Origin of the sequence: Streptomyces sp. AV19 (assembly GCF_015999245.1) — a bacterium.
In the GTDB taxonomy this organism is placed as follows: Bacteria; Actinomycetota; Actinomycetes; order Streptomycetales; family Streptomycetaceae; genus Streptomyces.
This window is the reverse complement of record NZ_JAEAMR010000007.1, coordinates 1,055,852-1,111,567: the sequence shown is the minus strand read 5'-3', so window position 1 is coordinate 1,111,567 and position 55,716 is coordinate 1,055,852. Positions and strand designations below refer to the sequence as shown.

The window sequence follows — 55,716 nt, the reverse complement described above, 5'->3', positions numbered from 1 at the left end:
TCGACCCTCCTCAAGCTCTTCTGGGAGTCCCACGACCCCACCCAGGGCTTCCGCCAGGGCAACGACCGCGGCACGCAATACCGTTCGGCGATCTACACGCACACCCCCGAGCAACAAACGGCGGCCGTATCCTCCCGCGACGCCTACCAGTCCGTCCTCCGCGCCTCGGGCTACGGCGACATCACGACGGAGATCCGCCCGGCGGGGCCGTTCTACTGGGCCGAGGAATATCACCAGCAGTACTTGGAGAAGAACCCGGCGGGGTACTGCGGGATCGGGGGGACGGGGGTTTCCTGCCCGGTGGGGGTCGCGCCGGCGGAGGGCTGAAGCCCAGGTGACGCCCGGCAGGCGGCTGCTCGGCGCCTTCGCCCCGAAGTCGGCGGGCCGGGGCGCCAGTTGCCGAACGGCTCATCGGCGATGCCCCCGCCGAGGCCGAAGCCGCCTTTCCGGGCGAAGCCCGGTGTTACCGAAGGCGCCACGGACCCCCTGCTCGATGCGGTACGGACCGGCCGGCCCTAGTCCTTCCCCGTTCCGAATACGTCCCTGCCGCAGTAGCCGTGTGCGGTACCGAGGACCCGGGAAGCCTGCTTCCCGGTGAGCTCCAGTTCCTGCTTGGTCTTTTTGACCTGGTCGACGAAGGCCTGCCCGCGGGTGACGCAGAGCGCGTTGCCGTGGGTGACGAGCACGTCGTCGCCGATGCGGTCCAGATCCGGGTAGTTCTTCCGGATCGTCCTGAGGTAGAGCTTGGCCGACAGCCCTGTCAGGCCGCGCACTTCCTCGGGGGTCGCCGACGGGCTCCCGGCCGGGGAAGCCGAGGCGGAAGCGGACGCGGACGCCGATGCCGCCGAGGCGGTCGGGCCACTGTCCTCGGACGGGCCGCACGCCGAGGCGCCGAAAGCGGCGGCCGCAAGACAGACGGCGAGCAGGGGCAGACGCTTGTGCATGAATCTCCTGGTATGCGAGCGAACCAAGAGATTCTCACCCATGCCCGGCGATCTCCACGAATGCGTTTCTCGCGGACAAGCGGGACCTCGCCCTCGCGGCCCTCGACCGCCACCGGGAGCTACCCGCGCGGCAATGGCTCGCCGATGCCATCCGGCGATCGGGCAGGAGGCCGGCTGCCAGGGGCAGGACGCCTCGCTCCACCGCCCGGACCGACGATCGGCCGACCCCGGGGGCGTGCCTCCCCTCCCACCCTGGCCCTATGAACAAGGACTACCTGACCGAGCTCAGGGACATGGCCATAGCCACCGGATGCCCGAGACCCGAGTGCGAGCACTACGAGGTCACGGTCGCCAACGAAACGATGCACTCCCTGGTGCTCACGTCCAGGGACGTGATCGGCTCCTTCGAGCGGGCGCCGGGCAAGGGGCACGTGCTGCGTCCCGGGGAGTCCGACACGTTCCGGGTCGACTCGGTCCACTTTCCGTGGGAGTCCGGGGCGGCCACACTGCGGTACCAGATGGCCGGTACGCCCGTGGGGTTCACGGCGATGGGTGGGCCGCTGGGGGCTCAGGGGGCCAGTGCCACGGTGGAGGGGTGGGGCTGCGAGTACTACGCGTGTGCCATCGACGGGATGCAGGGGCGGACCCTCGTCAGGCTGATGGAGGTGTACGCCCTCAGCTGACCGGGGCGACCGGGCCGACCGGGGCGAAGGCGGCGTGGCACGTGGCGCACCACAGCCGGCGGGCCCGGACGGGGCCGTGGGAGACGCCCACGCCGTTCGGGCGGTGGAGTTCCGGGCGGGTGACGCGCAGATGGGCGGGGCAGAGGCCGGAGTTGCAGCCGTGGCAGACGGCGACGGCGGGGGTGCCGGCTCCGTCGGCGGTGTGGCAGTCGTAGCAGTTCATGGTTCGTTTTCTCCTTCAATGTTCCTGTGCGGGACGGGGGTTGGGCGCGCAGCCGATCCGGCGGCACGCGGCGGCGAAACGTAACGCCACGTCCTCGTCCAGGCCGTCGCGCCAAGCCACGGCGATCTCCGTGCGCGGCGCCGGCGTCCCCAGCGCGCGGACGCCGACATCCGCGCCGCGGCTCAGCCACTCGGCCACACCGCGGTCCACGTACGCCACTCCGGCACCGGAGGCCACCGCCGCGGCCACGTTCACGTCGTCGGGTTCCTCCCGCAGGAGCCGCGGGGAGCGCCCGTCCCGCCGGGCGGCCTCCACGATCCTGTCGTGGAGGCCGGGCGCGAGCGGGCGCGGCCACATGACGAGCGGCAGGTCCGTCCCGGCCGGGGCGGCGCTCCCCGGGCGGAGTTGGACGAGTTCCGCCTCGCCGACCACGGCCATCCGCAGGCCGTCCGCCTCGTGGGCCTCAAGGGGCGGCCTGACGAACGCGAGGTCGACCCGCCCCGTACGGACCAGCTCCACATTCCGCGCCGACCAGCCGGACTCCACCGAGACCGGCACGCCGTCGCGCGCCCGGAACTCCGCGACCATCTCCCTCTGCCGCAGGGCATGCCCCGAGCCGCTGAACGCGACCCGGACCGGGCGCACATGGCGCGCGGCCGCGTCCCTGATCCGGCCCTTGATCGAGTACGTACGCTCCAGGAGCCCCGGCGCCTCCTCCCGCAGCGCCCCGCCCTGAGGGGTCAGCGACAACCGGCGGCTGTCGCGGCGCAGCAGTTCGACCCCCAACTCCTGCTCCAGCACCTTCATTTGATGCGAGAGCGTGGGCTGGCTGACCCCGCAGCGCCGGGCCGCCCGTCCCAGGTGAAGCTCGTCGGCCACCACCACGAAGTACTCCAGGCGGCGCAGCAGGCCGGAAAGGACGACCGGCGAGGACCCGTCGTCGCAGCGCGCATGCTCGATCACTCACCCTCCCACCTCGGCAGCACAAACATGACAAAGATGCCCCAAGCGTGACTTTTCTCAGGTGCCACGAGCGTAGCACCCACCCTGGACAGGGTTGCAACTTAGACAGAGTCCAAGCAAGCCTCCGGGTGCGGTGACGCACACCACGTCGGACGCGGGAGGGCATCCGACCTGCCCTCTTAGCGATCAACTAGTGATCGATAGAGGGGCTTTATTGGACGCCCGGGGCCGACCGTGCAACCGTCGCTGCCCCCGGACGCGACCGGTCGCCACCCGGCCAACCACTCCCCCGACAGGGCGACTTCGCCCCCTCGGAAGGACGATCCGTGATCCCACGTCCCGCTCCCGAAACGACACCCCCCGAAACGAAGCCCCTCACCCGAGCCACCCCCCGCCACCTCCTCCCCTACGCCCTCGCGGTCCTGCTGGTCGGGATCAACATGCGGCCCGCCATCGTCGCGGTCTCCCCGCTGCTGGACGAGATCCGGCACGCCACCGGCCTGTCCAACGGCGGCGCCGGGGCACTGTCCACCCTGCCGCTGATCTGCTTCGGCGTCTTCGCCCCGCTCGCGCCCCGGCTGGCCCGCCGCTGGGGGATGGAGCGCACACTGGTCGCGGTGCTGGCCGTGCTGCTCTGCGGCACCGCGGTACGTCTCGTCCCGGCGCCGCTCCCGCTGTTCGCCGGGTCGTTCCTGGCCGGCACCGCCGTGGCGGTCGCCAACGTCGTCATCACCGCGCTGATCAAACGGGACTTCGCCCACCGCGTCGGGCTCATGTCCGGCCTGCACACCACCATGCTGGTCGGCGGCGGCGCGGTCGCGGCCGCCACGACCGTCCCGCTGCGCGACGCGCTGTCGCTGTCGTGGGCCGGCGGCCTCGCCCTCTGGAGCGTCCCGGCGATGGTGGCGCTGGCGGTGTGGGCACCGCGGCTCCGGCGCCGACGGGAGCGGCCGGCGGTCCCCGCGCGGGCAGGCGGCTCGATGTGGCGCAGCGGCCTGGCCTGGGCGGTCGCCCTGTTCTACGCGTTCCAGTCCTTGCTGTACTACACGGCGACCACGTGGCTGCCGTCGTTCGCCGTCGACCACGGCAGCTCGGAGAGCGGCGCCGGTGTCCTGCTGGCGGTCTGCATGGGATCCGCCGTGATCACCTCGCTGCTGGTGCCGATATGGGCCCAACGCTCGCGCCGGCAGAGCCACTTGGCCCTGGCGGGCACCGCGCTGTGCGTGGCGGCCTTCGCCGGCATGCTCTCGGCGCCGGCCGGGACGCCGGCCGTGCTGTGGGCCGTCCTGCTGGGCCTCGGCCTGGGGGCCGTGCTCTCCCTGGGCATCGCCTATATGTCGTTGTGCGCCCGCACCGCGCACGAGGCGGGGCTGCTGTCCGCGATGTCCCAGTGCGTGGGCTACCTGCTGGCCGCCGCGGGCCCCGTCGCCTTCGGCGCCGCCCGCGACCTCACCGGCACCTGGACCGCGGGGCTGATCGCGCTGGTGGTCCTGGCGGTGCCGATGGGAATCACGGGGGCGCTGGCCGGACGCGGCGGCCGGGTGCCGGATGCCACCGCCGAGGAACGGGCCGGGGGCGGCGCGGCGGCGGGGCCCGCCCGGATCGGCGCGGCGCCATCTCCCCGCCCTGCGCGTCGAGTTCGTCCGCCGAGGCGGTGACGAGGAACGCCGCAACGGGCTCCACGACCGGCTGAAGGACGACCGCGTAGCCGTGGACCACACCCTCCGCCCCGGCCTTCGCCGATACGGCGACGGTGTCGAACAGGGCGGTACCCAGCGCCCCCACCTGGCGGATCGCGCCGGCGAGGGCGCAGGCCACACCCGCGTCCCGGCCGTTCAACGCCCTTAGGCCCTACCGCAACCGCGCCTCGTCCGCCGCCTCCCGCCCCCGGGCCCAGCCCTCCGCGTCGCGGCCCCGCAGCCGGTGGGAGGTGATGGCGGGGAAGAGGCGCTCGGTGGTCTCGCCGACGGCGAGCTCGCGGGCGGCGAGGACGGGGAGGACTTCCGAGGGGGCCTGGCGGGCCGTCGTGTCGCGGGCCGTGGTGGACAGGCGGTCGCCGATGCGGGACGCGTAGGCGATGAGGAAGGACTCGCGGAAGTCGCGGGTGCGGCGCGAGCGGCGGCCCTGATGGTGGGCGTCGGCCGCGCGGCGCATGGCGGTGTCGGCCTGGACGAGGAGCGAGGTGTACATGAGCTCGACGAGCTCCAGGTCCGCGTCGAAGCCGACGACCGTCGAGAAGGCGGACTCCGCCGACCACACCGCCCGGCAGTGGTTGGCCTCGGCGACCGCGCCGAGCAGCAGCGCCTTCGCGGACTCGTAGGGCCCTTCGACGCCGAGCCGGCAGGCCCTCGGGCCGTCGGCGGAGGCGTCCTGGTCCGGGAGCAGGGCCGCGTCGATGGAGTGCCGCGCCATCAGCTCCTGCGCCTTGGCGGAGAACGCCTCGGCCTCCTCGGGGAAGTCCGTGGACTCCGCCTTGGCGAGCAGCGCCCGGATCCGGCCGAGGGCCTTCGGCGGGGCGGAGACGGGCAGGACGGCGGGGCGTCCGGAGCGGGACGGCGCGGGGCCCACCGGCTCGACGCGCGGCAGGACCGCGACCAGCCGCAGCGCCGTCAGGGCCACCGCGACGGCCTCGAAGCGGCCGATCCGCTCGCGCCGCGCGAAGCCGTCGAGGAACGCGCCGTCGCCGCCCCACCACACCGTCGCGGACAGGGCGTCGAGCTGTCCGGCCCAGCGGGCGCCGAAGGCACCGGCCGGGTACCGGCGGGCCTCCGCCGCGACGGCGTCGACGACGAAGCGGGCGGCGGCGGGCGCCGCGTCCCGCCGGGCGAGCCGGACGGCGTCCGCGGGCTGCCAGCCGCGCTCCCAGGCGGCGCGCACCTCCGCCTCGGCGGCGCGCAGCAGCGCGCGGCCGAGGGCCTCCGGCCCCTCGGGCGAGGCCGCGAGCGCGGAGGCCGAGGCGTCGGCCGCGTCCTCGGCGTCCGCCGCGGACAGCGCGCGCAGCCCCCGCACGGCCGCCTCGACGGCCTCGCGGAGCTCGGCCTCGGCGGGCGGTTCCTTGCGCTTGCCCATGGATGCGCTTCCTTGCTTCCTTGCTTCTTACGACGCTGCTTATGACGCCACTCATGCGCCACTCATGCGCCGCCCATGACGCCACTCATGACGCTTCTTACGACGCGAAAAGCCGGGCGGCGGCCGCGGTGCTCGGCGGCCGCCGCCCGGCGGGACGAACGGGGATCAGGAGATCAGGGAATCAGAGGATCAGGCGCCGGTGGCGCTGCCCTTGACCCACTGCTGCCAGTCCATGTTCCAGCCGTTGAGGCCGTTGTCCGGGTCGATCGTCCGGTCGTCGGAGTTCTTCACGACGACGACGTCGCCGATCTGGGAGTTGTTGAAGAACCAGGCGCCCGGCGTGTTCGGGTCGTTGGCGCCTTTCTCGTCCTTGAGGCCCACGCAGCCGTGGCTGGTGTTCTCGTTGCCGAAGACGCCGCCGCCCCAGTAGCTGCCGTGGATGAACGTGCCCGAGGTGGACAGGCGCATGGCGTGCGGGACGTCCGGGATGTCGTACTCGCCCTTGCCGTCGCTCTTGGTGAAGCCGACGGTCGAGCCGTCCATCCGGGTCTCCTTGAACTTCTCGGAGATCACCATCCGGCCGTTGTACGTCGGGTTGGCCGGGGCGCCGGCCGAGATCGGGATGGTCTTGACGACCTTGCCGTCCCGGACGACGGTCATCTGGTGGGTCTTGGCGTCGACCGTGGAGACCTGGGAGTGGCCGATCCGGAACTTGACCGTCTTGTTCTGGATGCCCTTGATGCCCGGGGCGGCCTCGACCTTGTCGAGGCTCATCTTCAGGGTGACCTCGGAGTTCGCCTTCCAGTAGTCCTGGGGGCGGAAGTCCAGGCGCTGGTCGTTGAACCAGTGGCCGACGACCTTCTGCCCGCTGCTGGAGGTGACCTCCAGGTGGGACTGGACGGCCTTGCGGTCCTTGACCGGCTTGTCGAAGTTGATCGACACCGGCATGCCCACGCCGACGGTCGAGCCGTCCTCGGGGGTGAAGGAGCCGATGAAGCTGTTGCTGGGCGAGACGGTGGAGAAGGACGAGTTCGCCACGGCCTTGCGGCCCTCGCTGTCCTTGGCCTCGGCGACGATCTGGTACTTGGTCGAGCGCTCGAGGTTCTTCTTCGGCTGCCAGGACTTCTTGTCCGCCGAGAGCTCGCCCTCGACCGGGCCGGGCTTGCCGGTCTTCTCGTCGGTGAACGTCATCTTGACGCTGACGAGCTCACCGTCCTTGACGGTGACCTTGGCCTGGTCCGCGGCGACGCCGACGTTGGCCTTGCCGGTCTCCGTAGCGATCTTGATCTGCGCCTTGGAGGCTTCCTGGGCGGCCGCGGCGTCGACCTTGCTCTGCTTGTCCTTGCCGGACGCGCCCTTGCCGTCGTCGCCGTCTCCGCCGCCGCAGGCGGCGAGGGTGAGCACACCACCGAGCACGGCGGCCGCGGCCACCAGGCCCTTGCGGCGCTTGCCGTCCTTCATCACACGCATCTCCATCGCTCTGGACCCCGACATCCCGGAACCGGGCCGCGGAGGCGCCTCCGCCCCTCGGCTCCCCCGCCACCGTCCGGGGCGCCCCACAGGTGCCCGGCCGTCCCGGTCATGCACTAGGGAACGCCCGACCCGAATCGCCCGTTCCACCAACGGGAAAAGTGTGGGGAAGACCACGCCGGTAAAGACCCCAGTAAAGACCCTAGAGGCGCTCCCGCCCAAGCCGGGGTCCGCTCCGGGCCCGCGGACCCCGTACGGGTTCCGGTCGGCCCGCGGCTTCCCCATCACCCGTACGGGTCACTACCATCTGTTCGGTCGGGGTCCGTTGACGGTCCGTCGGAAGCGTCCACCGGGAGCGCCGGGATCCGCGACACCGCTCCACGAGCGGTGGTCAACTCCGTTGCCCCCGCCCGCCCCGAAGTTCCCGAGCTCCGCCGAGGGGATGCGCCGTGACCGCACGCCGCCCGCTGCTGACCGCCGTCGCCGCCGGAGCGCTGCTGTGCGCGGGATGGCTGGTGCCGACCGCGAACGCGACCCCCTCCCCGGAGCACCCCTCGCCGCCCTCCCGGCACGCGGTGCCGGAGAAGGCACGGGACGCCTCGGCCGGCACCCGCCTCGCGGACACCGGCAGCGTGGACACCACGCCGTATGTCTTCGGCGGCGTCGGTTTCCTCGCGGCGGGCGGCGCGCTGGTGACCGTCGCCGTGCGCCGGTCGCGCACGGCGCACAACGCCTGACGGCCGCGGCCGGAGCCTCAGCCCAGCGGGCCGGTCTCCCCCTCGGCGGCCTCGATCAGCTTCCCGGAGCGGACGAACGCCTCGGCGACCGCCAGGTCGGGGGCGAGGAACCGGTCCTCCCCCGGACCCTCCACGCCCGCCTCGCGCACCGCGCGCAGCACCGCGGCGGTGGCCGGGGACGGCGTCAGGCCGGTGCGCAGCTCGACGGCGCGCGTCGCGGCGACCAGTTCCACGGCGACGACGCGGGCCAGCGCGTCCAGCGCCGTGCGCAGCTTGCGCGCCGCCGACCAGCCCATGGAGACATGGTCCTCCTGCATGGCGGAGGACGGGATCGAGTCCACGGAGGCGGGCACGGCCAGCCGCTTCATCTCGCTGACCAGGGCGGCCTGCGTGTACTGGGCGATCATCAGGCCGGAGTCGACGCCCGGGTCGCCCGCGAGGAACGGCGGCAGGCCGTGCGAACGGTGCTTGTCGAGCAGCCGGTCGGTGCGGCGCTCGGCGATCGAGGCGAGGTCGGCGGCGGCGATCGCGAGGAAGTCGAGGACGTACGCGACGGGCGCGCCGTGGAAGTTGCCGTTGGACTCGACGCGGCCGTCGGGCAGGACGACCGGGTTGTCCACGGCGGCGGCCAGCTCGCGGTCCGCGACCAGGCGGGCGTGCGCGAGGGTGTCGCGCCCGGCGCCCGCGACCTGCGGCGCGCAGCGGATCGAGTACGCGTCCTGGACGCGCGGCGCCTCGTCCTGATGGTGGCCGGTGAGGCCCGAACCGGCCAGGACGGCCAGCATGTTGGCGGCGCTCGTCCCCTGGCCGGGGTGCGGGCGGATGGTGTGCAGCTCGGGCGCGAGAACCTTCTCGGAGCCGAGCAGCGCCTCCAGGGAGAGCGCGGCGGTGATGTCGGCGGAGGTGATCAGGCGGGCGAGGTCGGCGCAGGCCATGACGAGCATGCCGAGCATGCCGTCGGTGCCGTTGAGCAGCGCGAGCCCCTCCTTCTCGCGGAGCTCGACGGGCCCGATGCGGTGCGCGGCGAGCAGCTCGGCGGCGGGGCGGACGATACCGTCCGGGCCCTCCGCCTCGCCCTCGCCCATGAGCGTGAGCGCGCAGTGCGAGAGCGGCGCGAGGTCGCCGGAGCAGCCGAGGGAGCCGTACTCGTGGACGACGGGGGTGATCCCGGCGTTGAGCAGGGCGGCCATCGTCTCGACGACGACCGGGCGGACGCCGGTGCGGCCCGAGGCGAGGGTCTTCAGGCGCAGGAACATCAGGGCGCGGACGACCTCCCGCTCCACGCGGGGGCCCATGCCGGCGGCGTGCGAGCGGACGATGTTGCGCTGGAGCTGGGCGCGCAGGTCGGGGCTGATGTGGCGGACGGCGAGGGCGCCGAAGCCGGTGGAGACGCCGTAGACGGGATCCGGCTTGGCGGCCAGGTCCTCGATGATCCGACGGGAGGCGGCCACGGCGGCGAGGGTCTCGTCGGGCACGACGACGCGGGCGCCGTGGCGTGCCACGGCGATTACGTCGTCCGCGGTCGTTCCGGACGTGCCCACCACCACTTCGCCCTGCATCTGCATATCCATATTCAGGCACCCTAGAGACTGAATCGTCGCGTGTCACTAGGTGAGGCTGCCCAGGTGTTCAGTGCAACGCCGCGGTGGGGGGAGTTGTGCCCCGGTCCCGCCCTTTCACCGTTTCTCACGCGCTCCGCGCGGGGCAACGCGGCTCCGCCGCGTTCGTCCTCAAGCGCCGGACGGGCTGGGTTCTGCGCGCCAATCCAGCCCGTCCGGCGCTTGAGGACTCCGCCCGAAGGGCGGACGGGGTCCGGGGGGTCTCCCCGGGAAACGGTGAAAGGGCGGGACCGGGGCACCAGCCGTCCGGCGCTTGAGGACAGCGCCCGAAGGGCGCTTCGGGGTCCGGGGCGAAGCCCCCCGATGGGCCCAGGGGCGCAGCCGCGGCAGGGGTCCAGGCGGCGAAGCTCCGGCAGGGGGTGCAGGGGGCGAAGCCCCCGGCGGGGTACGGGGGCGGAGCCCCGCTCGGGGTGCAGGGGGCGAAGCCCCCGCCACCGCGCGGAGCGCGGTCCGGGGTCCGGGGGCCCGCCCCGGGGAAACGGTGAAAGGGCGGGGCGGGGAAACCTACCCCCGCCGCCCGCGGAAGCGGCGCCGCTCCGCCGCCGGCGGCCGCGGCGGCCGATCGGCAAGGCGGACCACCGGGTCCGCGAGCCCCCCGTCCCGCCCCGCGACCACCGGCTTGCGCGACCCCGCCGCCTTCGCCCGGTACTGCGCCGCGTCCGCGAGCCGGAAGAGCCGCCGGGCGGTCCGCACCTCCCCGATCGGATCCCCCGTGGACGCGATGCCGCACGCGACCCCCTCGCCCAGCTCCAACCTCCCCGCCGCCAGGCAGAGTTCCTCGGCCGCGCGCACCACCTCGTCCGCCGGCGGACCGACGCTCAGCAGGCAGAACTCGTCCCCGCCCAGCCGCGCCGCCAGCGCCCCCGGCAGCCGGGCGCCGCACAGCGACAGCAGCGACCCGAAACGTTCCAGCAGCCGGTCGCCCTGCGCGTGCCCGAGCGTGTCGTTGACGTGCTTGAGCCCGTTGAGGTCGCACACCACAAGGCTGACGACCACGCCCTCCGCCAGGTGCCGTTCCACGGCCTCGTCCAGCCGGGCGTCGACGGCACGCCGGTTGCCGAGCCCGGTCAGGGGATCGGTGTAGGCGAGCCTGCGGACCTCCTCCAGCCGTTCCGTCTGCACGATCCCCGCCGCCGTCACAGCCGCCAGCACGGTCGCGAAGTCCGCGTCCTTGCGGTCGAAGACCGGCGCGCCCTCCGGCCGCGCCACGTACAGCTCGCCCCAGGCCCGCCCGTGCAGCACGATCGGCGCGATCACACAGCTGCCGCGGCGGTGGCGCCGGAGGGCGGCGACACGGTGGGCCGTGTAGGCCGCGCACTCGTCGGGGCCGTCCGCCCGCTCCACCCAGGCGTGCGGGCGCCCGCCCACCCACTCCTCGTGCAGGAACTCGGCGATCTCCGGGAAGTTGTGCACCGGATACGACTCGTCGGCCGGCAGCCGCTCCTCGTCCCCGTCCAGCTCCCCCGCGTTGACGAGCACGCGCAGCCGGCCGCGCTCGCGCTCCCACACCGAGACCGCGGCGAAACTGCCGCGCAGGGCGCGCAGCGCCCCCTCCGCCGCGGCCGTCGCGCCACCCAGCCGGTCCGGCTCGGCCGCCATCGCCTGGGCCAGCGCCACCACCGCGGCCAGGCGGTCGTCGTGCTCCCCGTGGTCCACCACCCGAGCCTCACATTCCCCGCCGTGCGCGGCGGCCCTCGCACCTCCAGCGTAGGAACGTCGCGCGCATTCCGCTGGCCGAGCCGGACGAGCTGTCAGAGGCCGGGCCAGTCGGGCGTGCGCTTCTCGTTGAACGCGGCCACGCCCTCGGCGCGGTCGGCGGAGAAGGCGACCGAGCGCCAGGCGGCGTCCTCGACCTCCAGCCCGGCCCGCAGGTCCAGGCCGTGGCCCAGCCGCAGGGCCCGCTTGGCGGCGCGCAGCCCGACGGGCGAGTGGGCGGCGATCCGGGCGGCCAGGGCGAGCGCCTCCTCCCGGTCGCGGCCCGCGGGCACGACCCGGTCGACCAGCCCCAACTCCCGCGCCTCGGCGGCCTCCACGCGCCGGGCGCCGAAGATCAGCTCGGCGGCGCGGGCGGCGCCGACGCGGCGCGGCAGCAGCTGGGTGCCGCCACCGCCGGGGATCACGCCGACGGACACCTCGGGCAGGCCCACGACGGCGGTCTCGTCCGCCACGATCAGGTCGCAGGAGAGCGCGAGCTCGTAGCCCCCGCCGAGGGCGAAGCCGTGCACGGCGGCGATCGCGGGCACGGGCAGTTCCAGGACGCCGGTGTAGGCGGCGCGGGCGTGCGGGCGCTGGCGCGCGAGGTCGGCGTCGGAGAAGGAGTTGCGCTCCTTGAGGTCGGCGCCGACACAGAAGGCCCGCTCGTGGGTGGAGGTCAGGACGACGGCGCGGACGGCGGTGTCGGCGGCGAGCGCGGCGGTCGCCTCGGCGATGGCGCGGCCCATGGCCGTGGAGACGGCGTTCATGGCCTTCGGCCGGTCGAGGACGAGTTCGGCGACGTGGCCGTTCTCGTGCGTGCGGACGACGACGTACTCGCCGTGGCGCTGCTCATGCTGCGACTGCTGCTCGCTCACGATCGGTTCATCCTCTCGGCGCTGCGCTGCGGATGAACCGATCATGCACGGGGACGCGGCGCTTAGCCATACCCGGGTGCGGGGCACCCCAGTCCCGCATTTCAGCCTGTCCGGCGCCTGAGGACACCCGCTGCTGCGGAAACGGTGAGGCGGGCCGGGGGCAACCTCACCCCCGCCGCGTCAGCAGCCACGGCTCCACCACACCCAACCCCCGCACCGGCCGCTGCCACATCGGCTGCAGCGCAAACCGGTACGTGCCTTCGTCCCCCGCCCCGGCACCCGCCCCGACCTCCGCCTCCGATTTCGGCGCGTCCCCGTTCCGCGCCAATTCCTCCGCGAGCGCGCTGTCGACCAGCAGCGCGTCCTTCGGCGCTATCGACGTCAGCCGGCTCGCGAGGTTGACCGTCGTGCCGAAGACGTCGCCCATCCGCGTCGTCACCGTCCCGAACGCGATGCCGACGCGCAGCTCCGGCATGGTCTCGTCGTGCCCGAGGGTCTCGATCAGCCGCAGGCCGATCTCGGCGGCGGTCCCGGCGTCATCAGCGGCGTAAAGGACCTCGTCGCCGAGGGTCTTGATGAGGCGGCCGCCGTGCGCGGCGACCAGATCCGCCGCCGTGGTCTCGAACGCCTCGACCAGCTCGCCGAGTTCCTCCTCCTCCAGCCGCCGCGTGAGCCGCGTGAAGCCCACCAGGTCGGCGAAGCCGACGGCCAGGCGCCGGTCGACCATCTCCGCGTCGTCCTGGGCCTGGACGACGCGGCCCGTCGCGGCGGCGAGCTGGCGGCGCCAGACGTAGACGAGGAACTCCTCCAGCTCGGGCAGGAGCAGCTCGACCAGCGGATAGGTGATCTCCGCCCGGGTCAGGCCCGGTTCCTGAGGCTCGGTCAGGCCCTCCAGGAAGGAGTCGATCTGCCAGTCGGCGAGCCGGGCCGTGGTCTGCCCGGTGGAGCGCGCCACCTGCACGGCCATGGGCTCGCTCAGCAGCCCCGCCTCCACCAGGCCCGCCAGCCGCCGCAGCGCGAGGACGTCCGCCTCGGTGAGCGCCTTGGCCTGGCCGATGTCGGCGAAGCCCATGGCGCGCCAGAACCGGGCGGCCAGGTCCATGGAGACGCCCGCCGCGCGGGCGGCCTGGAAGGGGGTGTACCGCCGCTCCGCGCCGAGGATCAGCGCCTCCAGACGGAGTGCGAGGGGGTCTCCCTCCTCGTCACCCGCGTCGAATTCCTCCGGGACCTTCTCCGGTTCAACGGGACGGAGAGCCTCCCCGTCCTCGGCGGTCACCGCCCGCCCCCTGTCCGATCCGTGCGCACTGCCCTGCCGATCGCTCGCCCGCTTTCCGGGCACAACGATACGGCAGGTGTGCCCTAGCTCACTCTCCCGACGACGCCGACGCCTCCGCCGACCCGGACGAAGCGGGACGGAGGTGGACGATGTCCCCGGCCCCCACCGGCTCCTGCACCCCGTCCCCGGTCGCGAGCACCAGCCGTCCGTCCCCGTCCACGGCCACCGCCTCGCCGACCAGCGCGCGGTCGCCGGGCAGTTCGGCCCGTACGGTCCGGCCGAGGGTGGCGCAGCCGGCCGCGTACGCCTCCCGCAGGCGGCAGGGCCCGGGGTCGCCGCCGGCCTCGCGCCAGCCCAGGTACCAGTCCTCCAGCGAGCGGAGCACGGCGCGCAGCAGCGGGTCGCGGTCGAGCACCGCGGCGCCCGCGAGCGCGAGGGAGCCGGCGGTGGGGACGGGCAGTTCACCGGCGCGCAGCGAGACGTTGAGGCCGATGCCCACGACGACCGAGTCGCCGGCGCGTTCGGCGAGGATGCCGCCGGCCTTGCGCTCCTGTCCGTCCACGGTGACCAGCAGGTCGTTGGGCCACTTCAGGGCGGTGTCCACGCCGGCGGCGCGGGAGAGCGCGCTCGCGGTGGCGACACCGGCGAGCAGCGGCAGCCAGCCCCAGCGGGAGACGGGCACGTCCGGCCCCGGGGTGAGCCGGACGGAGAAGAAGAGCCCGGAGCGGGCCGGGGCGGACCAGGTGCGGTCCAGCCGTCCACGCCCGGCCGACTGCTCCTCGGCGACGAGCACGGCGCCCTCGGGTCCCCCGGCCGCGGCGAGGTCGGTGTTGGTGGAGCCGGTGCGCTCGACCACGTCCAGGGAGGTCCACAGGCCGCCGGGCCGCAGCAGCGCGCGGCGCAGTCCGTTGGCGTTGAGCGGGGGCCGGTCGAGGTCGGACCAGCGGCCGCGCCGGTCGGGGGGAGGCGTCATGACAGCCACCCTAGAAGGGGTGCGGGTGTGGCCAACGACGCACTGCCGGAACGCATCGGCGCCGATACGCTACGACCCGGTAGCCCAGGAATCCCAGGCAGCCCCACGACAGGACCCCGTTCCCCTCCAGTCCATCGCCCACCCAGGACGAGCAGGAGCCGCAGCCCGATGTCCGAGCCAGCCACCGCCCCCGGCTCCGGGGGAGCCGACATCCACACCACCGCGGGCAAACTCGCGGACCTCCGGCGCAGGATCGAGGAGGCGACGCACGCCGGCTCGGCCCGGGCGGTCGAGAAGCAGCACGCCAAGGGCAAGCTGACGGCCCGTGAGCGGATCGAGCTGCTGCTGGACGAGGGCTCGTTCGTCGAGCTCGACGAGTTCGCCCGGCACCGCTCGACGAACTTCGGCATCGAGAAGAACCGCCCGTACGGGGACGGCGTCGTGACCGGCTACGGCACGGTCGACGGCCGTCAGGTGGCGGTGTTCTCGCAGGACTTCACGGTGTTCGGCGGGGCGCTCGGCGAGACCTTCGGCCAGAAGATGGTCAAGGTGATGGACTTCGCGCTGAAGACCGGCTGCCCGGTCATCGGCATCAACGACTCCGGCGGCGCGCGGATCCAGGAGGGCGTCAACGCGCTGGGCATGTACGGCGAGATCTTCCGCCGCAACACCCTCGCCTCGGGCGTCATCCCGCAGATCTCACTGGTCGTCGGCCCCTGCGCGGGCGGCGCCGTCTACTCCCCCGCGATCACCGACTTCACGGTGATGGTGGACCAGACCTCGCACATGTTCATCACCGGCCCGGACGTCATCAAGACGGTCACCGGCGAGGACGTCGGCTTCGAGGAGCTCGGCGGGGCGCGCACCCACAACGCGACCTCCGGCGTCGCCCACCACATGGCGGGCGACGAGAAGGAGGCGATCGAGTACGTCAAGGCGCTGCTGTCGTACCTGCCGTCCAACAACCTCTCCGAGCCGCCGTCCTACCCGGAGGAGGCCGGCCTGGAGGTCTCGGACACCGACCTCGAACTGGACGTCCTGATCCCGGACTCGGCGAACCAGCCGTACGACGTCCACACGGTGATCGAGCACGTGCTGGACGACGGCGAGTTCCTGGAGACCCAGGCCCTCTTCGCGCCCAACATGATCACCGGCTTCGGCCGGGTCGAGGGCCGGCCGGTGGGCGTCGTCGCCAACCAGCCGATGCAGTTCGCCGGCTGTCTGGACATCGACGCCAGCGAGAAGGCGGCCCGCTTCGTGCGCACCTGCGACGCCTTCAACGTCCCGGTGCTGACCTTCGTCGACGTCCCCGGCTTCCTGCCGGGCGTGGACCAGGAGTACGGCGGCATCATCCGGCGCGGCGCCAAGCTGATCTACGCGTACGCGGAGGCCACGGTCCCGCTGATCACGGTGATCACCCGCAAGGCGTTCGGCGGGGCCTACGACGTCATGGGCTCCAAGCACCTGGGCGCGGACCTCAACCTGGCCTGGCCGACCGCCCAGATCGCGGTCATGGGGGCCCAGGGCGCGGTCAACGTCCTGCACCGCCGGGCACTGGCCGGGGCGGAGTCGGACGAGGAGCGCGAGGAGCTCCGTGCCCAGCTGATCGCGGACTACGAGGACGCGCTGCTCAACCCGTACACGGCCGCCGAGCGCGGCTACGTGGACGCGGTGATCCTGCCGTCGGAGACCCGCCGGCACATCGTGCGCGGGCTGCGGGCGCTGCGGGACAAGCGCGGGACGCTGCCGCCGAAGAAGCACGGGAACATTCCGCTGTAGCGATCGGTCATCACGGAGGGGGCCGATGACAGCTCACAACGGAGAGACCCCGGACAACCCGGAGAGGGAGCGCCTGGTGATCAAGGTCGTACGCGGCAACCCCACGCCCGAGGAGCTGGCCGCCGCGCTGGCGGTGGTGCAGGCCCGCGCCGCCGCGCGGGCGCAGGCCGACGCGCCCGGGGACGAGCCGGCGCGCCCGGAGTGGGCCAGCCCCGCCCGGCGGGCCCGCAACGCCCGCGCGCACGCGCCGGGCCCGCGGGCCTGGCGGACGTCGTACTGGCCGGCGTAGTGGCGGTCCGGCCGGGGAGAGCCGTGTCACACGACGCCTGAGTACCCGTACTCAGGCCGTACGCCCCTGCCCGGCGGACCATGGGAACGTGCTCTGGTCCGACCCGTCCGACAAACCCCCCGACGAGCTGCGCGAGGCCCAGGCCATGCTCCGGCGGGCGGGCCTGGTGCTCGCCGTCGGCATGATCCTGCTGTTCCTGGTCCTGGGCATCCCCTGATTTCACAGGTAGCTCACAGGTTTCCCCCCGCCGCAACCAGAACTGTCCGCTTTCGCATCTTCCCCGGTGAATTGCCGCGAACCGGGGAGTTATGTCATGAACAAGCCCGTGCGACGTGTGGCGCTCTTCAGCGGACTGCTGGTGCTGTCGCTGCTGGTCAGAAGCACGTGGTTGCAGTTTGCCCAGGCAGACGAGCTCGCCAACAACGAACACAACCGCAGAGTGAAGATCAACACCTATGCGCAGCCGCGCGGCGACATCGTCGTCGGCGGCAACCCGGTCACGGGCTCCGCGCCGACGACGGGCAGCGACCTGAAGTACAAGCGCACGTACAAGAACGGGCCGATGTACGCCCCGGTCACCGGCTACGCGTCGCAGATCTACGGCGCCAACCAGCTCGAGTTCGTCTACGACAAGTTCCTCACCGGCACCGACGACAAGCTCTTCCTCCAGCGCACCGCCGACATGCTCGGCGGGAAGAAGCCGCAGGGCGGCGACGTGGTCACCACCATCGACCCGAAGGCCCAGAAGGCCGCCTACGAGGGCCTCGCCAAGTACAAGGGCGCCGCGGTCGCGATCGAGCCGTCCACCGGCAGGATCCTCGCCCTGGCCTCGACGCCCTCGTACGACCCCTCGGTCTTCTCCGGGGAGAACACCAAGGACCAGAAGGCCTGGGAGAAGCTGGAGAAGGACAAGGACAAGCCGCTCTCCAACCGGGCGATCAAGGAGCTCTACCCGTCCGGCTCCACCTTCAAGATCCTCACCGCGGCGGCCGCCCTCGACCACGGCCTCTACACGGACATCAACGCCCCCACGGACTCCCCCTACCCGTGGAACCTGCCGGACACCGTGACCCCGATGAAGAACGAGAACGAGAGCGCGCCCTGCCGCAACGCCTCGCTCAAGGTCGCGATGCAGTACTCCTGCAACAACGTCTTCGCCAAGATCGCCGCCGAGCTGGGCCAGGACAAGATGCGCGAGACCGCGGAGAAGTTCGGCTTCGACAAGGACGTCTTCATGCCCGTCTCGGTCGTCAAGAGCGTCTACCCGACCAAGCTCAACCGCCCGCAGACCGCGCTCACCGGCATCGGCCAGGGCGACCTGCGGGCCACGCCCTTCCAGATCGCCATGATGACCGCCGCCATCGCCAACGACGGCAAGCTGATGAAGCCGACCCTGGTGGACAAGCTGCGCGGCCCGGACCTGTCCACGGTCGAGCAGACCAAGCCCGAGACGATGGACCAGGCCATCTCCCCCGAGACCGCCAGGAAGGTCCAGGAGATGATGGAGTTCACGGCCACGGAGGGGACCGGCAAGGCGGCGCTGATCGACGGCACCACCGTCGGCGCCAAGACCGGCACCGCGCAGCACGGCGTGAACAACGACAAGATCCCGTACGCCTGGTTCGTCTCCTACGCCAAGCAGGCCGACGGCTCCCCGGTCGCGGTCGCGGTCTTCATCGACCCGGAGGGCTCGGGCGTCGACCGCGAGGACGTGTCCGGCGGCGGGCTGGCCGGCCCGATCGCGAAGAAGATCATGGAGGCCGTGATCAAGAAGTAGGCGCGTACGCTGGCCCGCATGACCGCAACGCCTGCCCGCCGCCTCGTCCTCGCCTCCCAGTCCCCGGCCCGCCTCGGCCTGCTGCGCCAGGCCGGCCTCGCGCCGGAGGTGATCGTGAGCGGGGTGGACGAGGACGCGCTCACCGCCGCGGACCCGGCGGCGCTGGCGCTGGCGCTGGCCGAGGCGAAGGCCGAGGCCGTGGCGGCCCGGCCGGAGGCGGCGGGCGCGCTGGTCGTCGGCTGCGACTCGGTGCTGGAGCTGGACGGGCAGGCCCTGGGCAAGCCCGTGGACGCCGAGGACGCCACGGCCCGCTGGAAGTCCATGCGGGGCCGTTCCGGGGTGCTGCGGACCGGCCACTGTGTGATCGACACGGCGACCGGACGCCGCACCTCCGCGACGGCCTCGACCACGGTCCGCTTCGGAGAGCCGACCGATGCCGAGATCGCCGCCTACGTGGCCTCCGGCGAACCGCTGTACGTCGCCGGGGCCTTCACGCTGGACGGCCGTTCCGCCCCCTTTGTCGAGGGCATCGACGGCGATCCGGGAAACGTGATCGGCCTGTCGCTGCCCCTGCTCCGCAGGCTGCTGGCGGAGCAGGGGACCGCGATCACCGATCTGTGGGCATGACGCCCGAACCGCGGGTGTGCGCGGTGGTCACAGGGGCAGCTTGCTGGCGACCTGGCCGACCTGCTTGAGCTGGCCGAGCTCGTTGAGCTGCTTGAGCTTGCCCAGCTCGTTGACGGCGTCCGGGTAGATGCTGGTCGGGGGGTTCTGGGGCGGGGTCATCGCCTTCGGCGGGGTCATGCCCTTGGGCGGCGTCGCCCCCTTCGGCGGGGTGGCGGCGGTCGTGGGCGGGGCGGTGGCGGATCCCTTCGGCGCGGCCGCCTGCCCCTTGGCCGGGGCGGCGTGGCCCTTGGGAGCCGCGTGGCCCTTCGCGGGAGCGGCTTGCCCCTTGGGAGCGGCGTGGCCCTTCCCCGGAGCGCCGTGGCCCTTGGTCCGGGCGTCGTGCCCCTTCGCCGGAGCGTCGGCCGGGTGGCCCTGGGACGGGCCGGCCGCCTCGGGCGGGGCCGTGACGTCACCGGCGCTCGCCGTGGGCGGCGTCGGCTGCGGCAGGGGCATGGGCGCCGCGGACGCGGTGGTGGCGGAGGTCACGGAGAGGGCGGCTCCGGCCATGGCGACGACGGCTGCGATGCGCTTGATCATGACTTCTTCAACGATGTCACGGCATATCGGTCACCCTCCCCACCGGCTCCGGAGGCCCCACCCTCCCCTGGAACACCCAGTAATTCGCACGGACTTCGGGCCGTACCGGTATGCGTGCGAATGTCCGCACCCCTGCCGCCCCACCCGTACTCCCGTACCACTCAAGCCAGTTGGCCGACGCGCCACCCCCGTACGCCCCATGGGACTCCCCGCTTCGCGCAACCCCTCGCATACTGACCGGTAACCGCCTCCCCTCCGCACCCGTCCCGTCACGCGCTGCCGCAAACTTTCCGTCACCCGTTCGTAGGTTCCCCACAAAGATTCCGCCCCACCGCTCCCCGAAGATCGCCGAGACCTTGACCACACCTACGCTCCGGCGGCACCCGAGCAGGGGCGGCGTACCGTGGGAGAGCAGGGAACTTCGGTCCGCGCGGGGCAAGCGCCTAACGCTCCGTGTGGGCAAGGTCACCCTGGACGTCGGGTCGGCACGGAGTGTTGCCAGTACCTAAACTCACCTTGTTTCAAGGAGGGAGCCATCGTGCGCAAGGTGCTCATCGCCAATCGTGGCGAAATCGCTGTCCGCGTTGCTCGTGCGTGCCGGGACGCCGGGATCGCAAGTGTGGCGGTCTACGCGGACCCGGACCGGGACGCCGTGCATGTCCGGGTGGCCGATGAGGCGTACGCGCTGGGTGGTGACACTCCTGCTACCAGCTACCTCGACATGGCCAAGGTGCTTGCCGCCGCGGCCGAGTCCGGGGCGGACGCGATCCACCCCGGTTACGGCTTCCTCTCCGAGAACGCCGAGTTCGCGCAGGCGGTGATCGACGCCGGGCTGACCTGGATCGGCCCGCCGCCGCAGGCCATCCGTGACCTGGGCGACAAGGTGGCGGCCCGTCACATCGCCCAGCGGGCCGGCGCCCCGCTGGTGGCCGGCACCGCCGACCCCGTCTCCGGGGCCGACGAGGTCGTCGCCTTCGCCGAGGAGCACGGCCTGCCGATCGCCATCAAGGCCGCCTTCGGCGGCGGCGGGCGCGGCCTGAAGGTCGCCCGTACGCTCGAAGAGGTCCCGGAGCTGTACGACTCCGCCGTCCGCGAGGCCGTCGCCGCCTTCGGCCGCGGCGAGTGCTTCGTCGAGCGCTACCTCGACCGTCCCCGGCACGTGGAGACCCAGTGCCTGGCGGACAAGCACGGCAACGTCGTGGTGGTCTCCACCCGCGACTGCTCCCTCCAGCGCCGCCACCAGAAGCTCGTCGAGGAGGCCCCCGCGCCGTTCCTGAGCGACGAGCAGAACGCCGAGCTGTACCGCGCCTCCAAGGCCATCCTGCGCGAGGCGGGCTACGAGGGCGCCGGCACCTGCGAGTTCCTCGTCGGCCAGGACGGCACGATCTCCTTCCTGGAGGTCAACACCCGTCTCCAGGTGGAGCACCCGGTCACCGAGGAGGTCACCGGCCTCGACCTGGTCCGCGAGATGTTCCGCATCGCCGACGGCGAGGAGCTCGGCTACGACGACCCCGCGGTGCGCGGTCACTCCTTCGAGTTCCGCATCAACGGCGAGGACCCGGGCCGCAACTTCCTCCCGGCGCCCGGCACGGTCACCACGTTCGCCCCGCCGTCCGGCCCGGGCGTCCGGCTGGACGCCGGCGTCGAGTCCGGCAGCGTGATCGGCCCGGCCTGGGACTCCCTCCTGGCCAAGCTGATCGTCACCGGCGCCACCCGCGAGCAGGCCCTCCAGCGCGCCGCCCGCGCGCTGGGCGAGTTCCGCGTCGAGGGCATGGCGACGGCCATCCCGTTCCACCGCGCCGTGGTCACCGACCCCGCCTTCGCCCCCGCCGAGGGCCCGTTCCAGGTCCACACCCGCTGGATCGAGACGGAGTTCACCAACACCATCGAGCCCTTCGCGGGCGCCGCGGCGGAGGACGAGGACGAGGCCCCCGGCCGCGAGACCGTCGTCGTCGAGGTCGGCGGCAAGCGCCTGGAGGTCTCGCTGCCGTCCTCGCTCGGCATGACCATCGCCCGCACGGCCGCGGCCGGCGGCGCCCGCCCCAAGCGCCGCGCGGCGAAGAAGAGCGCCTCCGCCGCCTCCGGCGACGCGCTGACCTCGCCGATGCAGGGCACGATCGTCAAGGTCGCGGTCGAGGAGGGCCAGGCCGTGGAGGCCGGCGACCTGATCGTGGTCCTGGAGGCCATGAAGATGGAGCAGCCGCTGAACGCGCACCGCTCCGGCACGGTCAAGGGCATCACCGCCGAGATCGGCGCCTCCGTCTCCTCCGGCGCCGTCATCTGCGAGATCAAGGACTGACGTCACCGCGCCCGCTGGGCCCCGGCCGACCACGGCCGGGGCCCTCGGCGTCGATGGCATCCTTGAACGGGGAGCGATCGGGAGGACGGACGTACATGACCATCGACGCGGCACCGACGCCGCCCCGGCCCATGCGCGCGGACGCGCGGCGCAACTACGAACGGCTGCTCAACGAGGCCCGCACCGCCTTCACCGAGCACGGCACGGACGCCTCCCTGGAGGACATCGCCCGCCGCGCGGGCGTCGGCATCGGCACGCTCTACCGGCACTTCCCGCACCGCACGGCGCTGATGTGCGCGGTCTTCCAGGGCGAGGTGGACGGCCTGCTGACCCGCTCGCGCGAACTGCTCGCCGCCGAGGAGCCCTGCCGCGCCCTGGTGGACTGGCTGCGGGCCGTCATCACCCACGCCGCGACGTACCGGGGCCTGTCCCGGGCCCTCATGGCGGCCCAGAGCGACGAGGCGTCGGCCCTGGCCCGGTGCAACGTGCCGATGCGCGAGGCGGGCAGCACGCTGCTGGTCCGCGCCCAGCGGGCGGGCGCGGTCCGCGCGGACGTGGGCATCACGGACCTGATGCAGCTGACGAACGCGATCGCCCTGGCCGTCGAAGAGGCACCGGGGGACCCGGAGTTGGCGGACCGCCTGCTGATGCTGACGCTGGAGGGCATCAAGGGGGCCGGGGTGGCGTAGGGGTTGCCGCAGACGCTGTCCTCAAGCGCCGGACAGGCTGATTCAGCCCGTCCGGCGCTTGAGGACGAACGCGGCGCAGCCGCGTTGCCCCGCGCGCAGCGCGAAGAAACGGTGAAAGGGCGGGTCCGGGGCCAATCTCCCCCTACAACGGCCTGATGTCGTTGACCGACAGTCTCGGCCCGCGCCTCGGCTGCCCCCCGCTCATCAGCAGGATCAGCCGGCACGCCCGATGCCGCTGCCCCGCATACGGCGCGAGAAGCGACAGCATCCCCGCGTCGTCCACGCCCCGCGTCCCCGTCAGCGCCCACCCCACCGTCTTCGGCAGGTGCAGGTCCCCGACCGTCACCGCGTCCGCCGCGCCGTGGCTCCGCTGGATCGTTTCCGCCGCCGTCCACGGGCCGATGCCGGGCACCGCGCACAGCCGGGACGCCGCGCGGGAGGCGTCCGTCGCGGCCAGGGACTCCACGCGGGACGCCAGCCGCGCCGCCCGCACGATCGTCGCCGAGCGCTTGCCGTCGACGCCGGCCCGGTGCCACTCCCAGGAGGGGATCAGGGTCCAGGTCCGGGCGTCGGGCATCACGCGCATGCGCGGCATGCCGGCAGGGCCGGGAGCCGGGTCGCCGTGGCGCCACAGCAGCAGGCGCCACGCGCGGTACGCCTCGTCGCTGGTGACCTTCTGCTCCAGGACCGCCGGAATCAGCGACTCCAGGACCAGTCCGGTCCGGGCCAGCCGCAGGCCCGGGTGGCGGCGGTGCGCCTCGTGCAGCAGCCGGTGCCGGGGGACGAATGCGGCGGGGTCGTCGTCGGCGCCCAGCAGCGCGGGCAGGGTCTCCAGGAGCCAGTCCCCGCCGGGGCCCCACGCCTCGGCGCCCACCCGGCCGTCCCGCGCCGCGATCCGCACCGTGCCCGGCCCGTCCGGGGTCCGGCTGGCCCGCCAGACGGCGCCGTCGGCGTCGGCCCGGTACGCGGGGTCGCCGGGGCCGCGCGCCAGGACGCCGAGGGTGCGCCCCAGGTCGTACGGGCCCGGCGGGGCCCAGGTGCGGGTGGCCATCCGGCCAGCGTAACTCCGGCCGCCGACGGCCCTGCCGGGACGGCCCTACTGGTCGGACGAGAAGCGGACCGCTCCCGCCGGGATCTCCGCGCCGCACCACACCCGGGCCCCGGCCCGCAGCTCGTTGTCCGCGCCGACGACGGCGCCGTCGCCGACGACCACGCCGTCCAGCACCGTGCGCGCCCCGATGCGCGCCCCCGCTCCCACCAGGGAGTCCCGGATCTGCGCGCCTGCCTCGACGACGGCCCCGTCGAGGACGGTGCTGCCGTCGATCCGCGCGCCCGCCCCGACCCGGGCGTCCGCGCCGATCACGGTGCCGCCCATGAGCTTGGCGTCGGGGGCGACCTCGGCGGAGTCGAGGACGAGGCGCTCGCCGCGGCGGCCGGGTACCGCGGGCGACGGGGCGCGGCCCAGGACCAGATCGGCCGAGCCGCGGACGAAGGCCTGCGGGGTGCCGAGATCGAGCCAGTAGGTGGAGTCGACCATGCCGTGCAGGTGCGCCCCGTCGGCCAGCAGCCCGGGGAAGGTCTCGCGCTCGACCGAGACCGGCCGGCCGGCCGGGATGGTGTCGATGACCGACCGGTTGAAGACGTAGGCGCCCGCGTTGATCTGGTCGGTGACGATCTCCTCGGGGGTCTGCGGCTTCTCCAGGAAGGCGGTCACCCGCCCGTCCGGATCGGTGGGCACGAGCCCGTACGCCCGCGGGTCCTCGACCCGCGTCAGGTGCAGCGAGACGTCCGCGCCCGCCGTGCCGTGGGCGTCGATCAGCGCGCGGATGTCCAGTCCGGTGAGGATGTCGCCGTTGAAGATCAGCACCGGGTCGTCGGGGCCGGAGTGCAGGCGGTGGGCGACGTTGCGGATGGCGCCGCCGGTGCCGAGCGGCTCGGCCTCGGTGACGTACTCCAGGTGCAGGCCCAGCGCGGACCCGTCGCCGAAGTACGGCTCGAAGACCTCGGCCAGGTAGGACGTGGCGAGCACGATGTGCTCGATCCCGGCCGCCCGGGCCCGGGCCAGCTGGTGGGTCAGGAAGGGGACCCCGGCCGCCGGAACCATGGGCTTGGGGGTGTTCATCGTCAGCGGACGCAGCCGGGTCCCCTTGCCGCCGACCAGGAGGATCGCTTCTCGCGAGCGGGGCGGCTGGTGCGGTTCAGTCAACGTGTTCGTCTCTGCTTCCTGGTGGGGCCGGGCCGTGAACGGCGGCCAGTGTATGCAGAACGTACGGTTCCGGCCGCGCCCGGTCAGCGGCCCTGGGCGCGGGCCGCCTTGGTGCGGACGGTGCCGAGCTTGCCGTAGAGGCGGTCGCCGGGGCACTCGGTGGAGTAGCCGTCCCGGTGGCCGGAGATCACCTTGAGTTTGACCTTCGCCCCCTTCTTGAAGAGGTTCCCGCCGGCGGAGACCAGGGTGGCGGTCCCGCGCGGGTTGGCGTTGAACAGGCCGAGCTTCCATGCGGTGAGGGCCGCCACGGCGTTCACCGCGGCGGTGGGCGGGTTCGTCTTGCCGAAGGTACCGAGGACGGCGATGCCCATGCTGTTCGTGTTGAAACCGAGCGTGTGGGCGCCCTTGACCGCTTTCGCCACGCCGCCCGCCCGGCCCTCGTAGACCGTTCCGCACTTGTCGACGAGGAAGTTGTAGCCGATGTCCCGCCAGCCGCTGCTGACGACGTGATAGCGGTAGATACCGCGGATGACGGAGGCCGACTGCGCGCAGGTGTAGGTGTTGCCGGAGGCCGTGTGGTGCACGAAGGCGGCCTTCACCTTCTTGGTATAGACGAATCCCCGTTCGCGGAGCGACTCGTCCGCACCCCAGCCGGCCCGGGTGACGATGCGCGGGCGGGGCCCGGCGTACCCGGCGTAGGCGCTGTTGTCGTTGTCCTCCTCCGCGGCGGCCTCCTCGTCGAAGGAGCTCTCGTCGCCCCGCTGGGGCCCGTCGGACGGACGGTCCTGGCGGTCCGGGCCGTAGGGACGGTCCGGACGGTCGTGGCCGTACGGGCGGTCGGGGCGGTCGTTCCCGTAGGGACGGTCGGGACGGTCGTGGCCGTACGGGCGATCCGGACGGTCATTCCCGTAGGGACGGTCAGGGCGGTCGTTCCCGTAGGGACGGTCGGGACGGTCGGGACGGTCGTGGCCGTACGGGCGGTCCGGGCGGCTCGGGCGGTCGGGGCGGTCGGGACGGTCGGGACGGTCAGGGCGGTCGGAGTCCGAGGGCGAGGAGATCCCGGCGGGCCCGTCGTTGGCCTTCCCCTCCCCCGGGGCTCCCTCGTAGTCGGAGCCGGGACGGTCCCGGTCACGATCACGGTCGCGATCCCTGTCCCTGTCCCTGTCACGGTCGCGATCCCGTTCGCGGTCGCGATCCCGGTCCCGGTCACGGTCGCCGGTGGCGCCGCCGGTCGTGCCCGGCAGGGCGCCGTTGTGCGCCGGACTCGCCGAGCTCACCGTGGCGCCGGGGTCGACGGCCGTGATGGCCTCCACCTCCGCCGTGCTGGGGCGCTTGCCGGAGGCGGGGATCTCGGTGGCGCCCAGCGGGGCCAGCGGGGCGTTGACGGCCGAGCTGTTGCGCTCCTCGTCGTCGGGGGACGGCATGGCGCGGGGGCGGGGCCGGCGGCCGGGGTCGGCGCCGGGGTCGACGAGTTCGAGGCGCATGCCCCGGGGGAGCACGGCGGCCACCGGTTTGCGGCCGGCCGGGGTGGCGGGACGCACCCGCACCTCGACGGCGTCGGAGGCGCCCACCCACAGCGGGGCGGTGGAGCCGCGGCGGCCGGCGCGGGCCTCGGGGGTGTCGAGGTCGGGCCGGTCGTGGTCCTGGGCCTGGACGTCCTGCCAGCCGGACCAGGCGCCGCTGTTCATGTTCCGGGTACGGACCTGGGCCCGGCCGCGCAGTTCGGCGCCCGCGTTGTCCCAGACGATGCCGACCAGCGAGAAGGGCTTGACCTTCTGGGCCCGCAGCCCCTGGGCGGGGACGGACTCGGGGCCCCGGGAAGCCCCGGTCTGCGCGCCGTCCGCCGGCAGCGGCACCAGGGGCAGCGAGTACGTCGCGCCCGGCAGGCCGGGCAGTTCAGGGAGTTCGGGCAGGGCGGGGCCCCGCGCGGCCGGGGCTGTGGCTCCGTGGGCGGGGACACCCGGGGCGGCGAGGGAGGGCAGCGCCAGGCCGGCGGCGCAGGCGGTGACGGCCGAGGTGACGAGGAATCCACGCATGACAAAGATCCTGGGCATATCGGTACATATCTGTCCATTCGTAAGATGACCGACCGTCGGGCGCGGCAGCCTCCCGGACGCGTCCGTCCGACTGACCGTCACCGGGCCCGCGGCGTACCCTGGCCGCGATGAACGCCACCGATCGCACCCCCGCCGACCTGCTGCGTTCCGCCCTCGCCGCGGATCCGGCCCGCCCGCTCGTGACCTTCTACGACGACGCCACGGGCGAGCGCGTGGAACTGTCCGTGGCCACCTTCGCCAATTGGGTGGCCAAGACCGCCAATCTGCTCCAGGGCGACCTCGCCGCCGAGCCCGGCGACCGCCTCGCGCTCCTCCTCCCCGCCCACTGGCAGACCGCCGTCTGGCTGCTCGCCTGCTCCTCCGTCGGCGTCCTCGCCGACGTGGACGGCGACCCGGGCGCGGCCGACCTCGTCGTCGCCGGGCCCGACCGGCTGGAGGAGGCGCGCGCCTGCTCCGGGGAGCGCGTCGCGCTGGCCCTGCGCCCGCTGGGCGGCCGCTTCCCGCAGCCGCCGCAGGGCTTCGCCGACTACGCCGTCGAGGTGCCGGGCCAGGGCGACCGCTTCGCCCCGTACGCCCCGGTGGACCCCATGACCCCGGCGCTCGCCGTGGGCGGGCTGGAGCTGACGGGCGCACAGCTCGTGGAGCGGGCCCGCGCGGACGCCGCCGGGCGCGGCCTGGGGCCGGGTTCGCGGCTGCTGTCCGGGCTGCCGTACGACACCTGGGGCGGGCTGTCCGCCGGGCTCTTCGCCCCGCTGGCCGCGGGCGCCTCGGTGGTGCTCTGCCGCAACGCCGACCGGCTGTCCGCGGAGGACCTCGCCGCCCGGCAGGAGAGCGAGCGCGTCACCGTGACGGCCCTCTGACGCTGCCGGACCCCCGCACCGGGGCGATGATCGACGGGTACGCACCGCCGGAACCGCCCCGGAGGGAGGTCGCGCAGCCGTGGTCCACACCTCCCGTACGGGCGCGAGGCGCCGCCGGCGCCGCTGGCTGCGGGGGATCGCGCTGGCCCTGGCGGTGCTCGCGCTGGCCGCCGGGGTCACCACCTGGGTGCTGTACGAACGCCTCGACGGGAACATCACCACCGACACCCGCACGGCGGAGGAGCTGGCGCGGTACGAGCGCGAGCGCCCCTCGGCCCTGGTCGCCGGGGCCCAGAACATCCTGATCATCGGCTCCGACACCCGCGGCGGCACCGGGAACGGCGGGTACGGCGCGGACAGCGGCACCCAGCGCTCGGACACCACGATCCTGCTGCACGTGGCCGCCGACCGCGGGAGCGCGACCGCCGTCAGCATGCCCCGCGACCTGATGGCGCGGATCCCCAAGTGCCGCCGTCCCGACGGCACCTTCACCAACGAGCGCTTCGCGCAGTTCAACTGGGCCTACGAGTTCGCCGGCGCCGCCTGCACCATCCGCACCCTGGAGAACATCACCCGCGTCCGGGTGGACCACCACGTCATCGTGGACTTCGCGGGCTTCAAACGGCTGGTGGACGCGGTCGAGGGCGTCGAGGTCTGCCTCCGCAGGCCCGTCGACGACCACGAGGCACGCCTGCGGCTCCCCGCGGGCCGTCAGATCCTGCACGGCGAGGAGGCCCTGGGGTTCGTCCGGTCCCGCTACGGCATCGGCGACGGCAGCGACACCGAGCGGATGGGGCGTCAGCAGGAATTCCTGGGCGCCCTCTTCCAGGAGATGCACAGCGACGGCGTCCTGCTCAACCCCACCCGCCTCTACCCGGTGCTCGACGCCGCGACCAAGTCGCTGACCACCGACGCCGGGCTGGACTCGCTGCGCAAGATGTACGACCTGGTGCGCACCGTGCGCGGCATCCCCACCGATCGCGTCCAGTTCCTCACGGTGCCCCGCCACCCGTACCCGTACAACGCGGACCGCGACGAGTTGGTGCAGCCGGACGCGGACCAGCTCTTCGAACTGCTGCGCCTGGACCGGCCGGTGTCGGTGACCGCGCGCATCCGCCCGGCGGACGGCAAATCCGGCCCGGACGACCCCGACGTCCCCGACAGCCCCGAGGCGTCCGACGTCCCCTCGCCCACCGCTCCCCCCACCTACGAGGGCACCACCGCCGCCCGTGGCATCTGCGGCTGACCGCCGCGGGGGTACGATCGGACTTTTCGTTCCGTCACCCCCGGGCGGACTCTCCGGTGAAGAGATGGGACGGATTGCCCTGTTGTAAGGGAAGTGCGATTTGTCACCGGCGTCGCGCCCCGCTGAACTGGGCGGATAGTGTGAGCGGTCCGGTGCGCACGGCCGGGTGACCGCGCACTGAAAGACGACATGACCGAGCGCCTCGGGATACAGGCGCCGCGTGGCACCGACGGAGGATTCGAGCGACCGTGGACGCGCAAGGCCGTGGGCAGGCGGACGGCATCGACCCCGCCGACCAGTGGGTCTTCGACCCCAAGACCGGCAGCTACGAGCTGCGCCTGGATCCCTCCGAGCCGTCGGGCCCCTCCTCCGGCTCACCCTCGGGGCATCCCTCCCCCGGTTCCGGGCGGTCCAATCCCCCCTCCGGCACTTCTCCGGCACGGAGAGTGCCCGGGCCCGCGAAGCCCTCGACGCCCCGCGGCAAGGGCAAGCCCCTGCCCGAGCAGCGCGGCGGCGGGCGGCGCGGCGCCAAGGCGGCGGCCGCCACGGGCCGGCGCAAACCCAAGCCCAAGAAGAGCGCCAAGAAGAAGGTCCTGCTGTGGACCGGCGGCACGCTCGCCTTCCTGCTGGTGGGCGGCTCGGTCACGGCGTACCTGCTCTACGACCACTTCAACAACAACATCGACAAGGTCGATGTGGGCGTGTCCAACGAGGCGGTGCCGGACGGGCCGGTCAACATCCTGGTCATCGGCACGGACAAGCGCTCCGGCAAGGGCAACGAAGGCTACGGCGACAAGGACAGCGTCGGCCACGCCGACACCACGCTGCTCTTCCACGTCTCCGAGGACCGCACCAACGCGACGGTGATCTCCATCCCCCGCGACATGATCACCGACATCCCGCAGTGCACCGCCAAGAAGGACGGTCAGACCAAGACCATCCCCGGCTCGAAGAACGTCCGCTTCAACGAGAGCCTGGGCCAGGACGAGCGCGACCCGGGCTGCACCTGGCGGACCGTCGAGCAGGTCACCGGGCTGAAGGTCAGTCACTTCATGATGGCCGACTTCAACGCGGTCAAGGAGATGTCCTCCGCGGTCGGCGGCGTCGAGGTGTGCCTGGCCAAGGACATCAACGACAAGGACTCCCACCTCAAGCTGCCCAAGGGCCGCCACCGGGTCGAGGGCGAGCAGGCCCTGGCGTTCGTCCGCACCCGGCACTCGGTCGGCTTCGGCGGCGACCTCAGCCGGATCGAGCTCCAGCAGCAGTTCCTCAGCTCGATGATCCGGGAGATGAAGTCCTCGGACACGCTCTCCAACCCCGGGAAGCTCTACCACCTGGCCGACGCGGCGACGAAGTCGCTCACGGTCGACACCGGCATAGGGTCCGTCTCCAAGCTCACCGCGCTGGCGAAGGAACTCAGCAAGGTGAACATCAAGAACATCACCTTCACCACCCTCCCCGTCCGCGACAACCCGGCCGACGGCAAGACCCACAAGACCGTCATCGTCGACCCGGCGAAGGCCGATCCGCTGCTCGCCATGGTCCGCGACGACGTCTCCCTCACCGAGGTCAAGCGCAAGGAACAGGCGGCCAAGGACAAGGAGAAGGAGGCCAAGAAGGAGCAGGACGCCAAGCAGGCGGCACTCCTCAAGGGCCCCAAGGCCGAGCCTGCCAAGGTCCGGGTGAAGGTCTTCAACGGCAGCGTCAAGATGGGCGCCGCCCAGGAGACCGTCGTATGGATGCAGAACTCCCAGGGCATGGTCCGCGCCGGCAACGGCGGCAACGCGCCCGGCGGCAAGAAGGTCGCCAAGACCACGCTGGAGTTCGCCCCCAACCAGGCCGACCAGGCCCGCCGTCTGGCGGAGGCCATGGGCCTGCCCGCCGACGCCCTCAAGCAGGGCGACAAGGACGCGGCCCCGCTCGCGGAGATGACCCTCGTCCTCGGCGCCGACTTCAAGGGCGCGGGCGTCCCCGTCACCCCCCCGAAGGCCCCGAAGAAGGCCCCCGAAGGCATTCAGAAGATCGAGGCCGACGACAAGAACATCTGCGCGAAGTGAATCCGGCGGCCGTCCTTGTGCATCTCTCTAGCTGGTAACAGAGTCACCAGGTACGACGCATCTGCCCATCGGGCCGAACGCACCACTTAAGGGGAGGGCCCGTTGGGGGTCGACAATGTGCGGGGGGAAGAAAAGACGAAGACCGAAGAGAGCCGGGAGAAGGCGCCGGCCGCCGCCGCGGCGAAGCCCAAGCGCCGCCGCGGCGTGCGAATAGCCCGCTGGACCGCCCTCTGTCTGGCGGTCCTGGTCCTCGCGGCCTCCGCGACGGGCTGGTTCTACTACCGGCACCTCAACCACAACATCCGCAAGAGCAACCTCAACCTCAGCGACAAGCAGCTCGACCGCAGCGTCCCCAACGCGCAGGGCCAACGCCCCCTCAACATCCTGCTCCTGGGCTCCGACAGCCGCAGCGGCAAGGAGAACCAGAACCTCGGCGGCGCCCGCGAGGACGCCGACCGCCCGGCGCTGGCCGACGTCCAGATGCTGCTCCACGTCTCCGCCGACCGCACCAACATGTCGGTCGTCAGCGTCCCCCGCGACACCCGGGTGACCATCCCCAAGTGCACCGACCCGGGCAACGGCAAGGTCTACCGGGAGACCGGCAGCCAGATCATCAACACCAGCCTCCAGAACGGCGGTCCGGGCTGCACGGTCGCCACCTGGGAGGAGCTCACCGGCATCCCCGTCGACCACTTCATGATGATCGACTTCGCCGGGGTGGTGAACATGGCCGACGCCGTGGGCGGCGTCCCGGTCTGCGTCAAGGACAACATCCGTGACACCAAGTCCGGCCTGGAGCTGACGAAGGGCACGCACACCATCAAGGGCGAGCAGGCCCTGCAGTGGCTGCGCACCCGGCACGGCTTCGAGGACGGCAGCGACATCGGCCGCACCCACGCCCAGCACCTCTACATGAACGCGATGGTCCGTCAGCTCAAGGGCGGCACCAAGCTCAGCGACCCGGGCCAGCTCACCGACCTCGCCGAGGCGGCCACCAAGGCGCTCACCGTCGACAAGGACCTCGGCTCGGTCAAGAAGCTCTACGACCTCACCAACGACATCAAGCGCGTGCCGTCCGGCCGGATCACCATGACCACCATGCCCTGGGTCCAGGACCCCCAGGACCCGGACGCCCATGTGATCCCCAAGCCCGGCGACGCCGACAAGCTCTTCTCGCTCATCCGCAACGACATCGCGCTGGACGGCAAGGACAAGAAGAAGCCCGAGAAGCCGGCCCCCTCCGGCTCCCCGGCGGCCAGGAACAACGTCGCCGTGACCGTCTTCAACGGCACCGGGACGGCCGTCCTGCCGCCCGTCGGCGCCCGCGGCTCCGACATCGCCGCGCACCTGGTCAAGCAGGGCTTCGCCAAGGCGACTTCGGACTCCAGCCCCCGGATGCAGGCGGACACCACCATCACGTTCCCGAGGTCGGCACAGCGCGCCGACGCCACGGCCGTCGCCAAGACCCTCGGACTGCCGGAGAGCGCCGTGCGCCTGTCGCCGGAGGCCGACGGCATCACGCTGGTGATCGGCGGGGACTGGCGCGAGGGGACGACCTACCCGAAGGCACCGGGCACGGGCGGAAAAACGGACGGAAAGACGGACGGGAAGACGAGCGGAAAGACGAACGACAAGGCGGACGGGAAGAACGGCGCCAAGGACGAGAAGAAGGGGGAGGAGGAAGAGAAGCCCGAGGACAACAAGGCCCCGGAGAGCTCCAACCCCCTCAACGGCGACGACAGGTCCGCCTGCATGGAGATCAACCCGCTCAACCGCTTCTGAACGCGGCGGGCCGCCCCCGGACCCGGGGGCGGCCCGTCACCTCACGCCTTGACCGCGGGCCTGCGGCTGGCGATGACGCGCTTCGCCAGCGAGCGCGGGCTGGTGAGGAAGCCGAAGCCCCACGACATGTGCATCGTCGCCAGCGCCACGGGGATCTGCACGCGCGCCTTCAGCGGCAGCCCCTTGCCCGCCGGGACCGAACCGGCGACGATCGCCGCCAGGTAGCCGCCCGGCACGACCAGCGCCCACGGCGTGACCACCGCGCCCACGACCAGACCGGCCGCGACGGCGACCACCGCGGTCGGCGGGGCCAGGTAGCGCAGGTTGATCGAGCCCTTGTGGAAGCGGGCGACGACGTGCCGCCAACGGCCGTAGTCCTTGTACTGCTTGGCGAGCGCCCGCACGCTCGGCCGCGGCCGGTAGGAGACCTTCAGCTCCGGCGAGAACCAGATCAGCCCGCCCGCCTCGCGGATGCGGAAGTTGAGCTCCCAGTCCTGGGCCCGGATGAACTCCTCGTTGTACCCGCCCTGCTGCTCCAGCGCCTGCCGCCGGAAGACGCCCAGGTAGACGGTCTCGGCCGGGCCCGCCGCGCCACCGGTGTGGAACGCCGCGTTGCCCACCCCGATCTTCGAGGTCATGGCGGCGGCGACGGCGTGCTCCCAGTCGTTCTCGCCCTCGGCGTGCATGATGCCGCCGACGTTCTGCGCGCCGGTCTCGCCCAGCAGCCGCACGGCCTTCTCGATGTAGTCGGGCGAGAGCATGCCGTGGCCGTCCACCCGGACGACGACGGGGTGCCGCGACGCCTTGATCGCCGCGTTGAGGGCGGCGGGGGTGCGGCCCGTCGGGTTCGGGACCGTGTGCACCCTGGGGTCTTCGCGGACGAGCTCGGCGGCGATCTCGTCCGTACGGTCCTTGGACGGACCGAGGGCGATCACGACCTCCAGCTCGCCGGCGTAGTCCTGCTCCAGGATGTGCCGCACGGCGGTGCGCAGATGGCGCTCCTCGTTGAGCACCGGCATGATCACGGAAACTGCGGGCGGCTGCTGCTCTGGCATGGTTCCTCGGGGGTACGGGGGTCGGGGTGCACCCCGTGACGGTCTGCGGGATCGTCGGCCACGTTACCGCGAACGGGGGACGCGCGGCCGCGCCGCCCGGGTGGCGGGCCCCGGCCGGACGGCGCGGTGACGCGGACCGTTGATCGTATGGGCCTACGGTGACCCGGTCCCCCCTCCCCCGTCCCCCGCGGAGGTCTCCCCGTGCCTCTACCTCCCCGCACCCGACGAGCCCGCCACAGCGCCCCGCGCCGCCCCCGCTGGGGACTGCGCCTCGCCGCGGCGGCGGCCCTCCTGGTGCTGGTGATCAGTGGCGCGGGGCACACGGTGGTGCACGGCATCGAACGGCGCCTGGGGCGCACCGACCCCTTCGCCGGACTGCGGGACCGGCCCCGGGCCGGCCTGGGCACCACCATCCTGGTCGTCGGCACCGACGGCCGCGACGCGATCACCGCCGCGGAACGCGACCGCTACCGGCTGGGCGGCGCGCCCTGCCACTGCACCGACGCCGTGATGCTGGTGCACCTCTCCGAGGCCCGTGACCGGGTGACCGTCGTCGGCCTCCCCCGCGACTCCTACGCCGTGCTCCCCGAGCACAAGGACCTCTCGGGCGCCCGCCGCCCCGCCCATCCGCAGAAGCTCAACGCCGCCTACGCGGAGGGCGGCCCCCGGCTGACCGTGCGCACCGTCGAGCAGTTGACCGGGGTGCACGTCGACCACTACCTGGAGGTCGACTTCACCGGCTTCATGCGGACCGTGGACCTCCTCGGCGGGGTGCGGGTCTGCACGGAACAGCCGCTCCGGGACGACTGGAGCGGGCTCGACCTGCCGTCCGGCACCAGCACGCTGGACGGCGGGCGGGCGCTGCAGTACGTGCGCTCCCGGCACCTGGGCTCCGGCTCCGACCTCGAGCGGATGCAGCGGCAGCAGCGGTTCCTCGCCGCCCTGCTGGAGCGGGCGGCGGGCAGCGGGGTGCTGACGGACCCGCCGCTGTTCCACGAGGTGGCCGTGACCGTGCTCGGCGCGGTCCGCGCCGACCGCGACCTCGGCGGGGAGCAGCTGGTGGAGCTGGGCCGCGCGGCGCGGAACCTGACCCCCGCGACGGCCGAGTTCACCTCGGTGCCGGTCTCCGTCTCCGACTTCCCCGTCCCGGGCGTCGGCTCGACGGTGCGCTGGGACGGGCCCGGCGCCGAGCGGATCTTCGGGGCGCTACGCGCGGACCGGCCGCTGGCGCCGCGGGTGGCTCGGGGGGCGCCCGGTGCGCATGACGGGAAGGCGGGGAACCCGCCGCCCTCGCCCCGCTTCGTCGAGGTGCCGCCCGGGCGGATCCGCGTCCAGGTCCTGGACGGCAGCGGCCGCCCGGGCCTGGGCCGCGCGGCGGACACGGCGCTGCGGGCGACCGGCTTCGCCACCACGGGCGTACCCGCCGCCGCCCCGCCGCCGCCCGTGCCACGCACGGAGATCGCCTTCGACCCGCGCTGGGACCGCTCGGCGCGCACGCTGGCGGCCGCCCTGCCGGGCACCGGACTGCGGGCGGTGGCCGGACAGGGGCCGGTGATGAAGGTGACGCTGGGCGCGGACTTCGGGGGCGTCCAGCCCGTGCGGGCGCTGGAGCGGGCGCGGCCGCAGGCCGCCGGGGAGGACGGCAGGGTACTCACGGGGGACCGGGTGGTGTGCCCGCCGGGTTCCTAGCGCCGCCGGTGCTGGAGGGTTCGCCCCGGTCCCGCCCCTCAGTCCTCGTAGCCCTCGGCAGCCCGGTTCTGGCGGAGTTCCATGATCGCGCGGCGCCGGGCGAGGCGGTGCGTGCGGCGGATCTGGGCCTCCTGGTAGCGGCGCCGGTCGCGGTCCGTCTCCGGGAGCACCGGCGGCACCGGGCGCGGCTTGCCGTTCTCGTCGACGGCCGCGAAGACGAGGTAGGCGCTGCCGACCTGCGTGGCGGGCCCCGACTCGTTCCACCGCTCGGCGAGGACCCGTACGCCGATCTCCATGGAGGACCGGCCGGTCCAGTTCACCTGGGCCTTCACGTGGACGAGGTCCCCGACCCGGACGGGCTCCAGGAAGGCCATCTCGTCCATGGACGCCGTCACGGCCGGGCCGCCGGAGTGCCGGCCGGCGACCGCGCCGGCCACGTCGTCCACCAGCTTCATGATCACGCCACCGTGCACCGTGCCCAGCAGATTGGTCTCGTTGCTGGTCATGATGTGGGACAGCGTGGTGCGCGACGCGGAGGACGGCTTGCCGGGTATGCCGGCCTCACCGGACTCCGGGGCCCGGTCGTGAGTGGTCATGCACCCCACTGTATGCGGGCGCCACCGGCCAGGCCGCATGTGTCAGGTCTGCAACAGCCCTGCCCCGGTCTCGTAGCACCCGGCGGGGCACCGCGCGCGGCCGGGCACACTTGCCCTCATGAACCAGTGGCCCGATGCGCGGAACAACGATCCCCGGAACCCGTACGGGAGCCCCGGCGGCCCCATACGTCCCGAGGGCTCCCCCGCGTCGTCGTCGCACGACGGCTACAACACGGGCCAGGTCTACGGGCGCACCCCTGCTCCCCGCAGCGCCCGACCGAACTGGCGCAAGCGGATCACCGTCGGCCTGCTCGCCTTCCTCGCCGTCCTGCTCGTGGTCTCCGTCAGCACCTACTTCTGGGCCGACTCCAAGCTGCGGCGCGAGGTGGACCTCGGCAGGCTGGCGGACCGGCCGCCGGCCGGCGAGGGCACCAACTACCTGATCGTCGGCTCCGACAGCCGCGAGGGCCTGTCCGACGAGGACAAGAAGGACCTGCACACCGGCTCCGCCGACGGCAAGCGCACCGACTCGATGATGATCCTGCACACGGGCGACAACGGCACCACGATGCTGAGCCTGCCCCGTGACTCCTACGTCACCATCCCCGCCTTCACCGGCGCGAAGTCCGGCAAGCAGTACCCCGCCTCGGCGCACAAGCTCAACCAGGCGTACTCGGACGGCGGCGCCGAACTGCTCGTACGGACCGTCGAGTTCAACACCGGGCTCCGCATCGACCACTACGCGGAGATCGGCTTCGGCGGCTTCCGCAGCCTGGTCGACTCGCTCGGCGGCGTGGACATGTGCATCGACAAGCCGGTCAAGGACCGCGACTCCGGCGCCGACTTCAAGGCCGGCTGCCAGACGCTGGACGGCAAGCAGTCGCTGGCGTTCGTCCGCCAGCGCCACCAGGAGGCCGACCAGGACCTGGGCCGGATGCGCAACCAGCAGAAGTTCCTCAACACCCTGGCCAAGCAGGCCGCTTCGCCGTCCACGATCCTCAACCCGTTCCGGCTCTACCCGGTGATCGGCTCCGGCCTCGACACGCTCATCGTCGACGAGGACATGGAGCTGTGGGACCTGACGTCGATGTTCTGGGCGATGAAGGGCGTCACCGGCGGCGACGGCAAGCAGATGACCGTGCCGATAGGGAACGCCAACCTGCCCACGCGCGGCGACGGCGTGGCGGTCAAGTGGGACCCGGTGAAGTCCAAGCAGCTCTTCGCGCAGCTGAAGAACGACGAGAAGGTCACCGTCTCCTGACGCGTGCGTCGCTCAGGCCGCCGCCTGCTGCAGATACTCCGGCGCGACCTCGATGAGCCCGAAGACGCCGCCCTGCGGGTCGGAGACGACCGCGATCCGGCCCGCCACCATGTCGAAGGGCGGCACGAGGACCGACCCTCCGGCCCTGACAAGGGCGTCCACCGTGGTGTCGGTCCCGTCCACGGCGAAGTACGTCAGCCAGTGCGGCGGCGCTTCCGGCAGGAGCCGGTCGAGGGGCTGGACCCCGGCCACGGGCCGCCCTTCGACGGTGAACTCGAAGCCGCCGGGCATCGCCTGGGAGGGCGCGACCGTGACGCCCAGGGCCGCGGGGTAGAAGTCGGCGACCGCCTCGGCGTCCGGGGTGTTGAGCTCGTTCCAGGCGAGCGACCCCGGGTCGATGACGACCTCGCAGCCGAAGAAGTCACGCGCCTCCCAGAGGCCGAAGACGGCGTCCGAGGGGTCGGCGACGATGGCCATCCGGCCGAAGGTCAGCACGTCCATCGGGGGCATGACGACCTTGCCGCCGTGCGCGGCGACCGCGCCCGCCGCCGCCTCCGCGTCGGCGACCGAGAAGTAGGTCGTCCACGCGGTGGGCGGCGCGGGCTGTCCGTCCTGGGCCATGGCGGGCCCGATGCCGGCCACGGCCCGGCCGTTCAGCGTGCAGACCGCGTAACCGCCGGTCTCCGGCGGCCCGGGCTCGCCCTGCCAGCCGAACAGGTCCCGGTAGAAGTCGAGCGCGGCCCGCTGGTCGGGTGCCATGAGATCGACCCAGCAGGGGATGCCGGGCGCGTAGTTCCGTACTTCGGGCATGGGTCCAGCGTGGGCCCGGGGGCGGGCGCCCGCCACTCGGCGGCCCGGGGCTACGCCCGAGGGCGGCCCATCGCCCGGTACGTCCATCCGGCCGCGCGCCACACCACCGCGTCCAGCGCGTTGCGGCCGTCCAGCAGATGCGGCTCCGCGACGACGTCGCGCAGCGCCACCGGGTCCAGCGACCGGAACTCCGCCCACTCGGTCAGGTGCAGGACGACCCGCGCCCCCCGGCAGGCGTCCAGCGCGCTGTCCGCGTACGCCAGCGTCGGGAAGACCCGGCGCGCGTTCTCCATCCCCTTGGGGTCGTAGACCGTGACCTGCCCGCCTTGGAGGTGGATCTGCCCGGCGACGTTGAGCGCCGGCGAGTCCCGTACGTCGTCGGAGTCCGGCTTGAAGGTCGCGCCCAGCACCGCCACCCGCTGCCCGAGGAAGCTGCCGCCCACCGTCTCGCGGGCGAGCTCGACCATGTGGCCGCGGCGGCGCATGTTGATGGAGTCGACCTCGCGGAGGAAGGTGAGCGCCTGATCGGCGCCGAGCTCGCCCGCCCGGGCCATGAAGGCGCGGATGTCCTTGGGCAGGCAGCCGCCGCCGAAGCCGATGCCGGCCCGCAGGAACTTCTTCCCGATCCGCTCGTCGTGCCCGATGGCCTCCGCCAGCTTGGCCACGTCGCCGTCGGCGGCCTCGCAGACCTCGGCCATGGCGTTGATGAAGGAGATCTTCGTGGCGAGGAAGGAGTTCGCGGCGGTCTTGACCAGCTCGGCGGTCGGATAGTCGGTGACGACGAACGGCGAGCCCTCGCCGACCGGCGTCGCGTACACCTCGCGCAGCACCTTCTCCGCGCGCTCGCCGTGGACGCCGACGACGATGCGGTCGGGGTGCAGGGTGTCCTCGACGGCGAAGCCCTCGCGCAGGAACTCCGGGTTCCAGGCGAGTTCCACCTCCGCGCCGGCCGGGGCGAGTTCGGTGATCATGCGCGCCAGCCTGGCCGCGGAGCCCACCGGCACGGTGGACTTGCCCACGACCAGCGCGGGGCGGCGCAGCAGCGGCGCGAGGGAGGCGACGGCGGCGTCGACGTACGACATGTCGCAGGCGTACTCGCCGTGCTTCTGCGGGGTGTTGACGCAGACGAAGTGGACGTCGCCGAACTCCGCGACCTCCTCCCAGGAGGTGGTGAAGCGCAGCCGCCCGCTGGAGCCCTCCAGCCCGGCGACGTGCTTGCCCAGCAGCTCCTCCAGCCCCGGCTCGTACATCGGGACCTCGGCGCGGGAGAGCATCTCGATCTTCTCGGGGACCACGTCGAGGCCCAGCACCTCGAAACCGAGTTCGGCCATGGCCGCGGCATGGGTCGCGCCGAGATAGCCGGTGCCGATCACGGTGATCTTGGGGGCCATGCGTGCTCCAGATACGTACGGAGGTGCCGATTGCGTGGCCCGAGCATAGTCGGGGCCCCGGTTGGGGAGATTCCGGGTGATCGGGTGCTGTCGGCAAGCTCACGTATCCCGGCCTGGAGCGGCGCCCCTACAATCGCGGTTACTAGTCAGTAATTAACATGCGCTCTGGGGAGTTTCGCCGTGGCGGGAAACAAGGACTTCGACCTGTACAAGGTGTCCGAGGAGCACGACGAGCTCCGCAAGGTCGTGCGCTCGCTGGCCGAGGCGAAGATCGCGCCGTTCGCCGCCGAGGTGGACGAGGAGGGCCGTTTCCCGCAGGAGGCCCTCGACGCGCTGGTCGCCGCCGACCTGCACGCCGTGCACGTCCCGGAGGAGTTCGGCGGCGCGGGCGCCGACGCGCTGGCCACGGTCATCGTGATCGAGGAGGTGGCCCGGGTCTGCGCCTCGTCCTCCCTGATCCCGGCGGTCAACAAGCTGGGCTCGCTGCCCGTCGCCCTCTCCGGCTCGGACGAGCTCAAGAAGCGCTACCTGGGCCCGCTCGCCAAGGGCGACGCGATGTTCTCGTACTGCCTGAGCGAGCCCGACGCGGGCTCGGACGCGGCCGGCATGAAGACCCGCGCCGTCCGCGACGGCGACTTCTACGTGCTCAACGGCGTCAAGCGCTGGATCACCAACGCCGGCGTCAGCGAGTACTACACGGTGATGGCCGTGACCGACCCGGAGAAGCGCTCGAAGGGCATCTCCGCCTTCGTCGTCGAGAAGTCCGACGAGGGCGTCTCCTTCGGCGCCCCGGAGAAGAAGCTCGGCATCAAGGGCTCCCCCACCCGCGAGGTCTACCTCGACAACGTCCGCATCCCCGCCGACCGCATGATCGGCGCGGAGGGCACCGGCTTCGCCACCGCGATGAAGACCCTGGACCACACCCGCATCACCATCGCGGCCCAGGCCCTCGGCATCGCGCAGGGCGCCCTCGACTACGCCAAGGAGTACGTCAAGGAGCGCAAGCAGTTCGGCAAGCCGATCGGCGACTTCCAGGGCGTCCAGTTCATGATCGCCGACATGGCGATGAAGCTGGAGGCGGCCCGGCAGCTGACGTACGCGGCGGCGGCCCGCTCCGAGCGCCAGGACGGCGACCTGACCTTCTTCGGCGCGGCCGCAAAATGCTACGCCTCGGACGCCGCCATGGAGATCACCACGGACGCGGTCCAGCTGCTCGGCGGCTACGGCTACACGCGCGACTACCCGCTGGAGCGGATGATGCGCGACGCGAAGATCACGCAGATTTATGAAGGCACGAACCAGGTGCAGCGCATCGTGATGGCGCGCAACCTGCCGTAGGGCTCTTCGGGTCCGTTCTCGACGGGAGGCCGCCCCGGAACAGCCGCTTGTCCCGCGGCTGTTCCGGGGCGGTCGACGTTGCTATGGGGCAGCGGTCACGCCCCCGTCCCGTCGTCCACGGCTGACGGAGAGGAACTTGAGGAGGTGCGCGGCCTCGGCGAGCTGATCGTCCTGGTCGGGCACGGGGAGGAGCCAGAACGCGCCCGGTCCTTCCCGGTGCTCCGGATGAGGTGCGCGGAGATATCGAAGGTGATCGTGCGACCCCACTGAGACCGTGCCGGGCACCTGCCATGTCCGAGCCGTGCCCGGCCGCACGAGGACGGTATAGAGGTCTCGGCGGCGGGAGACCACCACGCCATGGCCAATGCCGATACGGCGGAACGCCTCCTCGACCGCATCGTCGGTCTTGATGCCGGTGACGGCGGCCTCGACGATGCCGGCCGGCAGGTGGATGACGTCGAAGCGGTGTCCGACCTCAATGGCCGGTGCCTGGCCAAGCACCCATGCCTCGTGGACGAGTCGCGGGTGTACGACGCGGGAGACGAGCCACCGGGCGCCGGGGTGGCGCTGGGTGGGGTGGACGACGGGCAGCACGGGCATACCTCGGGATCCGGGTCGATGCGTCGGCAGGGGACGATCCTGGCGCGGTGAACAGGTGGGAACCGGCGGCGTTTCGGAGACCGAGTCCTGCGGCAGGGCGGGACGCCGCCCGAACCTGCGGATGACTCCCGACAGACGCCGCAATGCGGTCCGGTACAGCGACGCGCTCACCGGCGCCTCCTGGCGTGGGGATGCTGACGCAACTCGACGTTGCAATCCGTGACCTGCGAGAAGTCGCCGCTCCGCCGCGCTTCTCTGCGCTGCCGGACCAGCGCGCCGCAGACATCGCATCCCGGCACGGGCTCGGGATCGTCCACCAGCGCGGCCGCGTGGAGGTGGACGGGGACGGGCTCGTGCGCGCGGGTCATCCGGAGACCTCCGGCGTTTCCGCACGCCAAATGGCGTCCAACGCTCGCTTGCACTCGGCAAGGAGCCGGAAAGTCCGCAGCATCGAGTGCTGAGGCGTAGTTTGGAGCACTGTTATCAACCCCCCATGTGGTTGGTGGCCACGCCCCCGGACGGCTCGCATCCGTCGCGGGGGTCTTCTCATGCCGTGGCCGGAGACTACTGCAACCTGGTCATGGCAGGCCATGCCATGACACGGATGATTCTTGTTTTCCCTGGCCACATACGGTCTAGCCATGGTGGACATCCCTGAGGGCTACGGCCCGAACGACGAACTCGACCCGGAAGCGGCCGACCCGCTGTACCTGCAACTTGCCGCAGTCCTGATCTCCCGGATCGACAGCGGCGTGTACCCACTGGGCCGCGCCGTGCCCGGCGTCGACCGACTGATGCAGGAGTTCGGGATCGCCCGGGGAACTGCTCGGAAGACGCTGGTCCTACTGGCCGATCTGGGCTACGTACGAACGGTCGTCGGCAAGGGGTCGTTCGTCATCGAGCGCAAGGCCGGCTCCGAGTCGTGATCGAGATCGACCGGGAAAGCATCACCCCGATGTACGTGCAGCTGACATCCGTCCTGCGCGAGCGCATCCGCTGCGGGGAGATCCCAGTCGGCCGCCGCATCCCCTCCCAGCACGAGCTGGAGATGGAGACCGGCGGCACGGTCAGCCACCGCACGATCAAGTCCGCCATCGGCGCCCTCGAAGCCGAGGGGATCGTTCGGGGTGTCCAGGTCATCGCGAAGCCCGACGCGGCGGCTCCGCCCGAAGGCGCCGAGTCTGCCAACTGAACTGCGGCGTGGTCCGGTTGGCCCCGGCCGGGAAGAATCCGTTCCTCTCACACCTCGGCGCGCACGAGCAACGTCCCTTCACGCTTGCCATCCGGCGGATCGATGATCTCTGCTGCGATGCTCTTGAAGTGGGCCGACGCCAGCAAGGATGTCCACTCGCCCGGGGAATGGTCCCAGCGCGACACTGCACGCGCTTCTCGAAGAGGTTCCCCCGGTCGCTGATCGGGCCGGGGCGGCTTGTGCGAGAACACGAACACTCCACCAGCAGTCAGGCTGCGGCGCACTAGCGGGAGGAGTGCCGTCGGGTCGGTGAACCAGACAGGGCCGAAGATCGACAGCACGACATCGAAGCTCTCGGGGTGACCGGTCAGGAACTCCGTCGCTTCCGCCGTCCGGAAGGACAGGCCGGGGAGGTGGCCCCACCGCGTTTCCGCCTTCTCGCACTGGGTCGGGGCGATGTCGATGCCGACGCACTCCGCGCCGAGTGTCGCCAGGTGGGCAAGGTTGCAGCCGGTACCGCACCCGAGTTCCAGCACGCGACGCCCCTGGATCTTGCCGATCACCGACTCATCGGGCCCGTGGTCGGCGTACTGAGTCCAGTTCAACCATGTGCTGGCACCAACCGCGTTGTGGGCCCTGCGCGGCGTCCGACCAGCCGCGTAGCGTTCCCACGCTGCGGTGACTGCTTCCATGCCGTCCCCTTCATGGGTGGTGGCTCCCCCGGCTTGGGGGAGCCACCCGTCCGACGATCCTCGCTGTTACTTCCCGCCGACCGGGCTGTCAGTGCACCCGGCGTGACACTGCGAACAATCGGCCTCATCGGCGTTCCACAGTTCGGGGTCGATGGCGAACCCGGCTGCCTTGATCGCTTGGACGGTCTCCCGCAGTGAGGGAGCCTCACCGCCGTTCTGCTGGGGGAGGTGCGGGACGTGGTGAACGTAGTGTCCGGCGACCGTGTTGCAGAAGGCCGAGTAGTTGATGCTGTCGAGTACGAACGAGTGAACGCCGAAGTCCACACGTGGGGCCGGGCCCATACGGACGTCGGGCCGTTCGGCGGACGTGACCAGGTAGGCGATCGTCTGGCCGAAGGTGCGCTCCGCCGTCTCACGGTCCATGCCGTGGTCACGCATGATCAGCCGTACCTCACGCTCCCAGACTTCAGGGGTGACGCAGGTGCGAGGGTCCCTGAGCTGTACTGCTGTTGCCACCGTGTTCCCTTTCTCTCGATGGAGTGGACAGCGTTGGCTGTCCGCGGGGGTGGTGCGTTGGAGCTCGTCCGGCCGGCGGTCGGCAATGCAGGGGGCGGGCGGCGGTAACCCGTGAGGCGCCCAGGGCCGGCGCCGTTTTACCGACTCCGCGTAGACCAGGGTGTCGAAGACGTCGGCCTGCTGCGCGGCTGCCTCGGTGTCCGTGGTCATGGTGAGGATTGCTCCCACTCTGCTGTCCCTCCGGCCGTGTCACCCAGTCAACGCCCGCACAGATGCGGGAACTTGCACAGAGTTTGCACAACGGGTGTGCGGGCAGACGCGCAGCCTGTGAGCATGGACGGCAGGACCTGTATCCGCGAGGAAGACATGAGCCCATGAGCACTGATCCGGCCCCCGGCGCGAACCTGGCGCTACTCCGGAAGGCGCGCGGCCTGTCGCAGGCGCGGCTGGCCAGGAAGGCGAACGTCTCCGTCTCCCTGCTGTCCAAGATCGAGGTGGGGGACCGGGCGCTCACACCTGCGGCTGCCGCCGCTCTGGCCGAAGCCCTGGGGCTGTCCATGGCCGAAGTGCAGGGCAAGGTCACTGTGGAGCACGACTCGGAAGCGCATCTGTTTGCCCTGCGGTCGGCTGTCAGGGACTTCGACCTGCCCGGAAGGCGGAAGGTCGGGGAAGGGGAGATCAGCTCTGCCCTGGAGGTCGCCGGGCAGCTCCGGGACGACGTCGAGGTGACCCGTCTCCTGGCCAGGCTGCCGAGGCTGCTCAGGGACGCCACGACGTTCGCGTACGCCGCGAACACGGCGGAAGCCTGGGCGGCACTCACGGACGTCTACGGCACCGTCTATTGGCTAGCCGCACGGCACAGGTGGATGGACATGGCAGAGCTGGCCGTGACACGTCAGCGGTGGGCTGTGGAGCAGCGGAACAACCCCCTGAGCGAAGCCATCGCGGCGCGGGACAGGGCCGGGGCGTATCTGAACGGCGGGGACTTCGAAGGCGGGCTGACCATTGTTGACCGCGCCATTGGTGCGGCTCAGCGGAGCCTGTCGGGGCAGGAACGCGCATTCGCGGTCGGTCTGCTCAACCTCCGGGGCATGACCTTGGCCGGTCGGCTCAAGGACAAGGCGGAGGGCAAGCAGCAGGCCGAGCGGCACATCGCGTCTGCGGCCAAAGCCGCTGAGTGGTTCAGCTTGGACTGGAACCGTCACCACATGATCTTCGGCCCCCAGAACACGGCCACGCACGTACTCGCCACCCGTCTGGACCTGGGCAAGCCCCGTGAGGCGCTGAGTGCGGCGGAGGACATTGACGCCGTCCTGGACGGGCTGCCGCCCACCCGCATCGCCCCGACGCGGATCAACATGGCGCGGGCTCAGCTCGACATCGGTGACCGGGAGGGGGCCCTGGAGAACCTGTCCACCGCCTGGGACGTGGCACCGCAGATGGCGCGGATCCACCCGATGGGGCGGGAGGTGTTCCGGGTCCTGTCGTCCCTGCACCGCCGAAGCAACCCTCAACTCCTCAGGCTGTCGAAGCTGTCGGGCATCGCGGTCTGATGAGGCCGCGACGAATCCCTGCGCCGGGGGGCGCGGACGCGCCGGGCAGGCCGGATGTCCCGCTTGCCCGGCACCTCCTCGGCACTCAGCCGTCCAGCTGCCCGATCGTCGCCACCGACGGCCCCCGCCGCGCGCGGACATCCCGCGCCACCGCCTCCGCGTCCCGCAGCACCCGTACCGCGTTCTGCCACGTCAGCTTCGCGAGGTCGGCGTCCGACCAGCCCCGGCGCAGCAGTTCCGCGATCAGGTTCGGGTAACCGGCCACGTCCGCCAGGTCCGCCGGTGTGAACGCCGTCCCGTCGAAGTCGCCGCCGATGCCGATGTGGTCGACGCCGGCCACCTCGCGCATGTGGTCCAAGTGGTCCGCGACCGTCGCCGCCGTGGCGACCGGGCGCGGGCGGGACGCCTCGAAGGCATGGTGGACGGCCATCGCCTCGGCGGTGGTGTCGAGGTGGTGGAAGCCGTGGGCGCGCATGTTCTCGTCCGCCGCCGCGGTCCACTCGACCGCCCCCGGCAGGATGAACTTGGGGACGAACGTGGCCATGGCCACGCCCCCGTTCGCGGCCAGCGAGGCCAGCACGTCGTCCGGCACGTTCCGCGGATGGTCGCAGACCGCCCGCGCCGACGAGTGCGAGAAGATCACCGGCGCCTCGCTCACCCGTACCGCGTCCCGCATCGTGCCGGCGGAGACGTGCGAGAGGTCGACGAGCATGCCGAGGCGGTTCATCTCGCGGACGACCTCCTCGCCGAAGCGGGTCAGGCCGCCGGCCCGGGGCTCGTCCGTCGCCGAGTCCGCCCACGGGATGTTGTCGTTGTGGGTGAGGGTCATGTAGCGCACGCCGAGCGCGTACAGCGAACGCAGCGTGGCGAGCGAGCAGTTGATGCTGTGGCCGCCCTCGGCGCCCATCAGGGACGCGATCCGGCCCTCCGCCCGCGCCGCCTCCAGGTCGTCCGCGGTCAGCGCGAGCCGCAGGTCGTCCGCGTAGCGCTCGGTCAGCTGCCGGACGATGTCGATCTGCTCCAGCGTGGCGCTGACCGCGTCGTCGCCGGCCATGTCGCTGCGCACGTAGACGGACCAGAACTGGCCGCCCACGCCGCCGGCGCGCAGCCGGGGCAGGTCGGTGTGGAGGCCGGCGCCGCTCTGGTCGGTGGCGATGTCGAGCCGGTCCAGGTCGTAGGCGACGTTCTGGCGCAGGGCCCAGGGCAGGTCGTTGTGCCCGTCGACGACGGGGTGCGCGGCGAGCAGTTCGCGGGCGCGGTCGAGTTCGTTCACCGTCATCCCCCGAATCCGAAGCCCGCCGCGCCCTCGACCTTGGCGCGCAGCCGCCGGCCCTTCTCCGTCGCCTGCTCGTTGAGCTCGTCCTGGAACCGCCGCATTCGGTCGCGCAGTTGGCCGTCGTGGGCGGCCAGCATGCGGACGGCGAGCAGCCCGGCGTTGCGGGCGCCGCCGACGGAGACCGTGGCGACCGGGACCCCGGCAGGCATCTGGACGATGGAGAGCAGGGAGTCCATTCCGTCCAGGTTCTTGAGCGGCACGGGCACGCCGATCACCGGGAGCGTGGTGACGGAGGCCAGCATGCCGGGCAGGTGGGCGGCGCCCCCCGCCCCCGCGATGATCGCCTTGAGTCCCCGGTCCGCGGCCCGTTCCCCGTAGGCGATCATCTCGCGGGGCATGCGGTGCGCGGAGACGACGTCCACCTCGTGGGGGATCTCGAACTCGGCCAGTGCCTGGGCGGCGGCTTCCATCACGGGCCAGTCGGAGTCGGAGCCCATGACGATGCCCACCAGGGGGGAACTGCTCATTCGGTGATCGTCCCTCGCAGATATCCGGCGGCGTGGGCGGCGCGCTCGCGCACCTCCGCCAGGTCGTCGCCGTAGGTGTTGACGTGTCCGACCTTGCGGCCGGGCTTGACGTCCTTGCCGTACATATGGATCTTCAACCCGGGGTCGCGCGCCATGCAATGGAGGTACGCGGAGTACATGTCCGGATAGTCGCCGCCCAACACGTTCGCCATCACGGTCCATTTGGCGCGCGGGCGGGGGTCGCCGAGCGGGAGGTCGAGCACGGCGCGGACGTGGTTGGCGAACTGCGAGGTGATCGCGCCGTCCTGGGTCCAGTGCCCGGAGTTGTGCGGGCGCATCGCGAGCTCGTTGACGAGCACCCGCCCGTCGGGGGTCTCGAAGAGCTCGACGGCGAGGTGGCCGACGACGCCCAGCTCCTTAGCGATCCGCAGGGCGAGCTCCTGGGCGTGCGCGGCCAGTTCGCCGGAGAGGCCCGGCGCGGGCGCGATGACCGTGTCGCAGACGCCGTCCACCTGGACCGACTCGACGACCGGGTAGGCGACGGCCTGGCCGTGCGGGGAACGCACCACGTTGGCGGCCAGCTCGCGGGCGAAGTCCACCTTCTCCTCGGCGAGGACGGGCACCCCGGCGCGGAAGGGCTCGGCCGCCTCCCGCTCGTCGCGGACGACCCAGACGCCCTTGCCGTCGTAGCCGCCGCGGACGGTCTTGAGGACGACCGGGAAGCCGTCGCCCTCCTCGGCGAAGCGCCGCACGTCGGCCGGGTCGTCGACGATCCGGTGGCGCGGGCAGGGGACGCCGATCCCGTCGAGCTTCGCCCGCATCACGCCCTTGTCCTGGGCGTGCACCAAAGCGTCGGGCCCCGGGCGGACGGGGATCCCGTCGGCCTCCAGGGCCCTGAGGTGTTCGGTGGGAACGTGCTCGTGGTCGAAGGTGATGACATCGCATCCTTGTGCGAACGCACGAAGGGTGTCGAGGTCGCGGTAGTCGCCGATGACCACCTCACTGACGACCTTGGCCGCAGAGTCCTGCGGGGTGTCGCTGAGCAGCTTGAACTGGATGCCGAGGGGGATGCCCGCCTCGTGGGTCATGCGGGCGAGCTGGCCGCCGCCGACCATGCCGACTACCGGGAACGTCACGCCCCCAGGGTATCCGCACGCACGACCGGCCCCGGCCGCCCCTTGGGCGATCCTCCAAAGGCGGGCCGGGCGGCGGTTCGCCGGACGTTCATCCACACCCCCGGGCCGCCGCCGGGCCCGGTCGCTAGCATGGAGGCTTGTTTGCCTCTGCCCCACGCCCTGACCGCCCATCCATACGGAGCCTGACGAACTCATGAGTCATCGGCGCACAGTGCGTTCCCGGCTGGAGCGGCTGGCCCGCGAAATCGCCAAGTTCGGCGCGGTCGGCGCCATGGGATTCGTGGTCAACCTCATCGTCTTCAACATCTGCCGGCACGGCTTCGGCCTCGCGGTGGTCCGGTCCGGCGTGATCGCCACGGCCGTCGCGATCGCCACCAACTACGTCGGCAACCGCTACTGGACGTACCGGCACTGCGACCGGAGCCGGCGCAGCCGGGAGATGACGCTGTTCCTGCTGTTCAGCGGGGCGGGCCTGGTGATCGAGAACGGCATCCTGGCGCTGTCGCACTACGGCTTCGGCCTCACCTCGTCCCTCGCGGACAACATCGCGAAGAACGTGATCGGGCTGGGGATCGGGACGGTGTTCCGCTTCTGGTCCTACCGGACGTGGGTGTTCCGGACGCAGCAGCCGGTGCGGAGCACGCGGCCGGCACGTACTGCCGGATCACGTACTGCTGAATCGTTCCTGGCCGACGTCCCGCAGCAGCGGGCGAAGGCCCCGTCGCACTCCCGCTGAGCTCCCCGGCCGCACTCCCGCTGAGCCCCGGGGAGCTCAGCTCTGCTCCGCCTCCATGCTCAGGAACAGGGCGAAGACCGGCGGGGTCTGCTGGAGCAGCTCCAGCCGCCCGCCGTCCGCCTCGGCCAGGTCCCGCGCCACGGCGAGCCCGAGCCCGGTGGAGTTCCGTCCGCTGACCGTGCGCTCGAAGACCCGGGCGCCCAGGTCGGTCGGCACCCCCGGCCCCTCGTCGGAGACCTCGATCACGGCCTGGTTGCCGGTGACGCGGGTGCGCAGGGCGACGGCGCCGTCCCCGTGCATCAGCGAGTTCTCGATCAGCGTCGCGATCACCTGGGAGACCGCGCCGGGCGTCCCCACCGCCCGCAGGCCCTGCTTGCCCGAGCGCACCAGGGCGCGGCCGCTGGCCCGGATCGCGGGCCGCCACTCGTCGAGCTGCTGCTGGACGACCTCGTCGAGGTCGAAGGTGATGGCCGAACCGGTCTTGGGGTCGCGGGAGTTGGTCAGCAGCCGCTGGACGACGTCGGTGAGCCGCTCGACCTGGGTGAGGGCGATCGTCGCCTCCTCCTTGACCGTCTCCGGGTCGTCGGTGAGCGTGATCTCCTCCAGCCGCATGGACAGCGCGGTCAGCGGGGTGCGCAGCTGGTGCGAGGCGTCGGCCGCCAGGCGGCGCTCGGCGGTGAGCATCCGGGCGATGCGCTCGGCGCTGCCGTCCAGCACGTCGGCGACCCGGTCGAGCTCGGGGACGCCGTAGCGGCGGTGCCGGGGGCGGGGGTCGCCGGAGCCCAGCCGCTCGGCCGTCTCGGCGAGGTCGGTGAGCGGGGCGGTGAGCCGGTTGGCCTGCCGTACGGCCAGGAAGACCGCGGCGACCACGGCCATCAGCGCGACGGCGAGGATCACCAGCAGCGTCCGCCCGACCTCCTTGCTGACCGTCGCCCGCGACTCCTCGACCCGGACGACCTCGCCGTGCTCGCCCGGCTCGGTGGAGGCGATCACGCCGCCCTCCGGGCGGGTGCCGATCTCGATGGGCGGCCGCCCGGGGATCTCGACCCGGGCGTAGCGGTCGGTGGCGATCTGCTCGCGCAGCACCTCGGACTCCACCCGCTCGCCCCCGGCCAGCCGGCCCTCGACGATGCTCACCAGGCGCAGGGCCTCGCCCTGCACGCTCTCGCGCGCGCTGTTCTCGATGGTGCGGGTCTCGACGATGACGAGCGAGATGCCGAAGACGGCGATCACGACGAGGACGACGGCGAGCGTGGAATTGATCAGTCGGCGGCGCACGGCGGTGCTTCCTCGGCTCTTGCTCCCGTCCCCGTCAGTTCTTCTCGAACCGGAAGCCGACGCCCCGGACGGTGGCGATGTAGCGCGGGTTGGCCGCGTCGTCGCCGAGCTTCTTGCGCAGCCAGGAGATGTGCATGTCGAGGGTCTTGGTGGACGACCACCAGGTGGTGTCCCAGACCTCGCGCATCAGCTGGTCGCGGGTGACGACCCGGCCGGCGTCCCGGACGAGCACCCGCAGGAGGTCGAACTCCTTCGCCGTCAGCTGCAGTTCCTCGTCGCCCATCCAGGCGCGGTGGGACTCGACGTCGATCCGGACGCCGTGGGTGGCGGCCTGCTGGGGGGAATCGGCGGCGCCGCGCCGGAGCAGGGCCCGGACGCGGGCGAGCAGCTCGGCCAGGCGGAAGGGCTTGGTCACGTAGTCGTCGGCGCCGGCGTCCAGCCCGACGACGGTGTCCACCTCGTCGGCGCGGGCGGTGAGGACGAGCACGGGGAAGCCATGACCCTCGGTGCGCAGCCTGCGGCAGACCTCCAGGCCGTCCATGCCGGGCAACCCGAGATCCAGGACGAGCAGATCGACGTCCCCCTTGATGCCGGCGGCGAGCGCGGCCGGACCGTCTTCACGCACCTCCACCTCGTACCCCTCACGGCGCAGGGCGCGCGCGAGCGGCTCCGAGATGGACGCGTCATCCTCGGCGAGCAGTACTCGGGTCATGGAGCTGATGGTAGTCCGCTCGGGCGCACGTCAGAGCGCACTCCGGAGCACGGGCGGAGACGGATTGCCGAACCTTCTACCACTCTTGAACCGGGGTGAATGGTTCCGCCGGCCACTGTGATCCACGTCTCAACCCCCTCCATATCGGGCCGGGGTGTGACGTATGGTTACCGGAAGTCTTGGCACCAATGGGGGACCTTCGGCACGACGCACGCCGGAGGTCCCCGTTGTGCACGGGCCCGGAACCCGACTGGAGAACCCCCAGTCCCGTTCCTCAGTGAATGACCTGTCGGCCGGGTCCGTCGTGCGAAGGTGCGCGGGGGCGTGGATCCCGGAGTACGGCCGCTCTGCCGGCTCCCCCAAAGGGGAGCCGAACCCCAAGGGCGTGGGGGCGGGCGGTGCGGTAGCCGGTGCCGGCCAACCCCCATACGGGCGCGCAGCAGCTCCACGCGCGTCCTCGGAACCCAAGGATCGACCATGGCGTCCAGCCTGACGAAGGAGTCAACTCCCCGGGACAACACCCCTGTCTCCGGCGGCAAGACCCTCTTCGGCCACCCCCTCGGCCTGGCCCCCCTCTTCCTGACCGAGATGTGGGAGCGCTTCTCCTACTACGGAATGCGCGCCCTCCTCGTCCTCTACCTGATCGCCGGCGGCCCGGACGCCAAGGACGGCAGCCAGGGCGGCGGTCTGGCGATGCCGGAGTCCACCTCGCTCGCCATCTACTCGGTGTACGTGGCGATGGTGTACCTGCTGGCCATGCCCGGCGGGTGGTTCGGTGACCGGGTGTGGGGTCCGCGCAAGACGGTGGCCATCGCGGCCAGCGTGATCATGTGTGGTCACCTGCTGCTCGCGCTGCCCGGCAAGCCGACCTTCTTCGCGGGTCTGGCGCTGGTGGCGATCGGCTCGGGTCTGCTGAAGTCCAACATCTCGACGATGGTGGGCCACCTCTACAACGGCCCGAAGGACCCGCGTCGCGACGGCGGTTTCACGCTCTTCTACATCGGCATCAACGTCGGTGGCCTCGGCGCTCCGCTGGTCATCGGCACCATCGGCCAGAAGTACAGCTGGCACCTGGGCTTCACCATCGCCGCGATCGGCATGGGCCTGGGTCTGGTGGCGTTCCTCATCGGCACCCGCTGGCTGGACCCCAAGAGCAGCACGGTCCCGATGCCGCTGACGCCCGCCGAGCGCAACTCCTGGCTGCTCAAGGGCGTGATCTGGCTCGTCATAGCCGCGATCTTCTACGGCGTCGTGGTCGGCACCGGTCACTTCACGATCAACTGGGCCCTGGTCCCCATCGCCCTGGTCGGCCTGATCGTCCCGATCTTCGTGCTGGCCCGCATCAAGCGGGACAAGGAGCTGACGTCGGAGGAGCAGACCAAGGTCAGCGGCTACATCTGGTTCTTCGTCGCCGCCGCCGTGTTCTGGGGCATCTTCGACCAGGCCGGCTCGACGATGTCGACCTTCGCCGAGAAGAAGACCACGGACAACGTCTTCGGCATCCACTTCCCGTCCACCTGGTTCCAGTCAGTCAACTCGGCCTGGGTCCTGGTCCTCGCCCCGATCTTCGCGGCGATGTGGGTGGCGCTGGCGCGCCGCAAGCGCGAGCCCAGCTCCACGGTGAAGTTCTCCGCGGCGATGCTGCTGGCCGGTGCCTCCTTCGTGCTGTTCGCCATCCCCATGAACATGGCGACGGACGGCAATACGGTCAGCCCCATGTGGCTGATCACCATCTACATGCTGCAGACCCTCGGTGAACTGTGCCTGTCCCCCGTGGGTCTGTCGCTGACCACGAAGATGGCGCCGCAGAAGTACGCCAGCCAGATGATGGGCGTCTGGTTCCTCGCGGTCACCGCGGGCGACTGCGTCATGACCCTGATGGCGACGGCGGGCGTGGACCTCAACAGCTTCGGCGTGATCCTCGGCGAGGCGGCGGTCGCGGCCGTGGCGGGTGTCGCGGTCTGGTCGTCCCGCAAGAAGATCGAGGCCCTGATGGGCGACGTCCGCTGACGGACGGCTGACGCACGACGACGGAGGGCCCCCGGCGCAATGGCGCGCCGGGGGCCCTCCGTCGTCGTTTCCCGCCCTGTGGGTCCGTTTCCCCGTCCCGGGGGTCCGCTTCCCCGTCGGGCTATCCCGGAGCCGCCAGCTCCACCCAGACGGTCTTGCCGACGCCCCCCTCGTGGCGCACGACGCCCCAGTCGAGGCAGAGCCGCTGGACGATGAACATGCCGTGCCCCCCGGGGCGGCCCGCGCGGTGCGGGGTGCGGGGGGAGGGTTCGCCGGCGCCGAGGTCGGAGACCTCCAGGCGCAGCACCTTGGTCCCCCGGCTCACGAGCAGCTCCTCCGGCCCGCCCGCGTGCAGGCAGGCGTTGGTGACCAGCTCGGAGACCACCAGCAGGACGTCCTCCGCGGCGGCGCGGTGGTCGGCGGTGGGCGCCGGCAGCCAGCCCCAGTCGAGGAGCGCCTGGCGGGTGAAGTCGCGCGACATGGGGACCGCGCCACCGACCCCGACGAGGTGGAGCCTGCGGGACGGCCCGTCCTGCCCGGCGGGGCCGGCCGCGGCGGAACCGTGCGCCTCCGGGCCGGGCTCGCCCGGCGCCGGCCGGGACGGCCGGGTGGTGCTCATCAGCGCTTCACCTCACCGATTGACCGTAGAGAAGTATGGAGAAGGGGGGTCGGTCCGCCGCGTGCGAGCGGATCCAGCTGGCTCCTGCCCGGAGCGGCGCCGCGGACACCTGTGACGCGGCTCGCGTGCCAGGGCCGGCGCGGCGGGCGCTACTCGGCCAGCGCGGCGTCGAGCGTGCCGTGGACGACGAAGACGGCGCCGGCCCCGGTGATCTCGAAGACCCGGGCCACCACGGGGCGCATCGCCGCCAGGTGTACGGCCCCGCCCGTGGCCTCGGCCTTCAGCCGGGCGCCGAGCAGGACGTTGAGTCCGGTGGAGTCACAGAACTCGAGCTGTGAGCAGTCGATCACGACGCGTGCGCCCGTCTCCGCGGCGCAGTTCTCGAGGGGTTCGCGGAGCAATTCGGCCGTATGGTGATCGAGCTCACCCCGTGGCGTCACGACGGCGCTGGAACCGTGCCGCCGGACCTCCACCCGCAGTCGGGTCGCGCTCATGACGCCGACACCTTTTCCCTGGTATCTCCGCTTTTCATCGCGCATCCCTCCGTGGTGTGCCCATGCCGTGCCATGCCCGCTGAGGACAGCGGAAACCCTACGCGTTCCTTACGGGCGCCGAAAGTCCAAGTTCCGACATTTACGGGCCAATTTAGACATTCCAGACTTGCCAAGCCGCGGTAAAGACCGATACGGCTAGAGGAGTACATCGCCCACCACCGACGGCCCGGAGGCGCCGCAAACCGCAGTACGAGCTCATGGCACCGGCGGCCATATGCCGAGAACGATGGAGGAGACCATGTCACCCCGGCTCGACGAACCGCGTTCCCCCCTCACCAGTGGGGCCACTTGCCTTATCAGTGGGACCACTTGTGGAACTGCCTCTCCGGAGGCCCCGGAGAGCGCCTCGTCGGCACCCGCAACGCTCCCGCCCCTCCCGGAGATCCCCCCTTACGACGAGGTGGAACCGGTCGACGCGCGGGCCCTGTCCAAGACCCTCTTCGCGCGCCTGGAGTCGCTCGAGGAAGGGACGCACGACTACCAGTACGTACGCAACACCCTCGTCGAACTGAACCTGGCGCTCGTCAAGTTCGCCGCCTCCCGGTTCCGCACACGGAGCGAGCCGATGGAGGACATCATCCAGGTCGGCACCATCGGCCTCATCAAGGCCATCGACCGCTTCGAGCTCAGCCGCGGCGTCGAGTTCCCGACCTTCGCGATGCCGACCATCATCGGCGAGATCAAGCGCTTCTTCCGCGACACGAGCTGGTCGGTGCGCGTCCCGCGCCGCCTCCAGGAGCTCCGCCTCGCCCTCGCCAAGGCGGGCGACGACCTCGCCCAGCGCCTGGACCGTTCCCCCACCGTCGCCGAACTCGCCGCCCACCTCGGCATTTCCGAGGACGAGGTCGTCGAGGGCATGAGCGCGAGCAACGCGTACACGGCCAGTTCCCTGGACGCGCCCGCCGAGGCCGACGACAGCAGCGGCGACGGCGCCCTCGCCGAGCGCATCGGCTACGAGGACCACGACCTCGAAGGCGTCGAGTACGTCGAGTCGTTGAAGCCCCTGATCGCCGAACTCGCGCCGCGCGACCGGAAGATCCTCTCGCTGCGGTTCGTCGCCAACATGACCCAGTCGGAGATCGGCGAGGAGCTCGGCATCTCGCAGATGCACGTGTCCCGTCTGCTGTCACGGACGCTGGTGCGGCTGCGCCGGGGGCTGCTCGGCGACGAGTGACGGCGCCGCGGCGCGGGGGCGTTCCGGGCTCGCCCGCGCGGCGGGCGCCACGGAGCGCTGCATGCTGTGCGACGGGGCGGGGCGTTCCGGTCGGCCGCCGCCGGGGCGGCACCCCCGGCTCGCCCGCGCGGCGGGGGCTCGCGAGGCGCTGCACGCTGTTGCGGCGGGGGCGGGGCGGGGACCCGAGAGGCGCGCCACGGGCACGGGCCGGAGGGGTCGCCCCCCCCCCC

General features: G+C 72.1%; 52 protein-coding genes and 1 pseudogene (1 of these 53 running past the window's edge). 24 read left to right on the top strand and 29 right to left on the bottom strand.

From position 1 onward, the window contains the following. Nucleotides 1-327, top strand: partial view of a peptide-methionine (S)-S-oxide reductase MsrA gene (gene msrA, locus I5Q34_RS14710; RefSeq protein ID WP_199892622.1) — the 3' portion only. The gene continues 321 nt to the left of window position 1, outside the view; only the last 327 of its 648 coding nucleotides appear in the window; the start codon falls outside the window, past its left edge; it ends in the stop codon at nt 325-327. A 188-nt stretch (nt 328-515) separates the two neighbouring features. Here msrA and I5Q34_RS14705 read toward each other — a convergent pair whose 3' ends face one another. Then, complete coding sequence (locus I5Q34_RS14705) at nt 516-944, bottom strand: hypothetical protein (RefSeq protein WP_199892621.1); 429 nt, start codon at nt 942-944, stop codon at nt 516-518. 260 nt (nt 945-1,204) lie between these two features. Between I5Q34_RS14705 and I5Q34_RS14700 the strand changes: the two genes are divergently transcribed. Beyond that, complete coding sequence (locus tag I5Q34_RS14700; protein WP_199892620.1) at nt 1,205-1,627, top strand: hypothetical protein; 423 nt, start codon at nt 1,205-1,207, stop codon at nt 1,625-1,627. Here I5Q34_RS14700 and I5Q34_RS14695 read toward each other — a convergent pair. Then, a complete protein-coding gene (locus I5Q34_RS14695; RefSeq protein WP_199892619.1) occupies nt 1,620-1,850 on the bottom strand; it encodes a DUF2180 family protein in 231 nt (76 codons plus the stop codon). The two genes, I5Q34_RS14700 and I5Q34_RS14695, sit on opposite strands and share 8 nt — an antisense overlap. A gap of 15 nt (nt 1,851-1,865) precedes the next feature. Continuing rightward, the gene (locus I5Q34_RS14690) at nt 1,866-2,813 is read right to left on the bottom strand and encodes a LysR family transcriptional regulator (protein WP_199892618.1); all 948 of its coding nucleotides are present in this window, start codon (nt 2,811-2,813) and stop codon (nt 1,866-1,868) included. Nucleotides 2,814-3,139: 326 nt separating this feature from the next. Here I5Q34_RS14690 and I5Q34_RS14685 point away from each other — a divergent pair, with 326 nt between their 5' ends. Beyond that, the gene (locus I5Q34_RS14685) at nt 3,140-4,471 is read left to right on the top strand and encodes an MFS transporter (RefSeq protein WP_199892617.1); all 1,332 of its coding nucleotides are present in this window, start codon (nt 3,140-3,142) and stop codon (nt 4,469-4,471) included. Nucleotides 4,472-4,664: 193 nt separating this feature from the next. On the opposite strand, the gene I5Q34_RS14680 is transcribed toward I5Q34_RS14685, so the two are convergent. After that, nucleotides 4,665-5,882 (bottom strand): DUF2786 domain-containing protein, encoded by a 1,218-nt coding sequence (locus tag I5Q34_RS14680; protein WP_199892616.1) that lies wholly within the window; start codon nt 5,880-5,882, stop codon nt 4,665-4,667. Between the two features lie 189 nt (nt 5,883-6,071). Continuing rightward, complete coding sequence (locus I5Q34_RS14675; protein WP_199892615.1) at nt 6,072-7,358, bottom strand: Ig-like domain-containing protein; 1,287 nt, start codon at nt 7,356-7,358, stop codon at nt 6,072-6,074. Nucleotides 7,359-7,801: 443 nt separating this feature from the next. Between I5Q34_RS14675 and I5Q34_RS14670 the strand changes: the two genes are divergently transcribed. Beyond that, the gene (locus tag I5Q34_RS14670; RefSeq protein ID WP_199892614.1) at nt 7,802-8,089 is read left to right on the top strand and encodes a hypothetical protein; all 288 of its coding nucleotides are present in this window, start codon (nt 7,802-7,804) and stop codon (nt 8,087-8,089) included. A 17-nt stretch (nt 8,090-8,106) separates the two neighbouring features. On the opposite strand, the gene hutH is transcribed toward I5Q34_RS14670, so the two are convergent. From hutH to I5Q34_RS14645, 5 genes are all read right to left on the bottom strand, one after another. Continuing rightward, nucleotides 8,107-9,660, bottom strand: coding sequence for a histidine ammonia-lyase (gene hutH, locus I5Q34_RS14665; RefSeq protein ID WP_199892613.1), 1,554 nt, complete (start codon nt 9,658-9,660; stop codon nt 8,107-8,109). Nucleotides 9,661-10,212: 552 nt separating this feature from the next. Beyond that, complete coding sequence (locus I5Q34_RS14660; protein ID WP_199892964.1) at nt 10,213-11,307, bottom strand: GGDEF domain-containing protein; 1,095 nt, start codon at nt 11,305-11,307, stop codon at nt 10,213-10,215. A 152-nt stretch (nt 11,308-11,459) separates the two neighbouring features. Continuing rightward, nucleotides 11,460-12,323, bottom strand: a complete 864-nt coding sequence (locus I5Q34_RS14655; RefSeq protein WP_374193013.1) for an enoyl-CoA hydratase/isomerase family protein — start codon at nt 12,321-12,323, stop codon at nt 11,460-11,462. Nucleotides 12,324-12,444: 121 nt separating this feature from the next. Further along, nucleotides 12,445-13,554, bottom strand: a complete 1,110-nt coding sequence (locus I5Q34_RS14650) for an adenylate/guanylate cyclase domain-containing protein (protein WP_277965541.1) — start codon at nt 13,552-13,554, stop codon at nt 12,445-12,447. A gap of 88 nt (nt 13,555-13,642) precedes the next feature. Then, nucleotides 13,643-14,527: a biotin--[acetyl-CoA-carboxylase] ligase gene (locus tag I5Q34_RS14645; RefSeq protein WP_199892611.1), complete on the bottom strand. Its 885-nt coding sequence runs from the start codon at nt 14,525-14,527 to the stop codon at nt 13,643-13,645. Between the two features lie 168 nt (nt 14,528-14,695). Here I5Q34_RS14645 and I5Q34_RS14640 point away from each other — a divergent pair, with 168 nt between their 5' ends. From I5Q34_RS14640 to I5Q34_RS14625, 5 genes are all read left to right on the top strand, one after another. After that, nucleotides 14,696-16,306: an acyl-CoA carboxylase subunit beta gene (locus tag I5Q34_RS14640; RefSeq protein WP_199892610.1), complete on the top strand. Its 1,611-nt coding sequence runs from the start codon at nt 14,696-14,698 to the stop codon at nt 16,304-16,306. Nucleotides 16,307-16,382: 76 nt separating this feature from the next. Then, on the top strand, nt 16,383-16,595 hold the full coding sequence (locus I5Q34_RS14635) for an acyl-CoA carboxylase epsilon subunit (RefSeq protein WP_199892962.1): 213 nt from the start codon (nt 16,383-16,385) through the stop codon (nt 16,593-16,595). Nucleotides 16,596-16,683: 88 nt separating this feature from the next. Then, on the top strand, nt 16,684-16,812 hold the full coding sequence (gene mmpB, locus I5Q34_RS35520; RefSeq protein ID WP_277965540.1) for a morphogenic membrane protein MmpB: 129 nt from the start codon (nt 16,684-16,686) through the stop codon (nt 16,810-16,812). Between the two features lie 96 nt (nt 16,813-16,908). Beyond that, nucleotides 16,909-18,372, top strand: coding sequence for a penicillin-binding protein 2 (locus I5Q34_RS14630; RefSeq protein WP_199892609.1), 1,464 nt, complete (start codon nt 16,909-16,911; stop codon nt 18,370-18,372). 18 nt (nt 18,373-18,390) lie between these two features. Continuing rightward, nucleotides 18,391-18,999, top strand: a complete 609-nt coding sequence (locus tag I5Q34_RS14625) for a nucleoside triphosphate pyrophosphatase (RefSeq protein WP_199892608.1) — start codon at nt 18,391-18,393, stop codon at nt 18,997-18,999. 27 nt (nt 19,000-19,026) lie between these two features. Here the strand turns inward: I5Q34_RS14625 and I5Q34_RS14620 are convergent, their stop codons facing one another. Further along, nucleotides 19,027-19,575 (bottom strand): hypothetical protein, encoded by a 549-nt coding sequence (locus tag I5Q34_RS14620; RefSeq protein ID WP_199892607.1) that lies wholly within the window; start codon nt 19,573-19,575, stop codon nt 19,027-19,029. Nucleotides 19,576-20,113: 538 nt separating this feature from the next. Here I5Q34_RS14620 and I5Q34_RS14615 point away from each other — a divergent pair. Together I5Q34_RS14615 and I5Q34_RS14610 are read left to right on the top strand one after the other, a co-directional pair. Next, complete coding sequence (locus tag I5Q34_RS14615) at nt 20,114-21,874, top strand: biotin carboxylase N-terminal domain-containing protein (protein ID WP_199892606.1); 1,761 nt, start codon at nt 20,114-20,116, stop codon at nt 21,872-21,874. A gap of 95 nt (nt 21,875-21,969) precedes the next feature. Next, a complete protein-coding gene (locus tag I5Q34_RS14610; RefSeq protein WP_374193012.1) occupies nt 21,970-22,563 on the top strand; it encodes a TetR/AcrR family transcriptional regulator in 594 nt (197 codons plus the stop codon). A gap of 142 nt (nt 22,564-22,705) precedes the next feature. Here the strand turns inward: I5Q34_RS14610 and I5Q34_RS14605 are convergent, their stop codons facing one another. The 3 genes from I5Q34_RS14605 to I5Q34_RS34690 form a co-directional block, all read right to left on the bottom strand. Continuing rightward, complete coding sequence (locus I5Q34_RS14605; RefSeq protein ID WP_199892605.1) at nt 22,706-23,614, bottom strand: DNA-3-methyladenine glycosylase; 909 nt, start codon at nt 23,612-23,614, stop codon at nt 22,706-22,708. A gap of 45 nt (nt 23,615-23,659) precedes the next feature. Then, on the bottom strand, nt 23,660-24,769 hold the full coding sequence (locus tag I5Q34_RS14600; RefSeq protein ID WP_199892604.1) for a sugar phosphate nucleotidyltransferase: 1,110 nt from the start codon (nt 24,767-24,769) through the stop codon (nt 23,660-23,662). Between the two features lie 83 nt (nt 24,770-24,852). Further along, nucleotides 24,853-26,805 carry an N-acetylmuramoyl-L-alanine amidase gene (locus I5Q34_RS34690; RefSeq protein ID WP_234428763.1) on the bottom strand — a complete coding sequence of 651 codons (1,953 nt, stop codon included), beginning with the start codon at nt 26,803-26,805 and terminating at the stop codon, nt 24,853-24,855. A 128-nt stretch (nt 26,806-26,933) separates the two neighbouring features. Between I5Q34_RS34690 and I5Q34_RS14590 the strand changes: the two genes are divergently transcribed. From I5Q34_RS14590 to I5Q34_RS14575, 4 genes are all read left to right on the top strand, one after another. After that, the gene (locus I5Q34_RS14590) at nt 26,934-27,686 is read left to right on the top strand and encodes a TIGR03089 family protein (RefSeq protein WP_199892603.1); all 753 of its coding nucleotides are present in this window, start codon (nt 26,934-26,936) and stop codon (nt 27,684-27,686) included. Between the two features lie 79 nt (nt 27,687-27,765). Continuing rightward, nucleotides 27,766-28,932: an LCP family protein gene (locus I5Q34_RS14585; RefSeq protein ID WP_199892602.1), complete on the top strand. Its 1,167-nt coding sequence runs from the start codon at nt 27,766-27,768 to the stop codon at nt 28,930-28,932. A 248-nt stretch (nt 28,933-29,180) separates the two neighbouring features. Next, nucleotides 29,181-30,989, top strand: a complete 1,809-nt coding sequence (locus I5Q34_RS14580) for an LCP family protein (protein WP_199892601.1) — start codon at nt 29,181-29,183, stop codon at nt 30,987-30,989. A gap of 102 nt (nt 30,990-31,091) precedes the next feature. After that, the gene (locus I5Q34_RS14575; protein WP_199892600.1) at nt 31,092-32,771 is read left to right on the top strand and encodes an LCP family protein; all 1,680 of its coding nucleotides are present in this window, start codon (nt 31,092-31,094) and stop codon (nt 32,769-32,771) included. Between the two features lie 41 nt (nt 32,772-32,812). On the opposite strand, the gene I5Q34_RS14570 is transcribed toward I5Q34_RS14575, so the two are convergent. After that, entirely contained in the window at nt 32,813-33,826 is a 1,014-nt protein-coding gene (locus I5Q34_RS14570; protein ID WP_199892599.1) for a glycosyltransferase family 2 protein, read from the bottom strand. Nucleotides 33,827-34,027: 201 nt separating this feature from the next. Here I5Q34_RS14570 and I5Q34_RS14565 point away from each other — a divergent pair, with 201 nt between their 5' ends. Continuing rightward, nucleotides 34,028-35,515, top strand: a complete 1,488-nt coding sequence (locus I5Q34_RS14565) for an LCP family protein (protein ID WP_199892598.1) — start codon at nt 34,028-34,030, stop codon at nt 35,513-35,515. Between the two features lie 38 nt (nt 35,516-35,553). Here I5Q34_RS14565 and I5Q34_RS14560 read toward each other — a convergent pair whose 3' ends face one another. Next, on the bottom strand, nt 35,554-36,111 hold the full coding sequence (locus tag I5Q34_RS14560; protein ID WP_199892597.1) for an acyl-CoA thioesterase: 558 nt from the start codon (nt 36,109-36,111) through the stop codon (nt 35,554-35,556). Nucleotides 36,112-36,229: 118 nt separating this feature from the next. Here I5Q34_RS14560 and I5Q34_RS14555 point away from each other — a divergent pair, with 118 nt between their 5' ends. Beyond that, nucleotides 36,230-37,372, top strand: coding sequence for an LCP family protein (locus I5Q34_RS14555; RefSeq protein ID WP_199892596.1), 1,143 nt, complete (start codon nt 36,230-36,232; stop codon nt 37,370-37,372). Nucleotides 37,373-37,384: 12 nt separating this feature from the next. Here the strand turns inward: I5Q34_RS14555 and I5Q34_RS14550 are convergent, their stop codons facing one another. Both I5Q34_RS14550 and I5Q34_RS14545 read right to left on the bottom strand, forming a co-directional pair. Next, nucleotides 37,385-38,182 (bottom strand): VOC family protein, encoded by a 798-nt coding sequence (locus I5Q34_RS14550; protein ID WP_199892595.1) that lies wholly within the window; start codon nt 38,180-38,182, stop codon nt 37,385-37,387. A 50-nt stretch (nt 38,183-38,232) separates the two neighbouring features. Next, complete coding sequence (locus I5Q34_RS14545; RefSeq protein WP_199892594.1) at nt 38,233-39,573, bottom strand: UDP-glucose/GDP-mannose dehydrogenase family protein; 1,341 nt, start codon at nt 39,571-39,573, stop codon at nt 38,233-38,235. A gap of 180 nt (nt 39,574-39,753) precedes the next feature. Between I5Q34_RS14545 and I5Q34_RS14540 the strand changes: the two genes are divergently transcribed. Continuing rightward, nucleotides 39,754-40,911, top strand: coding sequence for an acyl-CoA dehydrogenase family protein (locus I5Q34_RS14540; protein WP_199892593.1), 1,158 nt, complete (start codon nt 39,754-39,756; stop codon nt 40,909-40,911). Between the two features lie 81 nt (nt 40,912-40,992). On the opposite strand, the gene I5Q34_RS14535 is transcribed toward I5Q34_RS14540, so the two are convergent. Beyond that, nucleotides 40,993-41,511 (bottom strand): hypothetical protein, encoded by a 519-nt coding sequence (locus I5Q34_RS14535; protein WP_199892592.1) that lies wholly within the window; start codon nt 41,509-41,511, stop codon nt 40,993-40,995. A gap of 167 nt (nt 41,512-41,678) precedes the next feature. Further along, nucleotides 41,679-42,023 (bottom strand): annotated as a pseudogene (locus tag I5Q34_RS14530) (hypothetical protein); the annotation flags it as partial. A 129-nt stretch (nt 42,024-42,152) separates the two neighbouring features. On the opposite strand from I5Q34_RS14530, the gene I5Q34_RS14525 reads away from it, so the two are divergent. Further along, nucleotides 42,153-42,437: a GntR family transcriptional regulator gene (locus I5Q34_RS14525; protein ID WP_199892591.1), complete on the top strand. Its 285-nt coding sequence runs from the start codon at nt 42,153-42,155 to the stop codon at nt 42,435-42,437. Further along, nucleotides 42,434-42,703: a GntR family transcriptional regulator gene (locus I5Q34_RS14520; protein ID WP_199892590.1), complete on the top strand. Its 270-nt coding sequence runs from the start codon at nt 42,434-42,436 to the stop codon at nt 42,701-42,703. The genes I5Q34_RS14525 and I5Q34_RS14520 overlap by 4 nt, the downstream gene beginning before the upstream one ends. A 47-nt stretch (nt 42,704-42,750) precedes the next feature. On the opposite strand, the gene I5Q34_RS14515 is transcribed toward I5Q34_RS14520, so the two are convergent. After that, nucleotides 42,751-43,395: a bifunctional 2-polyprenyl-6-hydroxyphenol methylase/3-demethylubiquinol 3-O-methyltransferase UbiG gene (locus I5Q34_RS14515; RefSeq protein WP_199892589.1), complete on the bottom strand. Its 645-nt coding sequence runs from the start codon at nt 43,393-43,395 to the stop codon at nt 42,751-42,753. A 66-nt stretch (nt 43,396-43,461) separates the two neighbouring features. Beyond that, complete coding sequence (locus I5Q34_RS14510; protein ID WP_234428762.1) at nt 43,462-43,833, bottom strand: hypothetical protein; 372 nt, start codon at nt 43,831-43,833, stop codon at nt 43,462-43,464. Nucleotides 43,834-44,285: 452 nt separating this feature from the next. On the opposite strand from I5Q34_RS14510, the gene I5Q34_RS14505 reads away from it, so the two are divergent. Further along, nucleotides 44,286-45,464 (top strand): helix-turn-helix domain-containing protein, encoded by a 1,179-nt coding sequence (locus I5Q34_RS14505; RefSeq protein WP_199892587.1) that lies wholly within the window; start codon nt 44,286-44,288, stop codon nt 45,462-45,464. A gap of 85 nt (nt 45,465-45,549) precedes the next feature. On the opposite strand, the gene I5Q34_RS14500 is transcribed toward I5Q34_RS14505, so the two are convergent. Genes I5Q34_RS14500 through I5Q34_RS14490 form a run of 3 tightly spaced genes read right to left on the bottom strand, consistent with a single transcriptional unit; the run spans nt 45,550 to nt 48,382 of the window. Beyond that, the gene (locus I5Q34_RS14500; RefSeq protein ID WP_199892586.1) at nt 45,550-46,743 is read right to left on the bottom strand and encodes a dipeptidase; all 1,194 of its coding nucleotides are present in this window, start codon (nt 46,741-46,743) and stop codon (nt 45,550-45,552) included. Continuing rightward, entirely contained in the window at nt 46,740-47,267 is a 528-nt protein-coding gene (purE, locus tag I5Q34_RS14495) for a 5-(carboxyamino)imidazole ribonucleotide mutase (RefSeq protein WP_199892585.1), read from the bottom strand. Before purE ends, I5Q34_RS14500 begins: the two co-directional genes overlap by 4 nt. Next, nucleotides 47,264-48,382, bottom strand: coding sequence for a 5-(carboxyamino)imidazole ribonucleotide synthase (locus tag I5Q34_RS14490; RefSeq protein WP_234428960.1), 1,119 nt, complete (start codon nt 48,380-48,382; stop codon nt 47,264-47,266). The genes purE and I5Q34_RS14490 overlap by 4 nt, the downstream gene beginning before the upstream one ends. A 214-nt stretch (nt 48,383-48,596) precedes the next feature. Between I5Q34_RS14490 and I5Q34_RS14485 the strand changes: the two genes are divergently transcribed. Then, nucleotides 48,597-49,139, top strand: coding sequence for a GtrA family protein (locus I5Q34_RS14485; protein WP_199892584.1), 543 nt, complete (start codon nt 48,597-48,599; stop codon nt 49,137-49,139). Nucleotides 49,140-49,175: 36 nt separating this feature from the next. Here I5Q34_RS14485 and I5Q34_RS14480 read toward each other — a convergent pair whose 3' ends face one another. Then, complete coding sequence (locus I5Q34_RS14480) at nt 49,176-50,417, bottom strand: ATP-binding protein (RefSeq protein WP_199892583.1); 1,242 nt, start codon at nt 50,415-50,417, stop codon at nt 49,176-49,178. Between the two features lie 34 nt (nt 50,418-50,451). Next, nucleotides 50,452-51,129 (bottom strand): response regulator transcription factor, encoded by a 678-nt coding sequence (locus I5Q34_RS14475; RefSeq protein WP_199892582.1) that lies wholly within the window; start codon nt 51,127-51,129, stop codon nt 50,452-50,454. Nucleotides 51,130-51,606: 477 nt separating this feature from the next. Here I5Q34_RS14475 and I5Q34_RS14470 point away from each other — a divergent pair, with 477 nt between their 5' ends. After that, a complete protein-coding gene (locus I5Q34_RS14470; RefSeq protein ID WP_199892581.1) occupies nt 51,607-53,139 on the top strand; it encodes a peptide MFS transporter in 1,533 nt (510 codons plus the stop codon). 121 nt (nt 53,140-53,260) lie between these two features. Here I5Q34_RS14470 and I5Q34_RS14465 read toward each other — a convergent pair whose 3' ends face one another. Beyond that, nucleotides 53,261-53,758, bottom strand: a complete 498-nt coding sequence (locus tag I5Q34_RS14465) for an ATP-binding protein (RefSeq protein WP_199892580.1) — start codon at nt 53,756-53,758, stop codon at nt 53,261-53,263. A gap of 149 nt (nt 53,759-53,907) precedes the next feature. Next, entirely contained in the window at nt 53,908-54,252 is a 345-nt protein-coding gene (locus tag I5Q34_RS14460) for an STAS domain-containing protein (RefSeq protein WP_199892579.1), read from the bottom strand. A gap of 286 nt (nt 54,253-54,538) precedes the next feature. Here I5Q34_RS14460 and I5Q34_RS14455 point away from each other — a divergent pair, with 286 nt between their 5' ends. Continuing rightward, complete coding sequence (locus tag I5Q34_RS14455; protein WP_374193011.1) at nt 54,539-55,486, top strand: RNA polymerase sigma factor SigF; 948 nt, start codon at nt 54,539-54,541, stop codon at nt 55,484-55,486. Nucleotides 55,487-55,716: the final 230 nt, after the last annotated feature.

Bases quoted from the DNA above. Each gene is read 5' to 3' on its own strand.
- I5Q34_RS14705 (WP_199892621.1), bottom strand. From the start codon at position 944: ATGCACAAGCGTCTGCCCCTGCTCGCCGTCTGTCTTGCGGCCGCCGCT.
- I5Q34_RS14700 (WP_199892620.1), top strand. From the start codon at position 1,205: ATGAACAAGGACTACCTGACCGAGCTCAGGGACATGGCCATAGCCACC.
- I5Q34_RS14695 (WP_199892619.1), bottom strand. From the start codon at position 1,850: ATGAACTGCTACGACTGCCACACCGCCGACGGAGCCGGCACCCCCGCC.
- I5Q34_RS14680 (WP_199892616.1), bottom strand. From the start codon at position 5,882: ATGGGCAAGCGCAAGGAACCGCCCGCCGAGGCCGAGCTCCGCGAGGCC.
- I5Q34_RS14675 (WP_199892615.1), bottom strand. From the start codon at position 7,358: ATGGAGATGCGTGTGATGAAGGACGGCAAGCGCCGCAAGGGCCTGGTG.
- hutH (WP_199892613.1), bottom strand. From the start codon at position 9,660: ATGGATATGCAGATGCAGGGCGAAGTGGTGGTGGGCACGTCCGGAACG.
- I5Q34_RS14660 (WP_199892964.1), bottom strand. From the start codon at position 11,307: ATGGCGGCCGAGCCGGACCGGCTGGGTGGCGCGACGGCCGCGGCGGAG.
- I5Q34_RS14655 (WP_374193013.1), bottom strand. From the start codon at position 12,323: ATGATCGGTTCATCCGCAGCGCAGCGCCGAGAGGATGAACCGATCGTG.
- I5Q34_RS14645 (WP_199892611.1), bottom strand. From the start codon at position 14,527: ATGACGCCTCCCCCCGACCGGCGCGGCCGCTGGTCCGACCTCGACCGG.
- I5Q34_RS14640 (WP_199892610.1), top strand. From the start codon at position 14,696: ATGTCCGAGCCAGCCACCGCCCCCGGCTCCGGGGGAGCCGACATCCAC.
- I5Q34_RS14630 (WP_199892609.1), top strand. From the start codon at position 16,909: ATGAACAAGCCCGTGCGACGTGTGGCGCTCTTCAGCGGACTGCTGGTG.
- I5Q34_RS14625 (WP_199892608.1), top strand. From the start codon at position 18,391: ATGACCGCAACGCCTGCCCGCCGCCTCGTCCTCGCCTCCCAGTCCCCG.
- I5Q34_RS14620 (WP_199892607.1), bottom strand. From the start codon at position 19,575: ATGATCAAGCGCATCGCAGCCGTCGTCGCCATGGCCGGAGCCGCCCTC.
- I5Q34_RS14610 (WP_374193012.1), top strand. From the start codon at position 21,970: ATGACCATCGACGCGGCACCGACGCCGCCCCGGCCCATGCGCGCGGAC.
- I5Q34_RS14605 (WP_199892605.1), bottom strand. From the start codon at position 23,614: ATGGCCACCCGCACCTGGGCCCCGCCGGGCCCGTACGACCTGGGGCGC.
- I5Q34_RS34690 (WP_234428763.1), bottom strand. From the start codon at position 26,805: ATGCGTGGATTCCTCGTCACCTCGGCCGTCACCGCCTGCGCCGCCGGC.
- I5Q34_RS14590 (WP_199892603.1), top strand. From the start codon at position 26,934: ATGAACGCCACCGATCGCACCCCCGCCGACCTGCTGCGTTCCGCCCTC.
- I5Q34_RS14570 (WP_199892599.1), bottom strand. From the start codon at position 33,826: ATGCCAGAGCAGCAGCCGCCCGCAGTTTCCGTGATCATGCCGGTGCTC.
- I5Q34_RS14560 (WP_199892597.1), bottom strand. From the start codon at position 36,111: ATGACCACTCACGACCGGGCCCCGGAGTCCGGTGAGGCCGGCATACCC.
- I5Q34_RS14555 (WP_199892596.1), top strand. From the start codon at position 36,230: ATGAACCAGTGGCCCGATGCGCGGAACAACGATCCCCGGAACCCGTAC.
- I5Q34_RS14550 (WP_199892595.1), bottom strand. From the start codon at position 38,182: ATGCCCGAAGTACGGAACTACGCGCCCGGCATCCCCTGCTGGGTCGAT.
- I5Q34_RS14545 (WP_199892594.1), bottom strand. From the start codon at position 39,573: ATGGCCCCCAAGATCACCGTGATCGGCACCGGCTATCTCGGCGCGACC.
- I5Q34_RS14535 (WP_199892592.1), bottom strand. From the start codon at position 41,511: ATGCCCGTGCTGCCCGTCGTCCACCCCACCCAGCGCCACCCCGGCGCC.
- I5Q34_RS14525 (WP_199892591.1), top strand. From the start codon at position 42,153: ATGGTGGACATCCCTGAGGGCTACGGCCCGAACGACGAACTCGACCCG.
- I5Q34_RS14515 (WP_199892589.1), bottom strand. From the start codon at position 43,395: ATGGAAGCAGTCACCGCAGCGTGGGAACGCTACGCGGCTGGTCGGACG.
- I5Q34_RS14510 (WP_234428762.1), bottom strand. From the start codon at position 43,833: ATGCGTGACCACGGCATGGACCGTGAGACGGCGGAGCGCACCTTCGGC.
- I5Q34_RS14505 (WP_199892587.1), top strand. From the start codon at position 44,286: ATGAGCACTGATCCGGCCCCCGGCGCGAACCTGGCGCTACTCCGGAAG.
- I5Q34_RS14500 (WP_199892586.1), bottom strand. From the start codon at position 46,743: ATGACGGTGAACGAACTCGACCGCGCCCGCGAACTGCTCGCCGCGCAC.
- purE (WP_199892585.1), bottom strand. From the start codon at position 47,267: ATGAGCAGTTCCCCCCTGGTGGGCATCGTCATGGGCTCCGACTCCGAC.
- I5Q34_RS14490 (WP_234428960.1), bottom strand. From the start codon at position 48,382: ATGGTCGGCGGCGGCCAGCTCGCCCGCATGACCCACGAGGCGGGCATC.
- I5Q34_RS14485 (WP_199892584.1), top strand. From the start codon at position 48,597: ATGAGTCATCGGCGCACAGTGCGTTCCCGGCTGGAGCGGCTGGCCCGC.
- I5Q34_RS14475 (WP_199892582.1), bottom strand. From the start codon at position 51,129: ATGACCCGAGTACTGCTCGCCGAGGATGACGCGTCCATCTCGGAGCCG.
- I5Q34_RS14470 (WP_199892581.1), top strand. From the start codon at position 51,607: ATGGCGTCCAGCCTGACGAAGGAGTCAACTCCCCGGGACAACACCCCT.
- I5Q34_RS14465 (WP_199892580.1), bottom strand. From the start codon at position 53,758: ATGAGCACCACCCGGCCGTCCCGGCCGGCGCCGGGCGAGCCCGGCCCG.
- I5Q34_RS14460 (WP_199892579.1), bottom strand. From the start codon at position 54,252: ATGAGCGCGACCCGACTGCGGGTGGAGGTCCGGCGGCACGGTTCCAGC.
- I5Q34_RS14455 (WP_374193011.1), top strand. From the start codon at position 54,539: ATGGAGGAGACCATGTCACCCCGGCTCGACGAACCGCGTTCCCCCCTC.